This is a genomic window from Algibacter sp. Ld11 (genome assembly GCF_045066735.1).
In the GTDB taxonomy this organism is placed as follows: domain Bacteria; phylum Bacteroidota; class Bacteroidia; order Flavobacteriales; family Flavobacteriaceae; genus Algibacter.
Genome location: NZ_JBISHH010000021.1, coordinates 1 through 57,671, shown reverse-complemented (window position 1 = coordinate 57,671; position 57,671 = coordinate 1). Strand labels below are relative to the sequence as shown.

52 protein-coding genes, 5 tRNA genes and 1 pseudogene (1 of these 58 running past the window's edge) are annotated in these 57,671 nt (G+C 33.0%); 42 read left to right on the top strand and 16 right to left on the bottom strand.

Annotated elements, in window-relative coordinates:
- The 6 genes from ACJJV4_RS07940 to ACJJV4_RS07915 form a co-directional block, all read right to left on the bottom strand.
- On the bottom strand, window positions 1–534 hold the 5' portion of the coding sequence (locus ACJJV4_RS07940; protein ID WP_405293176.1) for a DUF1361 domain-containing protein. It extends 135 nt beyond the left edge of the window; only the first 534 of its 669 coding nucleotides appear in the window; its start codon is at window positions 532–534; its stop codon lies beyond the left edge, outside the window.
- The gene (locus tag ACJJV4_RS07935) at window positions 521–880 is read right to left on the bottom strand and encodes a DUF2809 domain-containing protein (RefSeq protein ID WP_405293173.1); all 360 of its coding nucleotides are present in this window, start codon (window positions 878–880) and stop codon (window positions 521–523) included. The genes ACJJV4_RS07940 and ACJJV4_RS07935 overlap by 14 nt, the downstream gene beginning before the upstream one ends.
- 428 nt (window positions 881–1,308) lie before the next feature.
- A complete protein-coding gene (gene creD / locus ACJJV4_RS07930; RefSeq protein ID WP_405293170.1) occupies window positions 1,309–2,685 on the bottom strand; it encodes a cell envelope integrity protein CreD in 1,377 nt (458 codons plus the stop codon).
- 80 nt (window positions 2,686–2,765) lie between these two features.
- The gene (locus ACJJV4_RS07925; RefSeq protein ID WP_405293167.1) at window positions 2,766–3,059 is read right to left on the bottom strand and encodes a winged helix-turn-helix domain-containing protein; all 294 of its coding nucleotides are present in this window, start codon (window positions 3,057–3,059) and stop codon (window positions 2,766–2,768) included.
- A gap of 4 nt (window positions 3,060–3,063) precedes the next feature.
- A complete protein-coding gene (locus ACJJV4_RS07920) occupies window positions 3,064–3,399 on the bottom strand; it encodes a hypothetical protein (protein WP_405293165.1) in 336 nt (111 codons plus the stop codon).
- The gene (locus tag ACJJV4_RS07915) at window positions 3,396–4,004 is read right to left on the bottom strand and encodes a hypothetical protein (RefSeq protein ID WP_405293163.1); all 609 of its coding nucleotides are present in this window, start codon (window positions 4,002–4,004) and stop codon (window positions 3,396–3,398) included. Before ACJJV4_RS07915 ends, ACJJV4_RS07920 begins: the two co-directional genes overlap by 4 nt.
- An 88-nt stretch (window positions 4,005–4,092) precedes the next feature.
- Between ACJJV4_RS07915 and ACJJV4_RS07910 the strand changes: the two genes are divergently transcribed.
- On the top strand, window positions 4,093–4,476 hold the full coding sequence (locus ACJJV4_RS07910) for a DUF1801 domain-containing protein (protein WP_405293161.1): 384 nt from the start codon (window positions 4,093–4,095) through the stop codon (window positions 4,474–4,476).
- Between the two features lie 206 nt (window positions 4,477–4,682).
- Here ACJJV4_RS07910 and ACJJV4_RS07905 read toward each other — a convergent pair whose 3' ends face one another.
- The 3 genes from ACJJV4_RS07905 to ACJJV4_RS07895 are packed head-to-tail and all read right to left on the bottom strand — an operon-like array spanning window position 4,683 to window position 6,794.
- Complete coding sequence (locus tag ACJJV4_RS07905) at window positions 4,683–5,561, bottom strand: hypothetical protein (protein ID WP_405293159.1); 879 nt, start codon at window positions 5,559–5,561, stop codon at window positions 4,683–4,685.
- 21 nt (window positions 5,562–5,582) lie between these two features.
- Window positions 5,583–6,401 carry a 3-deoxy-8-phosphooctulonate synthase gene (gene kdsA, locus ACJJV4_RS07900; protein ID WP_405293157.1) on the bottom strand — a complete coding sequence of 273 codons (819 nt, stop codon included), beginning with the start codon at window positions 6,399–6,401 and terminating at the stop codon, window positions 5,583–5,585.
- Between the two features lie 33 nt (window positions 6,402–6,434).
- A complete protein-coding gene (locus tag ACJJV4_RS07895) occupies window positions 6,435–6,794 on the bottom strand; it encodes a hypothetical protein (RefSeq protein ID WP_405293155.1) in 360 nt (119 codons plus the stop codon).
- A 155-nt stretch (window positions 6,795–6,949) separates the two neighbouring features.
- On the opposite strand from ACJJV4_RS07895, the gene typA reads away from it, so the two are divergent.
- The 6 genes from typA (at window position 6,950) to ACJJV4_RS07865 (ending at window position 14,143) form a co-directional block, all read left to right on the top strand.
- Window positions 6,950–8,749: a translational GTPase TypA gene (gene typA, locus ACJJV4_RS07890; protein ID WP_405293153.1), complete on the top strand. Its 1,800-nt coding sequence runs from the start codon at window positions 6,950–6,952 to the stop codon at window positions 8,747–8,749.
- 5 nt (window positions 8,750–8,754) lie between these two features.
- A complete protein-coding gene (locus tag ACJJV4_RS07885) occupies window positions 8,755–8,988 on the top strand; it encodes a uroporphyrinogen decarboxylase (RefSeq protein ID WP_405293152.1) in 234 nt (77 codons plus the stop codon).
- A 157-nt stretch (window positions 8,989–9,145) separates the two neighbouring features.
- Entirely contained in the window at window positions 9,146–10,471 is a 1,326-nt protein-coding gene (locus ACJJV4_RS07880; RefSeq protein WP_405293150.1) for an O-antigen translocase, read from the top strand.
- Window positions 10,472–10,502: 31 nt separating this feature from the next.
- Window positions 10,503–11,483, top strand: a complete 981-nt coding sequence (locus tag ACJJV4_RS07875; RefSeq protein ID WP_405293148.1) for a GNAT family N-acetyltransferase — start codon at window positions 10,503–10,505, stop codon at window positions 11,481–11,483.
- On the top strand, window positions 11,480–12,580 hold the full coding sequence (locus ACJJV4_RS07870) for a DegT/DnrJ/EryC1/StrS family aminotransferase (RefSeq protein WP_405293146.1): 1,101 nt from the start codon (window positions 11,480–11,482) through the stop codon (window positions 12,578–12,580). The genes ACJJV4_RS07875 and ACJJV4_RS07870 overlap by 4 nt, the downstream gene beginning before the upstream one ends.
- 117 nt (window positions 12,581–12,697) lie before the next feature.
- On the top strand, window positions 12,698–14,143 hold the full coding sequence (locus ACJJV4_RS07865; protein ID WP_405293144.1) for an oligosaccharide flippase family protein: 1,446 nt from the start codon (window positions 12,698–12,700) through the stop codon (window positions 14,141–14,143).
- A 26-nt stretch (window positions 14,144–14,169) separates the two neighbouring features.
- On the opposite strand, the gene ACJJV4_RS07860 is transcribed toward ACJJV4_RS07865, so the two are convergent.
- Window positions 14,170–15,066 carry a glycosyltransferase gene (locus ACJJV4_RS07860; protein ID WP_405293142.1) on the bottom strand — a complete coding sequence of 299 codons (897 nt, stop codon included), beginning with the start codon at window positions 15,064–15,066 and terminating at the stop codon, window positions 14,170–14,172.
- A gap of 126 nt (window positions 15,067–15,192) precedes the next feature.
- On the opposite strand from ACJJV4_RS07860, the gene ACJJV4_RS07855 reads away from it, so the two are divergent.
- The 3 genes from ACJJV4_RS07855 to ACJJV4_RS07845 are packed head-to-tail and all read left to right on the top strand — an operon-like array spanning window position 15,193 to window position 17,788.
- Window positions 15,193–16,296, top strand: coding sequence for a glycosyltransferase (locus tag ACJJV4_RS07855; RefSeq protein ID WP_405293140.1), 1,104 nt, complete (start codon window positions 15,193–15,195; stop codon window positions 16,294–16,296).
- A 6-nt stretch (window positions 16,297–16,302) separates the two neighbouring features.
- Window positions 16,303–17,385, top strand: a complete 1,083-nt coding sequence (locus ACJJV4_RS07850; protein ID WP_405293138.1) for a glycosyltransferase — start codon at window positions 16,303–16,305, stop codon at window positions 17,383–17,385.
- Window positions 17,378–17,788: a sugar 3,4-ketoisomerase gene (locus ACJJV4_RS07845; protein ID WP_405293136.1), complete on the top strand. Its 411-nt coding sequence runs from the start codon at window positions 17,378–17,380 to the stop codon at window positions 17,786–17,788. The genes ACJJV4_RS07850 and ACJJV4_RS07845 overlap by 8 nt, the downstream gene beginning before the upstream one ends.
- Window positions 17,789–17,793: 5 nt before the next feature.
- Here ACJJV4_RS07845 and ACJJV4_RS07840 read toward each other — a convergent pair whose 3' ends face one another.
- The gene (locus ACJJV4_RS07840) at window positions 17,794–18,729 is read right to left on the bottom strand and encodes a glycosyltransferase family 2 protein (protein WP_405293134.1); all 936 of its coding nucleotides are present in this window, start codon (window positions 18,727–18,729) and stop codon (window positions 17,794–17,796) included.
- Window positions 18,729–19,610: a glycosyltransferase family 2 protein gene (locus ACJJV4_RS07835; protein ID WP_405293132.1), complete on the bottom strand. Its 882-nt coding sequence runs from the start codon at window positions 19,608–19,610 to the stop codon at window positions 18,729–18,731. The genes ACJJV4_RS07840 and ACJJV4_RS07835 overlap by 1 nt, the downstream gene beginning before the upstream one ends.
- Before the next feature lie 81 nt (window positions 19,611–19,691).
- Here ACJJV4_RS07835 and ACJJV4_RS07830 point away from each other — a divergent pair, with 81 nt between their 5' ends.
- Window positions 19,692–20,510: a 2OG-Fe(II) oxygenase gene (locus tag ACJJV4_RS07830; RefSeq protein ID WP_405293130.1), complete on the top strand. Its 819-nt coding sequence runs from the start codon at window positions 19,692–19,694 to the stop codon at window positions 20,508–20,510.
- Here ACJJV4_RS07830 and ACJJV4_RS07825 read toward each other — a convergent pair.
- A complete protein-coding gene (locus tag ACJJV4_RS07825) occupies window positions 20,507–21,190 on the bottom strand; it encodes a cell division ATP-binding protein FtsE (RefSeq protein WP_405293128.1) in 684 nt (227 codons plus the stop codon). The genes ACJJV4_RS07830 and ACJJV4_RS07825 overlap by 4 nt on opposite strands.
- Before the next feature lie 234 nt (window positions 21,191–21,424).
- On the opposite strand from ACJJV4_RS07825, the gene ACJJV4_RS07820 reads away from it, so the two are divergent.
- Both ACJJV4_RS07820 and ACJJV4_RS07815 read left to right on the top strand, forming a co-directional pair.
- Window positions 21,425–24,463, top strand: a complete 3,039-nt coding sequence (locus ACJJV4_RS07820) for a tetratricopeptide repeat protein (RefSeq protein ID WP_405293126.1) — start codon at window positions 21,425–21,427, stop codon at window positions 24,461–24,463.
- A gap of 74 nt (window positions 24,464–24,537) precedes the next feature.
- On the top strand, window positions 24,538–26,253 hold the full coding sequence (locus tag ACJJV4_RS07815; protein WP_405293124.1) for a TonB-dependent receptor: 1,716 nt from the start codon (window positions 24,538–24,540) through the stop codon (window positions 26,251–26,253).
- A gap of 279 nt (window positions 26,254–26,532) precedes the next feature.
- On the opposite strand, the gene ACJJV4_RS07810 is transcribed toward ACJJV4_RS07815, so the two are convergent.
- Window positions 26,533–27,237, bottom strand: a complete 705-nt coding sequence (locus ACJJV4_RS07810) for a class I SAM-dependent methyltransferase (RefSeq protein ID WP_405293122.1) — start codon at window positions 27,235–27,237, stop codon at window positions 26,533–26,535.
- A gap of 65 nt (window positions 27,238–27,302) precedes the next feature.
- Between ACJJV4_RS07810 and ACJJV4_RS07805 the strand changes: the two genes are divergently transcribed.
- The 3 genes from ACJJV4_RS07805 to ACJJV4_RS07795 all read left to right on the top strand — a co-directional run bounded on the left by ACJJV4_RS07805 (window position 27,303) and on the right by ACJJV4_RS07795 (window position 29,543).
- A complete protein-coding gene (locus ACJJV4_RS07805; RefSeq protein WP_405293120.1) occupies window positions 27,303–27,797 on the top strand; it encodes a YkgJ family cysteine cluster protein in 495 nt (164 codons plus the stop codon).
- A gap of 78 nt (window positions 27,798–27,875) precedes the next feature.
- A complete protein-coding gene (locus ACJJV4_RS07800) occupies window positions 27,876–28,715 on the top strand; it encodes a sterol desaturase family protein (protein ID WP_405293118.1) in 840 nt (279 codons plus the stop codon).
- Between the two features lie 12 nt (window positions 28,716–28,727).
- Window positions 28,728–29,543, top strand: coding sequence for a glycerophosphodiester phosphodiesterase family protein (locus ACJJV4_RS07795; protein ID WP_405293116.1), 816 nt, complete (start codon window positions 28,728–28,730; stop codon window positions 29,541–29,543).
- 12 nt (window positions 29,544–29,555) lie between these two features.
- On the opposite strand, the gene ACJJV4_RS07790 is transcribed toward ACJJV4_RS07795, so the two are convergent.
- On the bottom strand, window positions 29,556–30,794 hold the full coding sequence (locus ACJJV4_RS07790; protein WP_405293114.1) for an exo-beta-N-acetylmuramidase NamZ domain-containing protein: 1,239 nt from the start codon (window positions 30,792–30,794) through the stop codon (window positions 29,556–29,558).
- An 8-nt stretch (window positions 30,795–30,802) separates the two neighbouring features.
- On the opposite strand from ACJJV4_RS07790, the gene ACJJV4_RS07785 reads away from it, so the two are divergent.
- The gene (locus ACJJV4_RS07785) at window positions 30,803–32,038 is read left to right on the top strand and encodes an ABC transporter permease (protein WP_405293112.1); all 1,236 of its coding nucleotides are present in this window, start codon (window positions 30,803–30,805) and stop codon (window positions 32,036–32,038) included.
- A gap of 151 nt (window positions 32,039–32,189) precedes the next feature.
- On the opposite strand, the gene ACJJV4_RS07780 is transcribed toward ACJJV4_RS07785, so the two are convergent.
- Window positions 32,190–32,588 carry a DUF2721 domain-containing protein gene (locus ACJJV4_RS07780; RefSeq protein ID WP_133969388.1) on the bottom strand — a complete coding sequence of 133 codons (399 nt, stop codon included), beginning with the start codon at window positions 32,586–32,588 and terminating at the stop codon, window positions 32,190–32,192.
- 135 nt (window positions 32,589–32,723) lie between these two features.
- Here ACJJV4_RS07780 and ACJJV4_RS07775 point away from each other — a divergent pair, with 135 nt between their 5' ends.
- From ACJJV4_RS07775 to ACJJV4_RS07655, 25 genes and pseudogenes are all read left to right on the top strand, one after another.
- The gene (locus ACJJV4_RS07775) at window positions 32,724–33,995 is read left to right on the top strand and encodes a DUF2851 family protein (protein ID WP_405293110.1); all 1,272 of its coding nucleotides are present in this window, start codon (window positions 32,724–32,726) and stop codon (window positions 33,993–33,995) included.
- Between the two features lie 118 nt (window positions 33,996–34,113).
- On the top strand, window positions 34,114–34,341 hold the full coding sequence (locus tag ACJJV4_RS07770) for a PspC domain-containing protein (RefSeq protein ID WP_042499311.1): 228 nt from the start codon (window positions 34,114–34,116) through the stop codon (window positions 34,339–34,341).
- Between the two features lie 3 nt (window positions 34,342–34,344).
- Window positions 34,345–35,367 carry a potassium channel family protein gene (locus ACJJV4_RS07765; protein WP_405293107.1) on the top strand — a complete coding sequence of 341 codons (1,023 nt, stop codon included), beginning with the start codon at window positions 34,345–34,347 and terminating at the stop codon, window positions 35,365–35,367.
- Between the two features lie 125 nt (window positions 35,368–35,492).
- Entirely contained in the window at window positions 35,493–37,187 is a 1,695-nt protein-coding gene (locus ACJJV4_RS07760) for an alanine/glycine:cation symporter family protein (RefSeq protein WP_405293104.1), read from the top strand.
- 18 nt (window positions 37,188–37,205) lie between these two features.
- A complete protein-coding gene (locus ACJJV4_RS07755) occupies window positions 37,206–38,087 on the top strand; it encodes a ComEA family DNA-binding protein (protein WP_405293102.1) in 882 nt (293 codons plus the stop codon).
- On the top strand, window positions 38,087–39,253 hold the full coding sequence (locus tag ACJJV4_RS07750) for an acyl-CoA dehydrogenase family protein (protein ID WP_405293100.1): 1,167 nt from the start codon (window positions 38,087–38,089) through the stop codon (window positions 39,251–39,253). The genes ACJJV4_RS07755 and ACJJV4_RS07750 overlap by 1 nt, the downstream gene beginning before the upstream one ends.
- 390 nt (window positions 39,254–39,643) lie before the next feature.
- Window positions 39,644–39,838, top strand: a complete 195-nt coding sequence (gene rpsU / locus ACJJV4_RS07745) for a 30S ribosomal protein S21 (protein WP_405293098.1) — start codon at window positions 39,644–39,646, stop codon at window positions 39,836–39,838.
- A 190-nt stretch (window positions 39,839–40,028) separates the two neighbouring features.
- Window positions 40,029–40,919 (top strand): tyrosine-type recombinase/integrase, encoded by an 891-nt coding sequence (locus tag ACJJV4_RS07740; RefSeq protein ID WP_405293096.1) that lies wholly within the window; start codon window positions 40,029–40,031, stop codon window positions 40,917–40,919.
- 67 nt (window positions 40,920–40,986) lie between these two features.
- On the top strand, window positions 40,987–41,289 hold the full coding sequence (gene hpf, locus ACJJV4_RS07735) for a ribosome hibernation-promoting factor, HPF/YfiA family (RefSeq protein WP_405293094.1): 303 nt from the start codon (window positions 40,987–40,989) through the stop codon (window positions 41,287–41,289).
- Window positions 41,290–41,542: 253 nt separating this feature from the next.
- Window positions 41,543–41,616 (top strand) — tRNA-Thr (locus tag ACJJV4_RS07730).
- 62 nt (window positions 41,617–41,678) lie between these two features.
- Window positions 41,679–41,760 (top strand) — tRNA-Tyr (locus ACJJV4_RS07725).
- Between the two features lie 138 nt (window positions 41,761–41,898).
- Window positions 41,899–41,971 (top strand) — tRNA-Gly (locus ACJJV4_RS07720).
- An 83-nt stretch (window positions 41,972–42,054) separates the two neighbouring features.
- Window positions 42,055–42,126 (top strand) — tRNA-Thr (locus ACJJV4_RS07715).
- A gap of 64 nt (window positions 42,127–42,190) precedes the next feature.
- A complete protein-coding gene (tuf, locus tag ACJJV4_RS07710) occupies window positions 42,191–43,378 on the top strand; it encodes an elongation factor Tu (RefSeq protein ID WP_405293092.1) in 1,188 nt (395 codons plus the stop codon).
- 62 nt (window positions 43,379–43,440) lie between these two features.
- Window positions 43,441–43,513, top strand: a tRNA-Trp gene (locus ACJJV4_RS07705).
- Window positions 43,514–43,591: 78 nt separating this feature from the next.
- Window positions 43,592–43,786, top strand: a complete 195-nt coding sequence (gene secE / locus ACJJV4_RS07700) for a preprotein translocase subunit SecE (RefSeq protein ID WP_042499298.1) — start codon at window positions 43,592–43,594, stop codon at window positions 43,784–43,786.
- A gap of 9 nt (window positions 43,787–43,795) precedes the next feature.
- Window positions 43,796–44,350 (top strand): transcription termination/antitermination protein NusG, encoded by a 555-nt coding sequence (gene nusG, locus ACJJV4_RS07695; protein WP_405293090.1) that lies wholly within the window; start codon window positions 43,796–43,798, stop codon window positions 44,348–44,350.
- Window positions 44,351–44,421: 71 nt separating this feature from the next.
- Window positions 44,422–44,859, top strand: coding sequence for a 50S ribosomal protein L11 (rplK, locus tag ACJJV4_RS07690; RefSeq protein WP_042505915.1), 438 nt, complete (start codon window positions 44,422–44,424; stop codon window positions 44,857–44,859).
- Window positions 44,860–44,879: 20 nt separating this feature from the next.
- Entirely contained in the window at window positions 44,880–45,569 is a 690-nt protein-coding gene (rplA, locus tag ACJJV4_RS07685) for a 50S ribosomal protein L1 (RefSeq protein ID WP_405293087.1), read from the top strand.
- A gap of 19 nt (window positions 45,570–45,588) precedes the next feature.
- Complete coding sequence (rplJ, locus tag ACJJV4_RS07680) at window positions 45,589–46,110, top strand: 50S ribosomal protein L10 (RefSeq protein WP_405293085.1); 522 nt, start codon at window positions 45,589–45,591, stop codon at window positions 46,108–46,110.
- 63 nt (window positions 46,111–46,173) lie between these two features.
- Complete coding sequence (gene rplL, locus ACJJV4_RS07675; protein ID WP_405293083.1) at window positions 46,174–46,536, top strand: 50S ribosomal protein L7/L12; 363 nt, start codon at window positions 46,174–46,176, stop codon at window positions 46,534–46,536.
- A 190-nt stretch (window positions 46,537–46,726) separates the two neighbouring features.
- Entirely contained in the window at window positions 46,727–50,539 is a 3,813-nt protein-coding gene (rpoB, locus tag ACJJV4_RS07670; RefSeq protein ID WP_405293081.1) for a DNA-directed RNA polymerase subunit beta, read from the top strand.
- A gap of 93 nt (window positions 50,540–50,632) precedes the next feature.
- Entirely contained in the window at window positions 50,633–54,934 is a 4,302-nt protein-coding gene (gene rpoC, locus ACJJV4_RS07665) for a DNA-directed RNA polymerase subunit beta' (RefSeq protein WP_405293079.1), read from the top strand.
- A gap of 133 nt (window positions 54,935–55,067) precedes the next feature.
- Complete coding sequence (locus tag ACJJV4_RS07660) at window positions 55,068–55,385, top strand: DUF3467 domain-containing protein (protein WP_405293077.1); 318 nt, start codon at window positions 55,068–55,070, stop codon at window positions 55,383–55,385.
- Between the two features lie 372 nt (window positions 55,386–55,757).
- Window positions 55,758–57,671 (top strand): annotated as a pseudogene (locus ACJJV4_RS07655) (hypothetical protein); the annotation flags it as partial.

The following is a 57,671-nucleotide window of genomic DNA, read 5'->3' as shown; positions in this document are numbered from 1 at the left end:
AAATAAAGATTTAGGGTTGCTTAGTATTTCCCAAGAATTATACCGCAAAAAACGTCCTAAGTACACACCAAATGCGCATATAAAAAATAGGGATGCCATTATGAAATTAGTTTTTGTGTTATTCAAGTACTTTAACAACAGGTTTTTCATGTCGCTAATAGAAAAATAAAACAACATCATACCGTTAAAAGCAAAGGCCGAAATTAACAAAATGTCTAGCCAAAAAATATGAGGGTGATTATACCTTAAATGCCACATATCTGTTAATATATATGGCGCGTTTGGTAGAAAAAGCAGCCACAAGCCAAATATTAAAAACAAAGTGATTTTATTAAGCTTGGGGATACTTACTAAATAAATTGTAATAGCATATGGAATGCCTGCTAAAAATAGATTCCAAACTAAAAAAAGATAGTTGGATGAGTTAGCGAGCTTCATCCTAATCATGAGTAAAATTAGAGTGGAGCTTATCGAAACGCTTAATAGTGCTAAAGATTTATAGCGATAAGATATTAAGTTGTTAACGTAATTCATAAAATTTAAAGTTTAAATGTTCTATTATTAAAACAGTAATAATACCAAGGGTATAAGCCACTAAATCACCTATTTGAAACGTGCTACCTAATATGATGTTTAGTATTTTATACTGGTCTAGATGAAAGTAATGTAGTATGTTTAAAAGTTGCAAGTATTCAATAAAAAACGCAAATATCAAAACAAACATGCCGAGTTTTAAAGGTCTAATTTCAAGAAAGCTCCTGAAAAAGCAATAGAGTAAAATCACCGAAAGAAAGTCGCCAACGGTATAGCGTATAAAGCCAGTTTTTAAGTATACGGCAATTAGTATTTCTACAATAAGCAATGCTATGGTTAAAACCATAAACGTTCTGTTTTTATTTAATTTCAATGTATTATAGCCTTATGTGTTCAACGGAAATAATGAGGTATAAGTATAAAATAGCTATGGGGATATTTATTAAAATAATTCCGCATGTTTTTAAGTTTTCGTATCTGCTTGTTTCATTAATAATAAGCATTACAAAATTTAAAATTAGCAATATTAAGTTTATTACAATAGCAACCAAAATGAATTTAAATCCTACCATTTCGGGTATAAAAGTCCTGCCAAAATAGAGGTAAAATGAAAATAAAATGGTGCCAATTATAAAACTTAAAACAGCTACTATTCGTCCTATGTTTGAAATATTATACCTCATTTCTGTATTATATTATAGATTTATAAAGTTTCTTTTTTTAAGGTGGATATTTAAAAGCGTTACTCTTAAAAAAGAGCAACGCTTTATGAGATTATCCGTTATTCCAATCTATCTTTCTTGATACGTACATTACAATGGTTAGTATTAAGAATAAACCAATACTACCAACTAAAAGGGCATAGTTTTCTAACTGAATAATAATATAAATAAAGGCGTATAATGCAGATAGCGATAGACCAATAAATACTGGGAACTTCAATGTTTTTAATATTGATTTTGAATATAGCGTTATTAATAAAATTACAGAACTACCAGCTATTAAGTAAGCTTTTAGAAAATTACTATGTTCGGAAATAGATACTAGCAGCGTGTAAAACATTATGAGAGCCAACCCAATCATTAAATACTGAAAAGGGTGGATGTTTATTTTACTAAGAGTTTGAATAAGGAAAAATATTAAAAATGTGAGTCCTATTACTAGGAAGCCATATTTGGCAGAACGTTCACTTTTTTGGTACTCATCGACCATAACCATAAATTTAGTGCCGAATGCAAATTTGTTTAGATTAGGTATTTTATTTAAATGCTGCTGAGAGAATGCACGATTGATATGTAATACCTTCCAATCTGCATTAAAGTCTGTTTTAGTTATTTTTTTTGTTTCATCATTTGGTAAATAATTACCAATAAAACTTGGGTCGGCCCAATTAGAAGCCATATGCATTGTAGTGGTTTTACCAATAGGAATAAGTTCTATCTGTTTGCTACCATTAAAGGACATAGATAAGCTAAATTGTGCATTGTTCTTGCTTGAAAGATCTGCAGCATTTATAAAGCCTGATTCTAAAACATCTAGATAATCGTTGTTTTTTGATGCGTTGTCGTTGAAATTAGTCTGAAAAGTATAGGTATTTTTGTTTAGTTTTAAAAGCATTTCACTCTTAATACCTTTTAAGTTAGAGGTTTTTAGAAGGATGGTAGCTTTGTCCCATAAAATGTCTTCCGTTTTAATACCTTTTGAGTTTAAGTCTGTAGGTATATAATGTCCCGAAAAGTTCATGGTGGTTGTAAATACAGCCGACTCAAAGTTACCTCTCTTTAAAGTCTTAGAATCTACATTTACATCGGCGTTTAAAGTCTCCGGAAAGATATAAGCGTGTTTTACATGGGTTTCTATTTCTTTAAAAAATGTTTTTGTTTTTTCATTGTAGGTTTTTGTTTCGGTGTATGTTTTGTACGGGATTTTTAAAAACGGACCGTAAACAAGTACGTTTTCTCCCCATTTTTCGTTAATCTCGTTTACAACATCGCTTTGTCTATAGGCGCGCTCTGTAATTAGGCTATTAATAAATGATAAGGGTATGAGTAAAATAATAACTAAAAAGCCCACCATGAGCATTCGTGCTGCGATTGATGTTTTTAGCCAATTTCCAAATTTGTTCTGTTGAGGTTTGTTCGTGTTTTCCATAATTGTAATTATTTAAAGTACTTTGAAATTCAAAGTAAAAGATTAAAAAAAAGATTTTGTAATTTTTGTTATACTAAAGGTTAACTTTTATTTATTAGTTTTTCGAGCGCATTAATATGTTTTTTAAACTCGGCACGACCTAAATCTGTGGTGGAGTATCGAGTGTTTGGCTTGCGACCAATAAACTGTTTTTCAACTTTTATGTATTCAACCTTTTCTAGCGCTTTTGCGTGGCTGGCAATATTACCATCGGTAGCTCCTAAAAGTTCTTTTAGCATATTAAAATCGGCGTACTCGTTCACCATTAAAATAGACATAATGCCTAATCGAATGCGATGATCGAATGCTTTATTAATATTAGTTATTATACTCATAAATCTAAATTCGCTTACTTTTCGATTTTATTATTTCGTTATCATTAATCGTTTTAATTTTCGAAAAAAGTGAGGCTATTGCATAAGCAATGGCTCCAATAATTATTGAAAAAGGAATTAGTATAACGGCGCCTTGTTTTGTGCTTTTGCGCTTAGCACCTTGGTTTACAATCTCTTTAGAGTTTTGATTAATTTCGCTGTTGTCTATAATCCCATTTTTATTGGTGTCGTAAAACGCAACAGCTTCTGTATATTTTTCGTTGGAATAATATAAATAGCTTAGGCCAAGTCCATAAACAATTACGGTTGTAATTATTGCAATGATAATTGCTTTGTTCATTTTACATCGTATTTAAAGTGCATGATACTACCATAGATTATGTGCATAACACCAAAACCAAGAACCCAAAGCCAAAAGCCGTATCCAGGTAATAGTGTGGCAATTAAGCCTAAAACAATCTCTATGTAGCCTAAATACCGAATGTCTCCAATGCTATACTTAGATGCGTTTACTAAAGCTAGACCATAAAAAATAAGCATTAAACCACCAGTTTGCCCGTACTTTCCATGACTTAAAATAATTAAAATGTACAATCCGCCTGCAATTAAAGGAATTAAAAAATTAATAACTAATCGTTTGGATGTGGCATCCCACATTTTTGCTCCCATTTTTTTTGCTTTTTTGGCAGATAGTATATATCCTGTAGCAGCACTGAATATAGCTACTAAAGCTAAAATAAACACAACAGATCTAAATATTTGACCATCTAGAATTAGCGTACCGTAACTGTATTGATTAACAAGCCAATAAGCGACAGCTGCACCTAAAAGGGCATAAGTTCCTGCTAAAATTCCAGATAAGCCACTTAAAGAAATAAATCGGGAAGACTTATTCATTAAATCCTTGATGTCTGAAATGTCTTTTAAATAATCTTTTGATTCCATGTAAAAGTACTTTGAAATGCAAAGTAAATAAATAATTTTGAATTATTGGTTACTTATTTTTATTAAATTTGAAAATAAACGCCTTAATGTGAATCCGATTGATATTTACTTTTTAAACCAGAAAGAACCTTATCAGGCAATTATGTTGTTTGTGCGAAGCGTAATTTTGAATACGTTACCAGAGGTAGAAGAGCGTTACAGTTATAATATTCCGTTTTACAATTGTCATAAAAAGCCAATGATTTATTTAAATATCCTTAAAGGGAAAAATTATGTTGATGTGGCTTTTGTGCAAGGTGTTTTGCTAGAAAAAGAGTTTCCTGTTTTAAAGAATGATAACAACAGAAAGCAAGTTCGATCTATAAAGTTAAAAACCTTAGAAGATTTGGATTATGACGTTTTTGTGGCGTTATTACATGCTGCCTCAAAACTTTTAAGTACAAGCAAAAGGGCTTGGTTTATTGATAAGTAATTTGTGTGGTGTTGCAAATAAATTTGGCGGGTATATGCGGGAGCGATAGTAGCGGCATCCTTTTTGTAAAAAATAAAATGCCATAAACATTAGTTTTACCTTGGAGTTTACGGCATGCAAATCGGTTTTTGTTTCTACAAATGTTTTATAAAAAGATATAGCGGATAGCGCGGTTTTTATTTTTCTTAAAAACCCGCCCAAATATTTTAAATTCTAAAAATTCCACCAAAAGAAACAATGCGTTGCAAGTAAGTGAAATGCTGCGATGCACGATCGACAGGGTTTTGCGTGGTGCGAATATCTGGCATGTTGATGTAACCGCCTTTTAAGTCGAGTTGTATAAAGAAATGCTTGAAAAAAGTAAAATTAATTCCTGCTCGGGCCGAAAAGCCATAGCCTGCTAAATGGAACTCATCGTTGGTTTCTTTTAATAATAATGTACTGTTTGTTTTTGGTAATAGAAATCCTCCGCCAATACCTTCGGTTAAATTAATTTGAAATTTATCTGTGTTTGGAAGGTTGAAAAGAGACGAAATATCATCGTGTCTAGCAATTTCTGTATAAATATAGTTTAATCCGTCGGTGTGCTCAAAACCTAAAAAATCTTTTGGTAAATACGTTGGTTCGTTATTGTATATGCCATTAAATTGATAGCCTTCGCCTTCTATGGGTGAGTCTACACTTCCTTTAGCCGGCAAATCGATATAGCCGTTAAGCACTCTTGTTTTTTCACGTTCCATAACGTATTTCATGTGGTCTAAGCCTAGTGAAATAGAATATTTATCTGAAATGAAATACCCCATTTTAAAATTGGTTTGAGGTATGGTCATTCTAGTTGGGTTTATGTAATCTAGGTGCCAACCTTTTGGTTTGTCGCGTGCTGTAGCGTCTTTTATAGTGAAGTTGTAATTCTCGCCTTCGAAATGAATATCCGATTTACTGAACGAATCTCTATTGCCTCCCCAACTTACGAAGAATTTACCTTTGTTAGATGCTGTATATTTTAGAATTTCGGTATCTTGGGCAAAGGCGCTGAAATTAATAATACCTATAAAAAGTACTACTATGTGTAGGTTTGATTTCATTATTACTTTGTTTATCCCTTATTAAAGTGATTGTATTGTTTTTCTAATTTTAACTAGATTGCTTAGTAAGTTTTCTAAGTTTTCTAAGTGGAGCATATTGGCACCGTCACTTTTAGCATTTGCAGGATCGAAATGGGTTTCTATAAATAAACCATCTACATTGTTTACAATACCTGCACGGGCAATAGTTTCTATCATATCTGGGCGTCCGCCTGTAACACCAGCGGTTTGGTTTGGTTGTTGTAGAGAATGTGTTACATCGAGAACTACGGGTGCGTATTGTTTCATGGTTGGGATACCGCGGAAATCTACAATCATGTCTTGGTAGCCAAACATGGTGCCTCGGTCGGTAATCCAAGCTTTATCACTGCCTGCATCTTTTACTTTTTGCACAGCGTGTTTCATGGCCTCCGGACTCATAAATTGTCCTTTTTTTAAGTTGACTACTTTTCCTGTTTTTGCAGCGGCCACAACTAAGTCGGTTTGGCGCACTAAAAATGCTGGTATTTGTAAAATATCTACATATTGAGCGGCTAGTGCGGCATCGGATATTTCATGAATATCGGTTACTGTAGGAACATCGAAGGCTTCGGAAACTTTTGCTAAAATTTCTAGAGCTTTTTCATCACCAATACCTGTAAAACTATCAATTCTGCTTCGATTTGCTTTTTTGAAACTACCCTTAAAAACATAAGGAATTTCTAATTTATTAGTAATTGTTACTACTTTTTCGGCAATACGCATAGCCATATCTTCCCCTTCTATGGCGCAAGGGCCACAAAGAAGAAAGAAATTATTGGATTGTGTATGCTTTATTTTGGGAATATCTTGAAGTATCATCGACTTGAAATTTAGGCGACAAAGATAATCAAATTAAAAACGACTTCTCAGGCTGTTTTTCATAATCCACATGGCCATAATAAAGTTTGTAACTACAAACAAGCCAGCAGTAAGCATTACGCTGTTTGAATTAAATGCTAAATCACTGAAATCGATAATTTTAGACAAATAGCCAATAATTAAATAGGATGATAAGCAAACAAAGGTGATGCCTAAAGCGAAATTTAATTTTTTATTAGGCTTTATTATTTGCCATAAAAAGGGAATTCCGAATAATAAAATAGGGTATGCCGTTAGGCCTTCTGTACGGTTAATGGCAGTAAACCAATATGCCGCAATGGCAATAAAATAAAGGTAAGGTATGCTTTTGGTAAATTTATTAATTATGTTCATGGCACTATGTTTTTAATGATTGTTATGAGAGAGAATTTCTTATAAAAATAACGAAAACAAGCATTTAAAATTATATTTGATTTTAATTATAACAAATTTTTAACTATATAAGAAAATATCATGTACCTTTGCAGGCTTAAAATAAGGCACACATTATGGCTAATATTAAAAATGTCGCAATTATTGCGCACGTAGATCACGGGAAAACAACTTTAGTGGACAAGATTATGTACCACTGCCAATTGTTTCGTGAAAATGAAAACACTGGAGATTTAATTCTAGATAATAACGATTTAGAAAGAGAACGTGGTATTACCATTACTTCTAAAAACGTTTCTGTTGTATATAAAGATACAAAAATTAATATTATTGATACACCAGGTCACGCCGATTTCGGAGGTGAAGTAGAACGTGTTTTAAACATGGCAGATGGTGTTGTATTATTAGTAGATGCTTTTGAAGGGCCTATGCCACAAACGCGTTTTGTATTACAAAAAGCAATCGATTTAGGTTTAAAACCATGTGTGGTGGTAAATAAAGTTGATAAAGAAAACTGTACTCCAGAAGAAGTACATGAAAAAGTATTTGACTTAATGTTTGAACTTGGTGCAGAAGAGTGGCAGTTGGATTTTCCAACCGTTTACGGATCGGCTAAGAACAACTGGATGAGTGATGATTGGCAAAAACCAACAACGAATATCGAGCCATTATTGGATATGATTGTTGAGCATGTACCAACGCCTGTTTTTCCAGAAGGAACAACCCAAATGTTAATTACATCTTTAGATTTCTCTTCATTTACTGGTCGTATTGCGATTGGTAGAGTTCAAAGAGGAAACATTGTAGAGGGACAACAAATCGCTTTAGTAAAAAGAGATGGAACTGTTACAAAAAGTAGAATTAAAGAAGTATTTATTTTTGAAGGTCTTGGCCGTAAAAAAGTAGAAAGTGTTCAAACCGGTGATATTTGTGCCATTGTTGGTGTGGAAGGTTTTGAAATTGGAGATACTATTTCTGATGTAGAAAATCCTGAAGGTTTAAAATCTATCGCAATTGATGAGCCTACCATGAGTATGTTGTTTACAATTAACGATTCTCCTTTCTTCGGAAAAGATGGAAAGTATGTAACGTCTCGTCATATCAAAGATCGTTTAGAAAAAGAATTAGAAAAAAACTTAGCACTAAAACTTGGTGAAACGGGTAGTGCAGATAAATTCATGGTTTTTGGTCGTGGTGTATTACACTTATCGGTTTTAATTGAAACTATGCGTCGTGAAGGTTACGAGCTTCAAATTGGACAACCACAAGTAATTATTAAAGAAATTGATGGTGTTAAATGTGAGCCAATTGAAGAGTTAACTATTGACCTTCCAGAAACTGTTTCTGGTAGAGCTGTAGAGTTTGTAACTTTACGTAAAGGTGAAATGCTAAGCATGGAAGCTAAAGGAGACCGTATGGTTTGTGAATTCTTAATTCCTTCTCGTGGTATTATTGGTTTACGTAACCAGTTATTAACTGCAACTGCTGGTGAGGCTATTATGGCACACCGTTTTAAAGAATACCAACCATTAAAAGGTGCTATTCCTGGACGTATTTCTGGATCTCTAGTTTCTATGGAAAATGGAACAGCAATTCCTTATTCAATTGATAAATTACAAGATCGTGGTAAGTTTTTCGTAGAGCCAGGTGAGAATATATATGAAGGCCAAGTAATTGGTGAAAATTCTCGTCAGGATGATATGAATATTAATATTACTAAAGCTAAAAAGCAAAGTAATGTACGTTCTTCTGGAGCAGATGATAAAGCGAAAATTGTACCAGCAATTAAATTCTCTTTAGAAGAAGCTTTAGAATATATTCAAAAAGATGAGTATGTTGAAGTTACTCCAAACCACTTACGTTTACGTAAAATTTGGTTAAGTGAAACAGACCGTAAGAGAAACAAATCTATATAACATAAATGGAATTCTTAGGAATTTCAATTACAGATTGGGTAGGGTATGCTGCTATGGCTACCGTTTTAATATCCTTTTTAATGACATCTGTAAATAAATTACGAATAGTAAACTCCGCAGGGTGTTTACTATTTGTGTTTTATGGTATTATGTTATCTCCATTATCTAAACCCATTGTTATTACAAATGTTGCTATCTTTTGTGTAAATCTTTTTTACTTGTTAAAGTCTAAAAAATAATATAACATTAGTACTTAGTGAATTAACATGGTGAATTAAATGATTTTGTATATTTGAAGTGTTTTGCAAGAAAAGCTATAATAAATAAGGATTAATTAAGTTCTATATAATCTCAGCATTACCACTTCAAAATATAACAGCACAAAACTCATATTAATTGAAGAAATTAATAGATTATATAAAAGAACATGTTTTAGTAAAATTGATGACGTTGAAAACGGCATTGGTATTTGTTAAAATTTTTGCTGGTGTTTTAACCTCAAAAGCTATTGCTATAATTATTGGTCCTGTTGGTTTCGCTCTAATTGGTAATTTAGAGAATTTTGTAAGCGCTTTTCATAATATTTCTGTTTTTGGAGCATACAACACCGTTGTAAAATATGTAGCGCAATTTAAGGAAGATGCCAAATTACTTAGTAAAACACTCTCTACGGTGTTTTATGTTGGTTTTATTTCTAGTATTACAGTCTCCATGCTCTGTTATTTAAATGCAGAGACTATCAATAATTTTATATTTCCCGAGTATAATAATTACGCTTACATTATTCAAATATTTGCTATAGCATTACCTTTTTATGCTATTAATATGTATTCATTTTCTATAATGAATGGGTTTGGTAAGTATAAGGCTATGTGTCAAATAAACATAGTGGGGCAACTTTTAAGCGTTTCTATTGCGCTAGTTTTAATTTACCAAAGTAAAATTGATGGTGCATTAATATCCGTAGTAATTTCAGAGTCTTTAATATTTCTAATTACTCTTGTTGGCATTTTTAATAGGCGCAGTTTAGCAAACCTCCTTCAGGTAAAAAATATAAGTTTTGATATTTTTAAAAAAATGTGGCCAATTTCTATTATGGCGTTATTTTCTGCTGTAATTATGCCGCTTGTAGCTATTTGTATCCGATCTTATATTATTGACGATTTAGGGTATAAAGAAGCAGGTTTATGGGAAGCCATGAATCGAGTATCTAGATATTATTTAATGTTAGTAATGTCCGTAATAGGGATGTCTATTTTGCCTCGTTTGTCTAAAATTACTAACATTAAGAAATTTCGAAAAGAAATTTCTGCATATTACAAAATATTAATTCCTATTTTAGTTGCAGGTTTCTTGCTAATTTACGCACTAAAAGCACCAATAATAAGTCTTATTTTTACTAATGAGTTTGAGCCAGTAGAAAATTTATTTTTGTGGCAGCTACTAGGCGATTTTGTTAAAATTCTTGCCGTGATTATTGCATATCAATTTCTAGCGAAAAAAATGTTTTGGCATTATATTTTAACACAACTGTTTCTTGTTGTTATACTATACATTACAAGTGTTTATTTTATTGATGTGTTTGGCGGAGTAAAAGGTGCAGTATTTGCACATTTTGTTAGTTATCTTATGTATTTTGGCATTGTTATTCTCTTGTTATGGAGCTCTTTATTTGGTATAGATTCTAATGAGATTTCTTTAGGAAAAAATCACAATAAATAACAATTAATGTAAATTTTGGATATATTTTTTAATGAACGATATTAATATTGTTAGATATAAAGTCTCTAATTATGGGGAATGGAATCAATTTGTGGCAAAAGCAAAGAATGCTACTTTTTTATTCCACAGAGATTTTATGGATTACCATAAAGACAGATTTCACGATTTTTCTTTACTCGTTTATAAAAAGAATAAACTTATAGCTGTATTACCAGCTAATGTTTTAAATGAGGATCTTTATTCCCATCAAGGGTTAACTTATGGAGGACTTGTCTTAAAAGAACAAATAAAATTTGATGCTGTACTTCGTGTTTTTATGGAGCTACTAAAATATCTAAGTATCGCCGGCTTTAAAAGTTTAGTTTTAAAACAAATGCCTGTGATATATACACGTGTTTTTACTGCAGAAATAGATTATTTAATGTTTATTTTGAAAGCGGACTTATTTAGAAAAGATACGTTGTCTGTTATTGATTTAGCTACTAATAGAGTAAACATTTCGAGTAACAGATTAGAAGGATGCAGAAGAGCTATTAAGCATAATTTAGTCGTGAAAGAGGAGGGCGATTTCGAGTTGTTCTGGGACTCAATTCTTATTAAAAACTTAAAGGAGAAGCACAATGCTAAACCTGTGCATAGTTTGGAAGAGATAACATTATTAAAAAAGTGTTTCCCAAATAATATTAGGCAATTTAATGTGTATGATAATGATGAAATTGTTGCAGGAACAACAGTTTTTGAAACTGAGTTTGTAGCACACTCTCAATATATATCTGGAAATGAAAATAATAATGCAAAAGGAAGTTTAGATTTTTTACATCATTATTTAATTAAGGAAATATTTAAAGATAAAATGTATTTTGATTTTGGAACATCTAATGAAAATAATGGTTTAAATATTAATAAAGGATTACAATTTTGGAAAGAGGGTTTTGGTTCTAGAACCGTCACGCAAGATTTTTATAAAATAAACGTTAATAATTATCATTTACTTAATAACGTGTTTATATGATTAAGTTTTTAGATTTAAAACTATTAAATAAGAATTTTGAAAAAGAATTTAAAGAGCGGTTCGATTCGTTTTTAAATTCGGGACAATATATTTTAGGTGAAGAGGTTGTAAAGTTTGAACATGAATTTGCTACTTATTGCGGTGTAAAGTATTGCATAGGAGTGAGTTCGGGACTTGATGCACTTCAACTCATTTTTGAAGCCTATAAAGTACTAGGTGTATTAAATGATGGTGATGAGGTAATTGTCCCGGCCAATACTTATATAGCAACCATTTTAGCAATTACAAATACAAGATTAGTACCTGTTTTGGTAGAACCTAGTATCGATAGCTATAATATAGATACAAGTAAAATAGAAGCTGCTATAACAGAAAAAACAAGAGCTATTTTGGGCGTACATTTATATGGGCAATTGTATCATGTAGAACAGCTAGAGGCGCTTTGTCGTAAAAATAATTTATTATTAATTGAAGATGCAGCCCAAGCCCATGGCGCAAAAAATAAAGATGGAAGAAAGGCTGGAAACCTTTCTGAAGCTGCAGCTTTTAGTTTTTATCCAACGAAAAATCTAGGTGCTTTAGGAGATGCTGGAGCGGTAACGACTAATAATTATGAATTAGCAGAAACAATATTTAAGCTCCGAAACTATGGTAGGAGCACAACATATAAAAATGATATTAGAGGTTTTAATTGCCGGTTAGATGAGTTGCAAGCTGCGTTTTTAAGTATTAAATTAAAGTATTTAGATCTTGATAATTTAAAACGAATGGAGTTGGCTTATTTGTATTCTACTGGTATCCATAACGCTAAAGTTAGCTTGCCTTCTTTTTCAGATTTAAAGGATCATGTTTTTCATCAATTTGTAATTCGTGTTGAAGAAAGAGATCGGTTAAAAGCTTACTTACATCAAAATGGGATAGAATCTTTTATTCATTATCCAATACCAACTCATAAACAAACGGCTTATAAAGAGCTTAATGATTTTAAATTTCCTATTACAGAAAAAATACATAATGAGGTTTTAAGTTTACCTATAAACCCAAGTTTAACGGTTGGAGATATTCAGAAAGTAATAGAAGTTATAAACACGTATTAATTTATATTTTCGCTACACTAAATTGCAAAACACATATTTAATTACTTGTGATAAAAAGCAAAGCTGAGATGAGGTTTTTAAACAAATAGAAAAATTGGTTGTAAAATAATATAAAATTTGAGTGGTTTCCATAAAATAATTTTTAAAAACACGAGTATGTTCGCGGTGTCTCAATTAATTGGAATTGGGGCTCGGTTAATTTGTAATAAAGTTGCGGCGGTTCTTATTGGACCGGCAGGAATAGGTGTTTTGGGTTTAATTGATAATATATTGAGGTTAATTCATGGTGTAACAAACTTTGGAATAGCATCAAGTAGTGTTAGGGAGATTGCTTTATTAGATAATGAAAAAGAACAATCTAATGAGAAATCAGGAAGGCTTATAAAAATAGTTTATAAATGGGCTATATTTACGGGTGTTCTTGGAGTTATGGGGCTTGTTTTATTCTCAAAACAGGTTAGTCTTGTTGTATTTCAAACCGATACCAAATACCTATGGGTCATTGGCTTGAGTTCATATTTTTTGTTTAACTCTATTTCTTCAATTCGTCTTGCTGTTTTACAAGCAAAGAAAAAGGTAAAAAAAATTGTTTTATACAATATATTTTCAACCGTTATCTCTGCTGTTATATCTATTGTAGCATATTATATTTATGGTATAGATGGTATAATTCCTGCTATTGTAATAAGTACTATATCTAATTTTTTGTTAAGTATTTATTTTACGAAATCTATAGCTGTTAGTGAAGTTAAAATTGCTGCAAATCAGGTCTTTAAAGAAGGTTTGCCTATTGCTAAATTAGGTTTGTTACTCTCTACGAGTGCTGTGTTTGGTCAATTATGTTTTTATATTATTAGATGGTACTTAATCGAATATCATTCATATGAAATATTAGGTGTTTATCAAGTAGGTAATACTTTTTTAGTAGGGTATATAGGGTTGGTTTTTGCGGCAATGTCTAATGATTTCTACCCAAGGCTATGTAACTTTGAAGAAGATAAAGAGCAATTTGACGCCTTGGTAAACGACCAGACTGAATTAGCTTTGTTAGTAGTTGTTCCTGCTATTTTAGTGTTATATGTAATGGCACCTTACTTAATACCTATTCTATATTCTAATGAGTTTTTAGATGTTCTATTGATATTAAAAATAGGATTAATAAGTGTGGTTTTAAAAGCTATCGCATGGCCAATTGGTTTTATTGCGCTCATAAAAGGGAATAAAGCTCTTTTTCTTAAACAGAATCTTTTATCAAATAGTGTTAACGTTATAGGTTCTTTAATCGGGTTTTATTATTTCGGGCTTTTAGGGCTAGGTATAGCCATGGTCGTTATGTTTTTAGTATATGGCGTTTATACTTATGTAACAGTGGTTAGGTATTATAATTTTAAATATAGAAAAGATACCTTGCATATTATGCTCGCTTCCTTGTTGCTGTGTTTGTTGGTGTTATCTGTGTTTTTGGTGTACGAGTTTAAAGGTTTTAATTTGGTGTTAGCTGTAATAGCCAGTTTTTCAATGCTGTATTCTTTTTTTAAACTGAGACACCGACTTATAAAATAATGCAAATAGAATTAATAGATTATAATTTAATGTTTTCTATATTTAAATTTCAGTAATAGAATATAGTATTTTGCAATTAATAAAATATTTAGAATTTTATAGTTTTGTTTTAGCTCTAACTGTATTTTTTCAATAGAGGCAAGATCCTCTTCTTTAGTCAAATTCATTTTCAAAGTCTTTTTTACAATTAGGTATGTAGAGTGTTTAAACTTGAATACGTTTTTATTAAATCTAGAGTAATTTATATTTCCTAAGGAGCTTTTTAGTTTTATTCTTTCAACTAAAATATTTTCTATGTAAAGTATATTGTATTTACGCGCTACTCTTAACCATAAGTCGTAATCTTCATAAACTAATTGCTCATCATAACCGCCTAGTTCGTTGAAAACAGAAGTGTTAATTAGCGCACTTACTGAGCAAATGGTATTGGAGTGATTCAGTATTTCTTTGTAAATAAGTCCGTCTCCTGGCTTTATTGTTTTTTTGCGTTGAGAAAACTTATTATAATAAATGTATGTTTTATCGTTTTGTTTATCAATAACTTTTGCGTTGCCGTAAACAATGCCTATCAAATTGTTAGGGTAATTTTTATAAACCGAAAGTTGAGTTTCAATACAATTTGGTAACAAAACATCATCTGCGGCTAAATCGATAAAAAATGCACCTTTTACATTTTTAAATGATGTGTTTACCGATTTTGTAAGCCCAAGATTTTTAGTGTTTTTAATAAATAGACCGGTTTGGTTTTTTAAAATCCATTTGTCAATTATTTCTACAGAATCGTCATCACTACAATCATCAATAATTATTAGTTGAATGTTTTTATGGGTTTGGTTAATAACCGAATTTAGAGCTTTTTCAATATGCTTACTATGGTTGTAACAAGAGCAAATTACAGTTACCAAATAATTTAGATTAGACATAGCACCGATTTATAATCAAAAAAGCAATTTTTTTTATTTGTTTAAGTTTACTTTAGTACACTTACAAATATACTATGAGTTTTAGCTATATAATTATATTTGTATGCAAATTTGCAATTCTATAAAATGGCGGATAATAAAACAAAGAGTGTATGTATAATTGTTGATTGCCTAACAGGCGGTGGAGCAGAAAAGGCGGCCTCGGTATTATCAAAATCTTTTCATGATGCAAAATTTGAGGTTTCTATTATTGTTATGCAAGGTGGTATAACTTATGATTTTAAAGGAGAACTTCATGACTTAGGTGGTATTACTCATAATATTTCTATTTTTCAGTCTGTTAAAAAACTGTTTGTGCTTAAAAAAGTGTACAATAAAATTAATGCAGATTTCTATTTAGATTTCAGAATTAAAAACAATTTTTTTCGAGAACTTATTTTTCACCTTTTTGTATATCGTATTAAAAAAACAGTTTTAACAATTCATTCTTATAGAGTTTATAATTATTTGCCACAGCATATTCTGTTTTATAAGTTATATAATAGAGCAAAGGCTGTAGTTGTTGTTTCTGAGGGTATATATGATAAAACAAAGCAATTGTTCGATTTTAAAAATTTGAAATATATACCCAATTTTTATAACGGTGATATCGTTATAAAAAGTGAAGAAAGAATAGAAACCGGAGATAAGTCTTTTATCGTTGCAGTAGGACGATTAAAAAATGAAGTGAAGCAATTCGATAAATTAGTATTGGCTTACAAAGATACCTTACCTGCTAAAAACGGGATTCCCCTTTATATTTTGGGAAGTGGTAAAGATAAAGATGCATTAGAGCAAATTATTTTGAATAATAGTTTAAGCGATAAGGTGAAGTTGTTGGGGTTTAAAGATAACCCTTATCCTTACATTAAATCGAGTCAGTTTTTATTGTTGTCTAGTAAGTTGGAAGGATTTCCAATGGTTTTATTGGAATCATTAGCTTTAGGATCTCCAGTAATTTCTTTTGATTGCAAATCTGGCCCTTCCGAGATAATTATTAATAATAAAAACGGACTTTTAGTTAAAGATCAGGATTTTGGTGCATTTTCAAAAGCTATTGATAAGATGTATTCTGATAAAGAATTATATGTAAATTGCAAGGAAAACAGTAAAACTTCAGTTTATAAATATTCAGGTAATGAGGTTTTTAAGGGTTGGGTAGAATTATTAAATAGTCCTTCAAACTTGTAATATATTTTGAGCAAAAAGAAAATTTGTGTTGTTGTAAACTCGTTAGGGAAAGGTGGGGCCGAGCGTTCTTCTGCATTACTATCTATAATGCTAGATGGGTTGGGTTATGATGTGCATATTGTTTCTGTTTTAAAAGATGTAGATTACCAATATGCAGGCAAACTGCTGAACCTTGGAGAATTAAAGGAGCAGGATAACTCAATTAAGGGAAGGATTAATAGGTTTTTAGTATTTAAAAAATATATCAAAAAGCAGCAATTCGACTTTGTTATAGATAACAGAGTGAGGCAGTCTATAGTGACCGAGTTTTTAACACGTGTAATGCTTTATAGAAAGACGAAAATTATTTACGTAGTTCGAAGTAGAAATTTAGCATCATATTTTACTGAAAGTGTGTTTTTTGGGGAAAAAATTTTTCGAGAAGCGTATGCTTATGTTGGAGTCTCCGAAGAAATTAAAAATGAAATTATTAGTGTTTATAAGTTTAGCAACGTAGTAAAAATTAATAATCCTGTAGAAATTGATACGAATACAGTATCGGCTCATGAAATTATAGATTTTGAGGATGATTATGTGTTGTTTTATGGAAGGTTAAAAGATAAAGTAAAAAATATTTCTTTGTTAATTGATGCCTATAAAATGTCAGTTTTACCTAAAAATAATATTAAACTCTTAATTTTAGGTAGTGGTGAAGATTTAGAAATGCTTAAGCTTAAAGCAAATACGGATATGGTGGTGTTTAAGCCTTTTACGAGCAATCCTTTTCCATATGTAAAACATGCAAAATTTTGTTGCTTAACGAGTAGGTTTGAGGGTTTTCCAAGAGTATTAATTGAATCATTATCAATAGGAACGCCTGTGATATCTGTTAAATGTTCTGGTGCCGGAGAAATTGTTATAAACGAATTCAACGGTTTACTAGTTGAGAATAATAATAAGAAAATTTTATCAGAGGCGATGGATAGGTTTGTTTTAAATAAAGACCTTTATGAAAAATGTAAACAAAATTCTATAAACAGTATAAAACACCTTTCTTTGTTAAGCCTTGCAGACAAATGGGATAATTTATTAAAAAATACTAATGATTAATAAAACAATTAAAGATATTGAAATTATAGATATTCCTAAAATTAATGATCCAAGAGGGAATCTTTCTGTAATAGAAAAAAACACATTGCCTTTCGAGATTAAGCGGGTTTATTATTTGTACGATGTGCCAAGTGATGCTTATCGAGGGGGACACGCGCATAAAGAGCAACAGGCGGTGCTTATTGCGCTTAGTGGTAGTTTTGATGTGAAATTAGATGATGGTGTGAATGTTACCACTATTATGTTGAATAAACCCAATAAAGGATTGCTAATTCCTGTCGGTATATGGAGGGAGTTAGATAATTTTTCATCAGGTTCTATATGCTTAGTATTAGCTTCGGATGTGTTTGATGAAAAAGAATATATAAGAGATTATAAAGCCTTTATTTTATCTAAAAGTTAGTTTGTTTATTGGTATAAATGAAGAAAGATACCTTTTTTGTCTAAAAAATCTTTAACGTACCTTATTAACCTTGTAACAATAAAAGGTGAGTGAAAAATAACTTTTTGTTTGAGGTTAAGGTTGTTCTGGTCAATTTTTTTATAAAGTAATTTACTCGTAGTGTTTTTGCGGTTCTCCTTATAGTTTAATGCCACCGAATACCTGTTTTGATCCATATATCTTTTAAAATCAATATTTTGCTTCTCGAAAGATTTATATTTTGCAAAAAGGAGTACTCGATCTTTAACTAAAGGGCTTTTGGATAGGCTTATATTGTTTTTGTTATAAGTATAAGTTTCAGAGTTATTGTCAATTGCTATTTTGTATTTCAAAGCTAATGAAATCCATAAATCTGTGTCCTGTCCAGATCTCATGTTTGTGTCAAAGCATACGTTTTTTCCAAATACATTTGCCTGAATTGCGTTATTACCTGTATGTAAAACAGGATCTAAACGAGAAGCCTCGAAAAAATTATCTATGTATCCTCTATATTGCTTATCAATATTGTAAAAGTTGAGTTTTTTAAAAGAAGTTTTAGAGAATTGAATATTATAGGCAGTACAATAAATTTGAGCTTCAGGGTAGTCAACGCTTAATTGATGCAAGTTTTCTAAATGAGTATTCTGCCAAAGATCGTCGGCATCTAAAAACGCAACATATTCCGAGTTACCTTTGCTAATTCCATAATTTCTAGCATGAGATACACCTTGGTTTTTAGTATGGTATAATTGTATTCTTGGGTCTGTAATATGCTCTAAAACAACTGTGCTGTTATCAGTACTACCATCATTAATGATAAGAACTTCAAAATCTGTAAAAGTTTGGTTAAGGACACTTCGTAGTGTCTTTTCAATAAAATGTTCTTTATTATATAATGGTATTATTACAGAGAAAAACGGCATTAGCTTTTGTTTTGTTTTAACGTGCAGAAATATCCTAATCTGTAAAAATCATATAGAAAAAGAGATGGGTAGTTAGATTGAAAGTTTAAATTTAATACAGGCTTTATTCCTTTGTACAAAAAAGAAATTATTCCGGTTAGTTTATATTTTTCTAATTTTATGTAAGCGCGAGAAAGATTGTAGTGATTCTTGTCTATTTTTTTTGAATTTAGCAAAGTAATTAAATTCTGTATAGCTTGTTCTGTTTTATTAATAAAAGTAGCGGAGTCGTCTAGAGCATCATGAATTACAGGGTTTTTTATGTGATGCATCTCATAGTTTTTCATTATTAAAGTGTTGAAAAACACGACATCTTCACACCCGTATTTTTTAATGGTTTCATCAAAAGGGTTCGATAATATTATGTCTTTTTTTATTAAAAAATTAGAGGAGCAAATTACTTTGTTTTTAGAGGCGGTGGTTTCATGACCTTCTCGATTTTTAGTATACAGCCACCTTAGTTTGTAGGGCTTTTTGGGAGAAGTTTTTAAATGAGTCATGCCCCCGATTATCACATCATGATGTAATTGTGAAATATAGTTTTTAATAAATCTTTTGTTTTTCGGAAAAGTCCCTGCATCAATAAATAGTAAATTATTGAATTTGGCATCTTTACTAAGTAAATTTCTAATTGCACTACGTCCAATATTGGTTGGTAAAGCCTTAAAATCACAATTTATTCTATTTGTAATAGAACTATTATATTCATTTAATTTAGAGTGCGAGCCATCATCATAAACTAATATTTCATAATTTATTTCTAACCGATTAAGCTGTTCCTTAATTTCTTCAACTAAAGGAACAATGTTGTAATTATAGGTTGGGATTAATACGGATAGCATTTTAGTGAAAAATATTGTAACGAAAATACAGATTTTAATGTTAAAGCTTTAAATTGCATGGACTAATGTAAAACTTTTTAAGTGAAAACTGAAGAAATATCAAATCTCATTTATGCTAAAATTTTGAGTGTAAAAGATGAGTTGTCTAAAAACTATATCGCTTCAAAAGAGGGGGTTGGTTATTTTTATATAGATAATCTTTTGCCAGAAGATTTAGCTAGGCAATGTTTTTCTGTTTTTCCTGATAAGTTAGAGATGCGCTGTTTAAATAGTATACGGGAGTATAAGTATGTTTCGGCACAAATGAATAAGCATAATCCTCTTTTGGAAAAAGTATTATATGCTTTTCAAGATGAAAAAATAATTAAATTAATAGGTGATATTTGTAATATTAAATCACTTTATGCAGATGAATCTTTATATGCAGGAGGCTTATCTTTAATGGCAAAAGATAATTTTTTACATCCACACTTAGATAATTCTCATGATGCCGAACGCGAGCGCTGGAGGGTGCTTAATTTATTGTATTATGTTACTCCAGAGTGGAATGAAGACAATGGAGGGCATTTAGAGCTCTGGCCCAATGGCCCAAAAAATGAGCCTACGATAATAGGTAGCAAATTCAACAGACTTGTAGTAATGGCTACGCATGACACCTCCTGGCATTCGGTAAATAAAGTAACAGTAGATAGCAGTCGTTGTTGTATTTCTAACTACTATTTTAGTGATAACGCATTAAAACCAACTGATAAATTTCATGTAACTAAATATAGAGGTCGGCCAAAAGATACCTTCACTAATATCGTTTTAGATTGTGATGCTAGTTTGCGGATGTTATTGAGAAAGGTATTTAAAAAAGGAGTTCGTAAAAACCCGCATATTTACAAAAAGGATAACTAACTTTTTCTTTGCACCACCTCGTAAACAGCATTCTCATCACACTTAAGTGTTTTACTTGGGTATTTTAAAAGAAGAGCGTAATCGTGCGTTGCCATAAGTATGGTGTTGCCGTTCTTATTAATGTCTTGCAAAACTTCCATAACCTCAATACTCGTTTGTGGATCTAAATTACCAGTAGGCTCATCGGCCAAAATAAGTTCAGGGTTATTAAGTAAAGCGCGAGCAATAGCAACACGTTGTTGCTCGCCACCAGAAAGCTCGTGCGGATATTTAAAACCTTTAGTTTTCATATCTACTTTATTCAAAACCTCTTCAACACGAGTATTCATTTCAGCTTTCACTTTCCATCCTGTAGCCTTTAAAACAAATATCAAGTTGTCGTTTATAGTTCTATCTGGAAGTAATTTAAAATCCTGAAAAACCACACCTAATTTTCGGCGTAAAAACGGAATTTCCTTTTCTTTTAAGGTCTTTAAATTAAAATCTACAATGTTACCTTCACCTTTTGTAAGCGGTAAATCACCATAAAGCGTTTTCATAAAACTACTTTTTCCTGTTCCTGTTTTTCCAATTAAATATACAAACTCGCCTTTGTTAATTTCAACATTAACATCAGAAAGCACTAAACTTTCACCTTGAAAAATAGACGCGTTTTTTAATTCTAAAATGGCATTCGACATAAAAGCAGATTTTTAAAGTGCTGTAAATGTATTATTAAAAACTGAAAAGTTGAAAGTTAAGTAAGGAAATTTTGTTACAGCTTTTAGCTGAGTAATTTTAATTTCGGTTTTTAAATTTATTAAAGCCAAATGATTTCAATTTTTAACACTACTATTTATAATTATGGCACGATTATTTCGTTATAGATTTAATATTCAATTATCTTTGATTTTAAATTAAAAAACGCATTGTTAATGATTAAAAATAATATTTTTTCACTGCTGGTTGTTATTGGTTTTAGTTGTCAGGTTATGGCGCAAAAATCGGCTGTTTACACCAGTAATTTGGTAGAGTATCAAAAGGCATTATCACTTTATAATAATCAACAATATCTTGCAGCAAAATCGCTGTTTACTAACGTTGAAAAAACGGCAGAAGAAGATGTTTTGCAATCCGATTGTGCCTATTATATAGCCAATTGTGCGGTAAGGTTAAATCAGCAAAATGCAGATCAACTTATCGAAGATTTTGTAGAAGATTATCCAACAAGCACTAAAAGAAATACTGCTTTTGTAGATGTGGCCGATTATTATTTCGTTAACGGAAAATATGCTTATGCCCGAAAATGGTATCAAAAAGTAGATGTAAATGCTTTGGGTAAATCTGAAAAAGAAAAATTTTACTTTAATAATGGTTATACTGCCTTTACTACAAAGCAATTTAAGGATGCTAAAAAGTATTTAACTAAAATAGAAAACTCTCAAGAATACGGATCGCAAGCTAAATATTACATTGGTTTTATGGCTTATGAAGGAGATGATTATGATAAGGCGAACGAATATTTTGAGCAAGTAAATGACCAGGAACGTTACAAAGAGAAATTATCATATTATCAAGCAGATTTGCACTTTAAACTGGGTAAATTCGAAGAAGCCATTAAGTTAGCTAAAGCGCAATTAAGCAAAAGTGATGATGATGAGGTTTCCGAACTTTCTAAAATTATTGGAGAGAGTTATTTCAACCTCGAACAATATGCAGATGCTATTCCTTATTTAACGGCATACAAAGGGAAAAAAGGAGAAAGAGATCGCGTAGGGAAATGGAGTAATACGGATTACTACCAATTAGGCTATGCTTATTACAAGCAAGGTGATTTTGAAAATGCAGTTTCCGAATTCAATAAAATTATTGGTGGTAAAAATTCAATTGCTCAAAATGCATATTATCATTTAGGTGAAAGTTATATTAATTTAGGGAAAAAGCAAGAAGCCTTAAACGCTTTTAAAAATGCCTCAGAAATGGATTTTAATTTGAAAATTCAAGAAGATGCTTGGCTCAATTATGCTAAAATTAGTTACGAAATTGGAAACTCTTATCAATCGGCACCACAGGTGTTAGCGAGTTATTTAGATAAATATCCAAATACAAGTTATAAGGAAGAAGTGGAAACACTTCTAATAGATTCTTACATCACGTCAAAAAATTATACGGAAGCGCTTAAGTTATTAGAAGGCAAACGTAGTTTCGAAAATAAAGTAGCTTATCAAAAAGTTGCATTTTACCGTGGATTGGAATTGTATAACGAAAATAAATTTAAAGAAGCTTCGGAGCTTTTTAATGGCTCTTTAAAAGAACAACAAGACCAAAGGTTTACGGCAAGAGCAACATTTTGGAAAGCCGAAACAGATTATAATCTTACAAATTACGACGATGCGTTAATAAGTTTTAAACAATTTCAGCAGCAAAATGAAGCCGCTTCAACTATAGAGTTTGAGAACTTAGATTATAATTTAGCCTATACTTACTTTAAGTTAAAAAATTACGAGCAGGCAACAAATTACTTTAACCAATTTATTTCGAATAAAAAAGATGATAAAGTTAGGTTGAACGATGCGTATTTACGTTTGGGTGATGGGCATTTTGTTTCAAGTCAGTATAATAGTGCTATAGCTGCTTATAAAAATGCTATTAAATTGAATGAAATAGAATCGGATTACGCTTTTTTCCAAAAAGCAATAAGCACAGGCTATGCTGGTGATTCTTCTGGGAAAATAAAAGAGCTTAACAATTTTATTTCTGAATATCCAAAATCTAAACTTCGTGATGATGCTATGTTCGAGTTAGGCAATTCTTATGTAAAAGCAAACGATACGGATAAAGCTATGCAAATTTACGATAGGTTAGCAAGTGAATATAGAATGAGTTCTTTTGTGCCAAAAGGTTTATTGCGCCAAGGTTTGGTATATTATAATGCTAGTCAAAACGAGCAAGCGTTAGTGAAATTTAAAAAAGTAGCAAACGATTATGCGGGCACTCCTGAAGCTGTGCAAGCAGTAGCTACGGCAAGGTTAATTTATATAGATTTAGGTCGTGTAGACGAATATGCGGTTTGGGTTAAGCAATTGGACTATGTTGAAGTTACTGATGCAGATTTAGATAATGCTACTTATGAGGCTGCGGAAAAACAGTATTTGGATAATAATACGGATAGGGCTATTACGCAGTTTAATAAATATTTAAGTGAATTTCCACGTGGGTTACATGCTTTACAATCGCATTTTTATGTTGCACAACTTTACTCAAAGAAGAATTTGTTAGAGAATGCAGCACCGCATTACAAATATGTTGTTGATGCATTACGAAGCGAATACACCGAGGAAGCTTTAGTTAAGCTATCGCAATTTTATTTAAGTTCAAAAAACTGGAATAAAGCCATGCCTATTCTGGCAAGATTAGAGAGCGAGGCAAATTTTCCTCAAAACGTTGTGTTTGCACAATCTAATTTAATGAAAGCTAATTATGAATTAGATAAGTATAATGAAGCTGTTGCTTATGCAGAGAAGGTGCTTAAAAATTCTAAAATTGATAATAAAATTCAAGCAGATGCTCAAGTTATAATTGCACGTTCGGCTATTAAAACAAACAATGAAGATTTAGCAAAAACAGCATATGCCGAAGTAGAAAAAGTTGCTACAGGAGAAACTGCTGCCGAAGCTTTATATTATAATGCCTATTTTAAAAATAAAGAAGGCAAGCACGAGGCTTCTAATGTTTCTGTGCAAAAACTGGCTAAAGATTTCTCAGGATATAAATATTATAGTGCGAAGGGATTAGTGCTAATGGCCAAGAATTTTTATGCTTTAAATGATGCTTTTCAAGCCACATATATTTTAGAAAGTGTGATTACAAATTTTAAAGAGTTTGATGAGGTTGTTGCAGAAGCTAAAGCAGAATTAAGTAAAATTAAAAAAGAGGAAGCTAAAACCAATTCATCTATTTTACCAGAAGAATAGTTTTATTAAGAGCCATATAAGTGGTTTTGGAATTTCAATCTTACAATTTAATTAAGAAATAAAAATTATAAAATATGCGTAAGCACATCAATAGATTATTAACCGTTGCAACTACATGTTTAGCAACACTTGGGTATGCACAAAGTAAACAAAATGATACTTTAAACACAGGTGTTATTGACGTTATTAAACCATATGCGCCATCAATTTCTGATGCTTTTAAAGTAAAAGAAGCACCAACTTTAGACGATGCGACAACCGAAACAAAAAAAGAGATTAAATATAATATCTTTTCATTTCCAGTAGCGTCAACCTTTACGCCATCAAAAGGAAAAGCTGCAGTTGTAGAGAAAGCCAAACCTGTTAAGCTTTTTGATAATTATGCTACACTCGGTGTTGGTAGTTATACTACTATTTTGGGTGAGGTTTATTTAAATCATGCTATTAGTCGTAACGAAAGTGTTGGTGGTTATGTAAGTCATCACTCTTCAGCGGGAGATATCGAAGGTGTAGAATTCGATAATGGTTTTTCAGATTCAAAAATTAATGTTAATTATTCTAGTCGTATGCGAGATATGGCTTGGAATGTAGAAGGTGGTTTTCAATATTCAAACTACAATTGGTATGGTGTTCCAGAGTCTCAAACAGCCTTTGCTAAAGACGATAATATAGATGTTAATCATGCATTTTATAATGCACATCTAGGAGGTGATATTAGTTTTGAAGATACTTATATTAATTCAGGAAGTGTATTTTTTAGACGCTTTGCCGATAATCAAAGTTCGGGAGAAAATCGTTTTATAGCAAAAGGAAAAGTGGATGTTCCGGTTAATGGTGAAGAGATTTCAACGGAAGTTAAAGTGGATTATTTAGGCGGGAGCTTTAGTAATTTGTACTCTGGATTTGGCAGTATAGATTATGGTAATTTTCAAGTAGGTATTATGCCAAGCTATCAACTTATTAGAGATGATTTAACATTAAATCTTGGGGTTTCGGCGTATTATATGAATAATACAGAAAGCGGATCTAACAATTTTTATATCTATCCAAACATTACAGCAACCTACAGGGTGGTTAGCGATGTGGTAATTGCATATGGTGGTATTCAAGGTGATTTAGAACAAAATTCTTATTATGATTTTGCTACCGAAAACCCATTTGTTTCTCCAACATTATTTATTTCACCAACAGATAAACAATACAATGCATATGTTGGTTTAAAAGGAAAGCTTTCTAGCACTATGAGTTATAACGTTAACGGAAGTTATATTTCAAATAAAAACAAAGCCCTATTTATATCCAACGAAATTACCCGCTCTTTTGAGGATTATACCTATGGAAACTCGTTTGGAGTTGTTTACGATGATATTAATACTTTTGGAGTATCAGGTGAAATAAATGTAGATATTAACCGAAACTTTAACTTAGGTTTAAAAGCAGAATATTTTAGTTACTCTAGCGATACTGAATCTGAAGCATGGAATTTGCCAGACGTAAAAGGGTCTCTGTTTTTAGATTATCAAATCGATCAAAACTGGTTTGCAGGAGCTAATTTGTTTTACACAGGCGAACGTAAAGATCAATTTTTCTTAACAACATCAACACCAGAAACTATTACTTTGGATAGTTATTTTGATGCGAACGCACATGTTGGTTATCATGTAACAGAGCAAATTTCAGTATTTGCAAAAGCAAATAATATAGCCAATAATAATTACGAACGTTGGCAAAATACACCTGTTCAGGCTATTCAGTTTTTAGCAGGAGCAACATTTAAATTTGATTTTTAAGATACATTTAGTTGGCGTTTCTGCGAAAGCGATAAATGTTTAAAAATATAATATATAGAAAAGCTAAGGTTTCATTTTTTGGAACTTTAGCTTTTTTTATTGAATAAAAAGCAGAGGTTAAAGTCCAGGGGGCGATTGTGATACGTTCTAATGTCGCTATGACAAAAATATTCAAAGATGCGTAAACGTTAGTGATTTCGACTTAAGAAGAAATTATATAAAGCTTAATATTACAATAGGCTTATATGCTATAAAATATTGAGTTAATAAATATTTAAACTATTTAAAATGCGTCAATTGAGCCAAATAATCGAAATGTTCACCTTCCCTTATAATATCGCATTTAAGACCAACCGTTTCACAAGCCAATTTTAAAGTTTCAAAATCTAGATATAACCATTTAATTGGGGTTTCATCTTCATTTTTGTAAGATAAAAAATAATCTAATTCACCATAGTAATTCGAGTTGCTATCCATCCAGTAACCGCCATCTTCATCTTCATACATGTATTTGATATCCGATGAATCCATTAAAATTTGTCCGCCAGAATTAAGCAACTTTTTCAGGTGAGTTAAATATTTTGAAACTTGAGATAATTCTTGAAAAATTCCGGTACCATTCATTAATAATAAAATGGTGTCAAACGTTTCAGTTTCATCTAAAATGTTTTTTATTTCAGCATTTACAACACCACGAAGTTTAGCAACTTCAATGGCGCCTTTAGAAACGTCGATAGCTTTAACTTTTTTATTGTTTTCTTGTAAATACAAACTATGGCTTCCTGAGCCACAGCCAACATCTAAAATTTCGCCTTTGGCTAGTTTCAACGCTTTTTGTTCTAGTTTAGGCATCTCTTCGAATGTGCGAAATAAATAGGGTAGCGGTAAAGCATCATCACCAGAAATACTTGTAGATGTTATAATGTCTTCAGTATAGTTTCCGTTTTGGTAATCTAATAAGGCTTGTCCGAAAAGGTCTTTCATAAAAAAGCGAGTTTCATTTCCACGAAAGTGAAAAGGGCATCAATTAAAATTGTTATTTTTGCGCCATGCAAGACATTATTAATAATCTTCCAAAGCAGGCCAAAGATAAGCATAACGAGAATAAAAAATTCTTCACAAAGCTAAAAAAGAAGTCGCCCAAAAATTTAGATTACGTTATGCAAGATTTGCATGAACAAGAGTTTAAACGTACCGATTGTTTGGAGTGTGCCAACTGTTGTAAAACCACTGGGCCGCTATTTACAGATAAAGATGTAGATAGAATTGCTAAACATTTTAGAATGAAAACACAGCAATTTATATCCCAGTTTTTGCGTGTAGATGATGAGAATGATTATGTTTTGAAAAGTGTGCCGTGTACCTTTTTAGGTGCCGATAATTATTGCTCCATTTACGATGTGCGTCCAAAAGCGTGCCGTGAGTTTCCGCATACAGATAGAAGTAAGTTTCAACAAATTTCGCATCTTACTTTAAAAAACGTGGCTATTTGTCCGGCTGCATTTAATATTGTAGAAGAAATGAAAAAACGCATTAAGGTTTAGTGTTGTAGGTTGGGTGTTGCTTTGTTAGCCTTGGCATAATAACTTTTTTACTATATTGTAAAACAAAAACAACCACTCTTGCAAACTTTTCTAAACTATTTCGAGACTATACCATCATCACACCGCAGTATAATTTTAGTTGGAGGCTTGGCCTTTTTCTGGATTTTAGAAGGTGCGGTGCCATTATTTAAGTTTAATTATAAAAAATGGGAGCATGCTGCGCCCAACATTTTTTTTACTTTAACTACAGTCGTTATTAATTTTGCGTTAGCTTTTTTACTACTTAACTCAGCCGATTGGGTGATGGCTAACGATTTTGGGATTTTAAACTGGTTACCAGAAATGCCGCTATGGTTGTACATTATTCTAGGTGTATTTTTAATGGACTTTTTTGGAGCCTATTTAGCGCATTTTGTAGAGCATAAAGTGCCTATGTTATGGATGGTGCATTTAGTACATCATTCCGATCATAAAGTCGATACAACTACGGCCAATAGACACCATCCTTTGGAAAGTGTTATTCGTTTTATGTTTACACTATTGGGGGTTTTTGTTATTGGAGCTCCAATTGGTATTGTTATGCTATATCAATCAATGTCTTTGGTGGCTACGCAGTTTACACATGCTAATATTAAGTTACCAAAAAGTGTCGATAAAATAATGAGTTATGTATTGGTGTCGCCCGATATGCATAAGGTGCACCACCACTATATGTTGCCTTATACCGATTCTAATTACGGAAATATATTTTCGGTTTGGGATAGATTACTTGGTACTTATATGGATTTTGATCGTGAGAAGTTAATTTATGGCGTTGATGTTTTTCCAGATGAAAAAGCGAACGGAAATATAAAAGAACTCTTAAAACAGCCTTTTAAAAAATACGAAAGACCAACTATAATTTCTGATAAAGATTAATACTTTTTTATTTTGAAACATTGCAAGATTGATATTCAGGGGCATCGTGGTTGTCGCGGTTTGTTACCCGAAAATAGTATGCCGGCATTTTTAAAAGCATTAGATTTAGGTGTGGACACCTTAGAGTTGGATGTGGCAGTTTCTAAAGATAAAATAGTTGTTGTTAGCCATGAACCTTATATGAATCCTGTGATTTGCTTAAGTCCTAATGGTGACGCTATTTTAGATGAAGATGCTAAGAAGTATAATTTGTATCAAATGACTTTAGCCGATATTCAACAATTTGATTGTGGTTCTAAATATCATCCTAAATTCCCAAATCAGGAAAAAGTAAAAACATACAAGCCATCTTTATCTGAAGTTTTAAAAGAAACTAAAAAAATAAATCCGGCAATAAAATTCAATATTGAAATAAAATCAGATCCGAAGTATTATGATGTTTTTACTCCAAAACCTAAAGAATTTGTAGCATTAGTTTTAGATGTTCTAAATGAAAACAACGCTTGTAATGAAACCAATTTACAAAGTTTCGATTTACAAATTTTAGAAGAAATAAAAATTCAATCGCCTAAAATGGAGGCTGCCCTTTTGGTAGAGGACGATGAGGTTATTTTAGAGAAACTTAATAAAATGAGTTATTTGCCTGCTATTATAAGTCCCTATTACAAGTTGATAAATAAAGACACAGTTAGTGATCTACAAAATAGAGGTTTTAAAGTGATACCATGGACGGTTAACACCGAACAAGATATGCAGCTTATGATAGACTATAACGTAAACGGGATTATTACCGATTATCCAGATAGACTCATTACTGTTTTAAAATAATACGTTTAAATTTTACTCGTATATTAAATACTTCGAGCGTGTTTTAGCAAAAGCATCTAAACCTGTCTTCCAAGTCAATTTAATCTTCTCAGCGCTTAATCCAGATTCAATTTGTTGTTGTAATTTTTTTGTTCCAGCTAGTTTCGTGAAAAACGAATTGAAGAATTCTGTTTTATTTCCTGTGTGGTTGTAAGCTTTTATCAGCCAATTTAAATTAAGAGTATTTAGGTTTTCGGCTTTAGTTAAGTTTTCACCATAACATAATTTGTTTTCATATTTTGGATGCTTAGCACCATGATTGGGTTGCGGTGTAAACTGAAAAGAAAACTGTACTTTATTTAAAAACGGACTCCCAAAAATTTGAAATTGTGTTTCCGTTCCACGACCAGCACTTACATTGGTGCCTTCAAAAAAACAAAGGCTAGGGTAAAGGTTTATCGATTTATCGTTTGGTAAATTCGGGCTAGGTTTTATAGGTAAGCTATATTCTAGGTTATGGTTATAGTTTTTCACTGGGATAACTTGTAACTCACAGGTAATACCTTGGCTTAACCATTTTTCACCATTAATCATGTTTGCATATTCACCAATCGTCATACCGTGTACAGTTGGTATAGGGTGCATCCCAACGAAACTTTTATGAGCTGTTTCTAAAATAGGACCATCAAAATAATGTCCGTTAGGGTTCGGTCTATCTAAAATTAAAACAGGAATATTCTGCTCGGCACAAGCTTCCATTACATAATGTAAACTCGAAATGTAAGTGTAAAAACGAGCACCAACATCTTGAATGTCAAAAACAACTAAGTCTAAGTTTTTCAATTGCTCTACCGAAGGTTTTTTGTTTTTTCCGTAAAGGGAAACTATCGGTAAGTTGGTTTTTATATCTACACCATCTTTAATAACTTCGCCAGCGTCTGCCGTGCCTCTAAATCCATGTTCTGGTGCGAAAACCGTTTTAATATCAACATTTAAGGCAAGTAGGGAATCTACTAAATGTACGTTTGTATCCCCTTCAAAAATAACACTAGTTTGGTTGGCAACAATACCAATGCGTTTCCCTTTAAGTATTGATAAATATTGTGAGGTTTGGTTTGCACCAACAACTATATTTTTAACGGTTTTGGTTTGTTTAGAAGTTTCATATTCTAAAACTGTTAAGCTTTCCGACTTCGATTTCGTGACATTCCCACAAGAAATCATTACTAAAACAAATAATAAAACAGTATTTTTGAAAACATTTAATAGCATAATAAATTTTGAATTACGAGTTTTTTTTAGCCAAACGCATTATTGGTAGTAAAGCGTATAAAAGTAGTGTATCGGCACCAATAATAAAAATTGGTATTGCCGCTATTGCTATTGGTATTGTGGTCATGATGATTGCCATTGCTACAGGTATTGGTTTGCAACAAAAAATTCGTGATAAAGTGGTCGCTTTCAATGGGCATGTTACCATTAGTAATTTCGATAGTAATAACTCACAAGAAAGTATCGTGCCAATCTCTAAAAATCAGGAGTTTTATCCAGAGTTTAAAGAGGTTGATGGTATAAAGCACGTACAAGCCGTAGCAACAAAATTCGGAATCATTAGAACAGAAACCGATTTCGAAGGGGCCGTGTTTAAAGGTGTCGGTCAAGATTTCGATTGGAGTTACTTTCAAGAATTTCTTGTAGAAGGCAAACTACCAAGCTTTACCAAAAAATGGAGCGAAGAGGTTTTAATTTCGCAATATTTAGCCGATAGGCTAGGTTTTAAGGTTGGTGAAAAATTTCAGATGGTATTTGCAAAAGACGATACCGAAAAAGCACCAAACATTATATCATTCCAAATTGTAGGTATTTATAATTCCGGTTTTCAGGAGTTAGATCAACAATATTTATTAGGGAACATTCGCCATATACAACGTATTAATAATTGGGAAGAAGACCAAATAGGGAACTTCGAAGTTTTTATTTCCGATTATTCAGAACTTGATAGAAAAGGTATCGAAATTTACCAAAACACACCGTCTACACTCAACACGATTACCGTAAGTAATAAGTACAGTTCCATTTTTGAGTGGATAAAAATATTCGATAAAAATATTTATGGCATTATCGGTATTATGATTCTAGTAGCAGGTATAAACATGATTACTGCACTACTCGTTTTAATACTCGAACGTACGCAAATGATAGGGATTTTAAAAGCCCTCGGAAGTAACAATTGGAGTATACGTAAACTTTTTCTATACAATGCATCCTACCTTATTTTACTAGGTTTATTTTGGGGTAACTTGCTCGGTTTAGGGCTGCTGTTTGCGCAAAAATATTTCAAACTATTTCCATTAGATCCAAGCGTGTATTACGTATCCGAAGCTCCAGTATATATAAGTTTAAGTTATATAGTTGCGCTAAATATAGGGACACTAATTCTGTGTTTACTTATGCTTTTAATACCCTCGTATATTATTACAAAAATATCTCCAGTAAAAGCCATTAGGTTCCAGTAAATTTTAAAATTTTGGGCGCTACCCCAAGGGTCGGGCTTTCACTACTCGCTCCCTCCTAAAAAGTCAGGGAGCTCAAACAAACCGTTCAATCCCTAGCGCATTATCAGCCAAGGTCCTGTTTATTGTTACGTTTTTTTAAATTCTACTAGGGTTACTTATTATTTTCAATATCACTAATATGGTGCTCTAGAGCCTTAACTGAAATTTGAATTTCAATAATTAAAAGCGATAACGAAGCGATTAACAAAAGAAGCGCCAAGCCAAACACCCAAACAGCAATAGCGTTTTGCTGTATATAAATTAAAAACATAGTCATTACACATAGCAGTAAACTCGAAATACCGAAAATTTGCATGCTTCGCGTTAAATACAAACGCTTCTTTATATTCTGTATTTGTGCCATTAACACACTGTCTTTTTTCTCCGTATACTTGTCGTGCAAGTTTCTAATAGTTGCGGCGTAAGCTAAAAACCTGTTGGTATATGCTAACATAATTAAGGAAATAGCCGAAAATAAAAGAGCAGGAGTAGTAAGTGTAAGTTGTTCCATAATGTAATTTTGTACTAGGTGGCAAAGTTAGCAATTTAATTAAACCTTAAGATTATTGCTTAGCTGTGTTACTATACTAAAATTCAATTTTTAATTTCATTTGGAAATTTTAAACTGGTATTCTATCTTTAAAAAATGCAAGAAGATTTTCTACACTACATCTGGAAATTCAAGAAATTTGAAACTCAAAGTTTAAAAACGGAGGCAAAGCAGGTAGTTAACATAACTTCTGTTGGGCAGCATAACTTTAATTCTGGGCCAGATTTTTTCAATGCAAAATTAACTATCGACGGGCAGCTTTGGGCTGGAAATGTTGAAATCCATATAAAATCATCCGATTGGTATTTGCACAATCACGAACAAGACCTAGCTTACGATGGTGTTATTCTACACGTAGTTTGGGAGCATGATACCGAGATTTTTAGAAAAGATAATACGCCTATTCCAACCTTAGTATTGCGTGATTATATTGATTTTACACTTTTAAACAATTATAAAAAGCTTTTTGCAAAACAAAACACATGGATTAATTGTGAAAACGATTTTGTAAATACCCAAGATTTTGTTTTAACCAATTGGCTAGAGCGCTTGTATTTTGAAAGGCTAGAACGAAAAGCAGGAGCTATTGAATTGCTTTTGCAAGAATCTAAAAACGATTGGGAAGCCGTGCTTTTTAAAATGCTTGCCAAAAACTTTGGGCTAAAAGTAAATGGAGATGCTTTTTTAAGTTTAGCGCAATCGGTCGATTTTTCGGTGGTTAGAAAATCACAATCTAATTTGCAAAGTTTAGAAGCCTTATTGTTTGGACAAGCTAATTTATTGTCAGAACCTTTGGAAGATGCTTACTATATAAGTTTATCAAAAGAATACAGTTTTTTAAAACAGAAGTTTCAGCTTAAAGAAAATCAAGTATTGCCATTACAGTTTTTTAGATTACGGCCACCAAATTTTCCAACCATACGACTGTCTCAATTCGCAAATTTATATCATGAGCATCAAAATTTATTTTCTAAAGTAATCGAGCTCGATAAGCTCGAAGATTTCTATAAACTCTTTAATGTTTCAACTTCCGAGTTTTGGAAAACACATTATACGTTTCAAAAATCATCTAAATCTTCAACAAAAGCCATTACAAAAGCATTCACAGATTTATTGTTAATAAACACGATTCTTCCTTTAAAATTTTGTTATGCTAAACAAAAAGGGCAAGATATAGATGGCTCCATTTTAAAGATAGCTTCAGAAATCAATTCAGAAAAAAATAGTATTATCGATGCTTTTAATAAACTAAAAAAAGTGTCTAATTCGGCCTTTCAATCACAATCGCTTATTCAATTAAAAACAGAGTATTGCGATAAAAACAAATGTTTACAATGTGCCGTTGGAAATTCACTTTTAACTAAATAGTTATTGTTTTTCTAAGGATTTCAATATTTCACAGGGTATTGTTATTAATATTAAGAAAGCGTTAAATATTTCAACCTAATAGCTTTTAAACAAAAAAAGGAATCCTTAAATTGCAGGCATGAACAATATCTATAAACCTTTATTGTTTTTTCAGAAGCATGGTTATTACGTATGCCAGCGTATTGCCGATCGTTTTGGTATTCGTGCAAAGGTGGTGAGAACCTCTTTTATGTATGTTACGTTTGTTACGGTTGGTTTTGGTTTTGCTCTGTATTTGTTTCTTGCTTTTTGGATGCGTATAAAAGATTTAATTTACACCAAACGCTCTTCGGTTTTCGACCTATAATTTATGAATCCATTAATAAGAATTTTTAGAACTAAAATTTATACGGCCGTATTTTTGCTGGTTCTTATTCTGCTTGTTGGGGTTTTTGGCTACATGATGATTTCCGATTATACCGCAATCGATGCCCTATACATGACGGTAATTACTATAACCACTGTGGGGTTTGGGGAAGTAGTTCCGTTGGATAATAATTCCAAAATATTCACCATTTTTTTAATTTTAACCAGTATTGTAATCGTTGGTTACGCTTTATCTACCATTACGGAGTATATTTTAAGTAAAGACCATATTGAAGAATTAAAACAGAAAAAGATGCAAAAAAAAATAGATGCTTTTAACAATCATATTATTATTTGCGGCTACGGAAGAAATGGAAAGCAAGCGGCTGTAAAATTGGCAGCACACAACCGGTCTTATGTTATTGTTGAAAAAAATAAGGAAATGATAGAACGGTTGGAGCTAGATGGCGCGCCTTATGTTATTGGTAATGCCAACGAAGATGAAACCCTTGTGCAGGCTGGTGTAGATCGTGCAAGTTGTTTTATATCAGCTCTGCCTAGTGATGCCGATAATTTGTTTGTAGTGCTTTCTGCAAGACAAATTAACCCAACTATTAATATTATAAGTCGTGCATCTCAAGAATCTTCTTATACTAAACTAAAATTTGCAGGAGCAAATAATGTTATTTTACCCGATAAAATAGGTGGAGATCATATGGCGTCATTAGTTGTGGTTCCGGGGCTTATGGAATTTATTGATAATTTATCAATTGTAGGTAAATCGAACATTAATATAGAGGAAGTAGCTGTAGAAAAGCTACATAGTAATAATAAAGTTAAAACTATTCGTGATTTAGATTTACGTCGAAAAACGGGTTGTACCGTAATTGGCTATAAAGATGAAAACGGAGAATATATTGTTAACCCAGAAGCAGAATTAGAATTGGCTAAAAATTCTAAAATTATTGTTTTGGGGCGTCCAGAACAAATCGAAGCATTAAATACGGAGTATAATATAGAGCAGTAATCATACGATTTTAGCGGTATTTTTTTTAAAATACCGTTTTTTTTTAGCATCTTGCTACTTTTTTGTGTCATTCTATAAGAGAATGAGCTAGTTTTTTGAAATTTAATTAACCAACATAATATCTTATGAAGAAATATCTTCTTTCAATTTTTACATTAATAGCACCTTTTTTAACATTTGCACAAGAAACAGCCGAGTTAGGTATAGACCAGCAAATAGACCAGGCGTTTAAGCCAATTTCAGATTTTTTCTCAAGTGTTATCTTCTTTCAAGTATTTGGTACTCCTTTTGTTTTAATTCTTTTAGTAGTAAGTGCATTGTTTTTTACTATTTATTTCGGTTTTCCAAACATTAGATATTTTGGTAAGGCCATTAAAACGGTAAGAGGTAAATTTGAAGATATTGAAAAGCATGGTGCGAAAGAACTTTACGGAGAAGGAGGTATAGCTCAAGGAGTAGACATTAACACTGTTGACGATATTGAAGAACATCTTGTTAGTGTAGAAAACGATTTGGCCGTAGATGGTGATATTGTTGATACTATTAGAGACGAAAGTAGTGAAGGAGAAGTGAGTCACTTTCAAGCATTAGCTACTGCAGTATCGGGTACTGTTGGTAATGGTAATATTGCAGGTGTAGCATTAGCGATTGCACTTGGTGGTCCGGGAGCAACTTTTTGGATGATTATTTGTGGGTTACTAGGGATGTCAACAAAATTTGTTGAATGTACTTTAGGTGTACAATATAGAGATGTTGGAGAAGATGGTACGGTTTACGGAGGACCAATGTATTATTTAAAGAAAGGTTTAAAGGAACGCGGTTTTGCTAAACTTGGAAAAGTTGCGGCGGTTGTATTTGCAATCTTTTGTATTGGAGGTTCTTTTGGTGGTGGTAATGCTGCACAATCTAACCAAGCTACAATTGTAATAAAAGATTTATTAGGATTAGAAAGTACCGGAGCTGGATTCTGGATTGGAGTTATATTAGCTTTTACTGTAGGTATCATTATTATTGGTGGTATTAAACGTATTGCATCTGTTACAGAAAAAGTGGTACCATTTATGGCATTGTTATACATCATTTGTTGTTTATATATCATTTTAAGTAATTTCACACTTATTGATGATGCTGTAGGTTTAATTTTAGAAGAAGCATTTAACCCAACAGCAATTGGTGTTGGAGGGTTTATAGGTGTTTTATTAGTAGGTTTCAAGCGTGCTGCCTTTTCAAACGAAGCAGGAGCAGGGTCTGCATCTATTGCACATTCAGCGGTAAGAACAAAATATTCTGCTAGTGAAGGTTTAGTTGCCTTATTAGAGCCATTTATTGATACGGTTGTAATTTGTACTATGACAGCTTTAGTTATTATCATTTTTAACTTTGGCGGATTCTTTGAGTATGGCGATGTTACAGGACAAGGTGTTGCAATTATCAATGGCGAATCTTATGAGGGAGCAGGTATTACAGCAAAAGCCTTTGCAGAGTATATTCCTTACTCTAATGTGTTTTTAACTGTAGCAGTGGTGCTGTTTGCGGTTTCAACTATGATCTCTTGGTCGTATTACGGGTTACAATCTTGGAAGTTTTTATTCGGAAGAGGTAAAGCTGCAGATTTAACTTATAAAATATTATTTTTAACTTTCGTAATTATTGGAGCTGCTGCTAGTATGAAATCTATTTGGGATTTCTCAGATGCTATGATATTCGCGATGGTATTCCCTAATATGATTGGTCTCTACTTCTTATTCCCAGTTGTTAAAAAACAATTAAATAGATATTTAGGAGCTATAAAACTTAAAAAGGACGCGTTAGAAAACTAAAATCTAAAACTTTTATATATGAAATCCCATGTCACGTTTTCTAAAAACCAACGGCATGGGATTTTTTTATTGTCTTTACTAATTATTGTGCTGCAGTGCGTTTACTTTTTTGTTGATTTTTCTGGAGAAGACATTCAAACGAATAAGGCTGAGTTCGTAAAGTTTACTAACGAAATAGATTCGCTTAAAGCTATTGAATTAGAAGCACGTAAACCTAAAATATTTCCTTTCAATCCCAATTTTATAACAGATTATAAAGGTTCAACGTTGGGTATGAGTAATGAAGAAATTGATAGACTTCTCAATTTTAGAAAGCAAAATCGTTGGATAAACTCAAGTAAACAATTTCAAGAAGTCACGCAAGTATCAGATTCTCTATTAAATAGTATATCGCCGTATTTTAAATTTCCAGAATGGGTTACCAATCCTAAAACGGTTAAATCATCCTATAATAATTCATATAAAACCAAACCCAAAACGTTTGCGCAAAAACAAGACTTGAATAAGGCTACGGCTAAACAACTTCAAGCAGTAAATGGTATTGGAGAAGCTTTTTCAAAACGAATTATAAAATTCCGAAATAAATTTAAAGGCGGTTTTATAGATGATGTGCAATTGCAAGATGTTTATGGTTTAACACCACAAGTTATCGATAAAATCAAATTAGATTTTACGGTTAAAACCCCTCGAAATATTCAAAAAATAAATTTAAATACAGCCACTATCGATCAATTGGTAACTGTACAGCATATTGATTACGATTTAGCGCATCGCATTATTGAGTATCGTAACTTGCGAGAGGGCTTTAAATCCTTTTCAGAATTACTTAAAGTAAAAGACTTTCCGCTAAATAAAATCAAGATAATTGAATTATATTTGCAAATTGACAACACTAACTAATGAATAGCATGTACTTCACAGAAGAACACCAACTTTTTAGGAAAAGCCTCCAAGATTTTTTACAAAAAGAAATTGTTCCCCATATTGATAAGTGGGAGCAAACGGGAACAATAGACCGCTTTATTTGGAAAAAATTCGGTGATATGGGATTCTTCGGAATAAAATATCCTGAAACTTACGGAGGATTAGATTTAGATTTATTTTACACCGTAATTCTGCTCGAAGAGCTTCAAAAAGTAAATTCAGGTGGCTTTGCCGCAGCTATTTGGGCTCATGTTTATTTAGCCATGACGCATTTAAATGCAGAAGGAGATGAGGCTATAAAACAAAAATACTTAGTGCCAAGTATTGCTGGAGATAAAATAGGTTGTCTATGTATTAGCGAGCCTTTTGGGGGAAGTGATGTTGCAGGTATGCGCACTACAGCAGTTAAAAAAGGAGATAGTTACGTTATCAATGGCTCAAAAACGTTTATTACAAATGGAGTTTTAAGCGATTACCTTGTGGTGGCAGCAAAAACAAGTCCAGAATTAGGTAATAAAGGTATTAGTATATTTGTTGTAGATCGCGAAAGCAAAGGGTTATCGGCAACTAAACTCAATAAGTTAGGTTGGAGAGCATCCGACACAGGTGAAATTGCTTTTGATAATGTTGAGATTCCAGTAAACCAACTTTTAGGCGAAGAAAATAAAGGGTTTGGATACATTATGCAACATTTTGCTTTAGAGCGCTTAATTATGGGGATTAATGGTCATGCACGAGCAGAATTTGCATTAGAATATGCTTTAAAGTACATGAGCGAACGCCAAGCCTTTGGTCGTACTATCGATAAATTCCAAGCCTTACGCCATACCATTGCCGATTTATATACCGATATGGAAATGTGTAAAACATTTAACTACGCCGTAGCATATCGATTAAATAAAGGGGAATATGTAGTGAAAGAAGCTACCATGTCTAAGTTAAGGTCTACTAAAATGGCCGACGAGGTTATTTATCAATGTCTGCAATTTCTAGGAGGTTATGGCTACATGGAAGATTACCCAATGGCAAGACTCTTACGAGATAGTCGTTTAGGGCCAATTGGTGGCGGAACATCAGAGATTTTGCGAGAAATTCTAGCGAAAATTATCATCGATAAAAAAGAATACAAAGAAGCAACATAATTTATTTGGGCAAATTGCGCCTATTATAATTTGTGTTTTTCATTTATAGAACGTTAATTTCAGGTGTGGGTTTTTATTAAAATTGAATAGTGCTAAGGCGCAAACACGCTTTCCCCTATATCTTTTTTGAGCTTAAGAAGGCTTAGTTTTATAAATGCACTAAGCGAACATTTCAATTTTTTACATCTATTTATGTTCAGGGAAAGCACAAAAAAGGATGCCGCATCAATCGTTTTTGCAGGCAAACCCGCTTTCTAAGAGTTAAAAAGATAGCGTGTACGATATCCGCATAAAACAATTCAAAAAAAATATTTTAAATTTTAATTATTATTTAGAAATTATTATATATTTGCACCCTGAAAATTCTAAAAGAGAGGAGGTTAAGACACTATGTTAATAATACCAATTAAAGAAGGAGAAAATATAGATAGAGCGTTAAAGCGTTACAAACGAAAGTTTGTGAAAACAACGGTAAAAAACCAGTTAAATGCACGTAAGCAATTTAACAAACCTTCTATCGTACGTAGAGCTCAGGTTCAAAAAGCTCAATACATCCAAGGATTAAGAGACGCAGAAGAAGTGTAATTTCTGCCCTTTATAATATAAAATCCCGCAATTTGCGGGATTTTTTTTGTTTATAAAAGTTTCATTCCGTCAGTACGTTAAGTATGATGTTTCGTTATTTGTTTTAAAATTCTTACTATTTTATTCATAAGACTCTTCCTGATAATCAAAAAAACATTGTATATTTAAAAATAAATCATACCCCAAACGCATGCCTTTTCAATCATTTACCGACTATCTCCTACTCGAAAAAAACTATTCGGTATTGACGGTAAATGCGTATCAGGCAGATTTAAAGGCTTTTTTAAAATATATAGAAGAAGAGTTTGATGATGATTCTATCAAAAACGTAAATTATTCTCAAATTCGTAGTTGGATTGTGTCGCTGGTGGAAAGTGGTATATCTAACCGGAGTATAAATCGAAAAATTTCATCTTTAAACACCTATTATAAATTCCTTTTAAAAGTAGGCGACCTTAAGTTAAACCCATTAGCAAAGCATCGTGCTCTAAAAACGAGTAAAAAAATACAAGTGCCATTTTCGGAGACCGAAGTAGCAAATGTATTAAACAATCTAAATTTTGGGAACGATTTTGAAAGTCTGCGTAATAAACTCATTATAGAGTTGTTTTACTCTACAGGTATTCGTAGAATAGAGCTAGTAGAGTTAGAACTCTCCCGGTTTGACATAACTAATAAAACCCTAAAGGTTAGAGGTAAACGAAATAAAGAGCGCATAATTCCATTATTACCATCGGTTATTGATACTTGTAAAAGCTATTTAAAGGCCCGAAATGAACTAGAAGAAGTTGTGGATTTCGATAAGTTGTTTTTAACCCAAAAAGGTGTTAAAATATATGAAACGCTTGTTTACAGAGTAATTAATGAGTATTTTAGTTTAGCATCTTCGAAGGTGAAAAAGAGCCCGCATATACTCAGGCATTCTTTTGCAACACATTTATTAAATCAAGGTGCAGACTTAAATGCTGTTAAAGAGCTTCTTGGACATTCAAGTTTAGCGGCAACACAAGTTTATACACATAATAGTATATCCGAATTGAAAAAGGTGCATGTTAACGCGCATCCTAGAAGTAAAAAATAATAAAATATAAACTAAGCTGAAGTTTTTAATTTCAACTTAACTATTGTTTAACCAAAAAAACACAAGTATGAAAGTAAACACCCAATCCGTAAATTTTAACGCAGATCAAAAATTAATAGATTTTATTCAAAAACGAATGGATAAATTAGATTTGTTTTATGACAAGGTAATTAAATCGGATGTTTTTTTAAAATTAGAAAACACCAGTGATAAAGAAAATAAAGTATTTGAAGCACGAGTAAGTGTACCAGGTGATAGTTTTGTTGTAAAAAAACAGTGTAAAAGTTTTGAGGAAGGTGCAGATATGGCCGTAGCATCATTAGAACGTCAATTAAAAAAGCGAAAAGAAAAATTAAGAGCACATTTATAATATTTAGAATGTTTTTCAAAAAATGAGGTTTATTTTGTGAAAAAAGAATGAAACACGCTACTATCGTTAGGTTAGTTGTGTTTAATGAAAGAGATAAACGAGTACAAAAGATGCATTTTTTAGTGAAATTTGAAAATAGTTTAAAATTCTATGTAAAATTTATCAAAAAAATGTTTTGAATATTTAAATAAATCTATACATTTGCAGTCCGTTAGAAATAGCGGGCTTTTTTTATGCGTAAAAAAAGAAAAAAGCCGATGTAGCTCAGCTGGCTAGAGCAGCTGATTTGTAATCAGCAGGTCGTGGGTTCGAGTCCCTCCATCGGCTCTTTTAAAATTTGAGTTCTAATTGTTTAGAAATAAGAGTTTTAAATTGAAATATTGAATTTAGGGGAGATACTCAAGCGGCCAACGAGGGCAGACTGTAAATCTGCTGACTACGTCTTCGCAGGTTCGAATCCTGCTCTCCCCACAATTTTAATGATTAAGCGATTAATCTAAAAAAAGTTTATTGAAATATTGATAATACCCTTTAAAGATTTTTGTATCTATAAAAAAGAATTCTACTTTTGTCGAAATTCTAAATATAGATTTTAAATTTTTAATTAATGCGAGAGTAGCTCAGTTGGTAGAGCGTCAGCCTTCCAAGCTGAATGTCGCCGGTTCGAACCCGGTCTCTCGCTCAAAGTTTCTGCGAAATCAGGAATCTCTTCTTTTAATATATCTTTTAAAGATAGATTGGGAGAATAGGGAATAAAAACTTTACGCCGGTGTAGCTCAGGGGTAGAGCGTTTCCTTGGTAAGGAAGAGGTCACGAGTTCAATTCTCGTCATTGGCTCTAAAGAAAAAATTAGAATACACTAATATTATTATATAACAAAGATTAAAATCATTTTAAAAACATGGCAAAGGCAACTTTTGATCGTTCAAAACCACACTTAAACATTGGTACAATTGGACACGTAGATCACGGTAAAACAACTTTAACTGCTGCTATTACTAAAGTATTAGCTGATGCAGGTTATTCTGAAGCAAAATCATTTGATCAAATTGATAATGCTCCTGAAGAAAAAGAAAGAGGTATAACAATTAATACATCTCACGTAGAGTATGCAACATTAAACCGTCATTACGCTCACGTTGACTGTCCAGGTCACGCGGATTACGTAAAGAACATGGTAACTGGTGCTGCACAAATGGATGGTGCTATCTTAGTAGTTGCGGCTACAGATGGTCCAATGCCACAAACTCGTGAGCACATCTTATTAGGACGTCAGGTAGGTATTCCTCGTATCGTTGTATTCATGAACAAAGTGGATATGGTTGATGATGAAGAATTAATCGAATTAGTAGACATGGAAGTTAGAGATTTATTATCTTTCTATGAGTACGATGGAGATAATGGACCTGTAATCGCTGGTTCTGCTTTAGGTGCACTTAACGGTGAGCAAAAGTGGGTTGATACAGTATTAGAATTAATGCAAGCTTGTGATGACTGGATCGAAGAGCCATTAAGAGAAGTTGATAAAGATTTCTTAATGCCTATCGAGGATGTATTCTCTATTACTGGTCGTGGTACTGTTGCAACTGGTCGTATTGAAACTGGTATTGCAAATACTGGAGATCCTGTAGAAATTATTGGTATGGGTGCTGAGAAATTAACATCTACTATTACAGGTATCGAAATGTTCCGTCAAATATTAGATAGAGGTGAAGCTGGTGATAACGCTGGTATCTTATTAAGAGGTATTGAGAAATCTCAAATCTCTAGAGGTATGGTAATAGTTAAGCCTGGTTCTGTAACACCACACTCTAAATTCAAAGCTGAGGTTTATATCCTTAAGAAAGAAGAAGGTGGACGTCACACTCCATTCCATAATAACTACCGTCCACAGTTCTACGTACGTACAACTGACGTAACTGGAAACATTGCGCTTCCTGATGGTGTTGAAATGGTTATGCCTGGTGATAACTTAACTATTACTGTTGAGTTAATCCAAACTATTGCAATGACTGTAGGGTTACGTTTCGCTATCCGTGAAGGAGGTAGAACAGTAGGTGCTGGTCAGGTTACTGAAATTTTAGACTAATATAGTCCAAAGCATATAAAGAAGTTAAGGTATTCCTTTTTTGGAATACCTTGACTTTATTTACGGGCGTAGCTCAGTTGGTAGAGCACTGGTCTCCAAAACCAGGTGTCGGGAGTTCGAGTCTCTCCGCCCGTGCAAAATATCAGAGATTAATAAATCTCAATGAAGTGTTTACACAAAGCATCTTTTAAGGTGTTGTAAAAAAAAGTAAAAATGGCTGGATTTGTAAATTATATAAAAGAATCATTTGGAGAACTTAAAAACAATGTAAGTTGGCCAACATGGGCAGAAGCTCAAAGTTTAACAATTTTGGTTGCTGTGTTTTCAATTATATTTTCTCTTGCAATTTGGGGAGTAGATACAGTATTTAGTAATGTTATATCATTTTACTTTGATCTAATTAAATAAAAAAAAATTATGTCTGAAGTAAGTGAGAAAAAATGGTACGTAGTTCGTGCTGTAAGTGGTCAAGAAAACAAAATCAAGACATATATCGAGAATGAAATAGCTCGTTTAGGTCTTTCAGATTATGTGGATCAAGTATTAGTACCTACAGAACGCGTTATTCAAATCCGTAACGGAAAAAAAATCCATAAAGAAAAAGTATTCTTCCCAGGATATATTATGGTACAAGCAAATTTAACAGGTGAAGTTCCTCATATTATTCGTTCAGTAACAAACGTTATTGGGTTTTTAGGTGAAACAAAAGGTGGAGATCCTGTGCCATTGAGACAGTCTGAAGTAAACAGAATGTTAGGTAAGGTTGATGAGTTGGCTGTTGAAGAAAGTTCTATTGTGGCAATACCATATACAAAAGGAGAAACTGTTAAAGTAATTGACGGTCCTTTTAATGGTTTTGATGGAACTATCGAAAACATAAATGAAGAAAAGCGTAAGCTTGAAGTAATGGTGAAAATCTTCGGAAGAAAAACACCATTAGAGTTAAGCTATATGCAAGTTGAAAAAGTATAATAGTGTTACATTAAGATAGATTAAACGTCTCGCTTCCAAAAGAGAGGTTTTTTCGAATTAAATTATTAAAAATGGCAAAAGAATTAAGTAAAGTAGTTAAGTTACAAGTTCGGGGAGGTGCTGCGAATCCGTCGCCACCGGTTGGACCCGCTTTAGGAGCCGCTGGTGTTAACATCATGGAGTTCTGTAAGCAATTCAATGCTAGAACCCAAGATAAAGCTGGTAAAGTATTACCAGTTGTTATATCTGTTTACAAAGACAAATCATTTGACTTTGTAATTAAAACTCCTCCAGCAGCAGTCCAGTTAATGGAAGCAGCTAAGTTGAAGAAGGGTTCTGGAGAGCCAAACCGTAAAAAAGTAGCTAAAGTATCTTGGGATCAGGTTAAAACTATCGCTGAAGATAAAATGGTAGATTTAAATGCATTTACTATCGAGTCTGCAATGAAAATGATAGCTGGAACTGCAAGATCAATGGGAATAACTGTAACAGGGCAATTCCCTAATTAATCTATTAAAGACATTAGAAAATGGCAAGATTAACAAAAAAGCAAAAAGAGGCTTTAGCAAAAATTGAAAAAGGGAGAATTTATTCTCTAAATGAAGCATCTGAATTAGTAAAAGAAATTTCTAATACAAAGTTTGATGCATCAGTTGATATAGCAGTACGTTTAGGAGTTGATCCACGTAAAGCTAACCAGATGGTGAGAGGTGTTGTTTCACTTCCTCATGGTACTGGTAAAGATGTAAAAGTATTGGCATTAGTAACACCAGATAAAGAAGCAGAAGCAAAAGAAGCTGGAGCTGATTACGTTGGTTTAGACGAGTATCTTGATAAAATCAAGAGCGGTTGGACAGATGTTGATGTAATTATCACTATGCCAAGTGTTATGGGTAAATTAGGTCCTTTAGGACGTGTATTAGGTCCACGTGGTTTAATGCCTAACCCAAAAACGGGTACAGTAACTATGGATGTAGCAAAAGCTGTAACAGAAGTAAAAGCTGGTAAAATTGACTTTAAAGTTGATAAAACTGGTATTGTACACGCTGCTATTGGTAAAGCATCTTTTAGTGCTGATAAAATTGCAGGTAATGCAAATGAATTATTAACAACTTTAATGAAACTAAAACCAACAGCTTCAAAAGGAGTTTATGTAAAAAGCATATTTATGTCTTCTACAATGAGCCCAAGTATCGCTGTTGATCCTAAAATTGGTTAATTAAGTTAAAACTTTTATTATGACAAGAGAAGAAAAATCACAAGTAATTGAGGAGTTAACTGCAGAATTAGCTAATAATGCAAATATCTATTTAGCTGATATTTCAGGATTGAATGCAGATACTACTTCAAATTTACGTCGTGCTTGTTTTAAAGCAAACGTAAAATTAGCAGTTGTAAAAAATACATTACTTGAAAAAGCAATGGAAGCATCGGAAAGAGATTTCGGAAACCTTCCGTCTGTATTAAAAGGAAATACATCTGTGATGTATTCTGAAACAGGTAATGTACCAGCGAAGCTTATTAAAACCTTCCGTAAAAAATCTGAAAAACCTTTATTAAAAGGAGCATTTATTGAGGAAGCTGTTTATATCGGCGACGATCAATTAGACATGTTAGTTGATATCAAGTCTAAAGAAGAGTTATTAGGAGAGATTGTAGGATTATTACAATCGCCTGCTAAAAACGTTATTTCAGCACTTAAATCAGGTGGTGGAACTATAGCTGGACTTATAAAAACGCTTTCTGAGAGATCAGAATAGTATTAAATAGTACGCACTTTATTACATTATATTATTATTAAAATTTATTAAAACGATAGAAAAATGGCAGATTTAAAAGATTTCGCAGAACAATTAGTTAACCTTACTGTAAAAGAAGTAAACGAGTTAGCAACTATATTAAAAGATGAGTATGGTATCGAGCCTGCTGCTGCTGTTGCTGGTCCTGCTGCTGGTGGAGAAGCTGAAGAAGCTCAAACTGAATTTGATGTTATTTTAAAAGCTGCAGGTGGCTCTAAGTTAGCTGTTGTAAAATTAGTTAAAGAATTAACTGGTTTAGGTTTAAAAGAAGCTAAAGGTTTAGTTGATGATGCACCAAGCGCTATCAAAGAAGCTGTATCTAAAGACGAAGCTGAGGCTTTAAAAGCATCTTTAGAAGAAGCTGGAGCTGAGGTTGAGTTAAAGTAAGCTTAACATCTCAAGAACATAACGGTTTAGGTCTGGAGCACGCGCTACCAGACCTAGACCATTTTGTGTATAATAGTATTTATACCAAAAGTATTCCCAAAACAACTCAATTTATTTGACTTGTTTTTTGCAGTTTAACTAGTGTTTAAGAGCACTATCACTATTTTTTTAATCATAATTCCGTCCATTGATGTTGTCAACACAAGCTGAAAGATTAAATTTCTCGTCTATTGTAAATAAGACAGATTACCCAGACTTTTTGGATATTCAGATAAAATCTTTTCAAGATTTTTTCCAATTAGAGACAAAATCTGAAGAAAGAGGTGATGAAGGTTTATATAATACCTTCATGGAAAATTTTCCAATTACCGATTCTCGTAATCAATTCGTTTTAGAATTTTTAGATTACTTCGTAGATCCACCAAGATACGCCATTGAAGAGTGTATTGAACGTGGTTTAACATATAGCGTACCGCTTAAGGCTAGGTTAAAGTTATATTGTACCGATCCTGAACACGAAGATTTTGAAACTATTGTTCAAGATGTTTATTTAGGAACTATTCCTTACATGACACCTTCAGGTACATTTTGTATTAACGGTGCCGAGCGTGTAGTTGTATCTCAGTTACACCGTTCACCTGGTGTATTCTTTGGTCAATCTTTTCATGCTAATGGAACAAAGTTATATTCAGCAAGGGTTATACCATTCAAAGGATCTTGGATAGAGTTTGCTACCGACATCAATCAAGTGATGTACGCATACATTGATAGAAAGAAAAAATTACCTGTTACAACGCTTTTCCGTGCTATCGGTTTTGAGCGTGATAAAGATATTTTAGAGATTTTCGATTTAGCTGAAGAGGTTAAAGTATCGAAATCTGGATTAAAGAAGTACTTAGGAAGAAAATTAGCAGCTCGTGTATTAAATACATGGCATGAGGATTTTGTTGATGAAGATACTGGTGAAGTAGTATCAATTGAGCGTAACGAGATTGTGCTTGATCGTGATACTATTTTAGATAAAGACAACATAGAAGAAATTCTTGAAGTTGATGTTAAAACTGTTCTTTTACATAAAGAAAGTAACGAGCAAGGCGATTATGCTATTATTCATAACACACTTCAAAAAGATCCAACAAATTCTGAAAAAGAGGCTGTTGAACATATATATAGACAATTACGTAATGCTGAGCCGCCAGATGAGGAAACGGCTCGTGGAATAATTGATAAATTATTCTTCTCAGACCAACGTTACTCTTTAGGAGAAGTTGGGCGTTATAGAATGAACAAAAAATTACAGTTGGATATTGGTATGGATAAGCAAGTGCTTACCAAAGAAGATATCATAACTATTATAAAATACTTAATCGAGCTTATTAACTCTAAAGCAGAGATTGATGATATTGATCACTTATCTAACCGTCGTGTACGTACAGTTGGTGAGCAGTTATCTTCTCAGTTTGGTGTTGGTTTAGCACGTATGGCTCGTACTATTCGTGAACGTATGAACGTTCGAGATAATGAGGTGTTTACTCCAATAGATTTAATTAATGCTAAGACGTTATCGTCTGTTATTAATTCTTTCTTTGGTACAAACCAGTTATCTCAGTTTATGGATCAAACCAATCCATTAGCAGAGATTACTCATAAGCGTCGTTTATCGGCTCTTGGACCAGGTGGTCTTTCGAGAGAGAGAGCAGGGTTTGAGGTTCGTGATGTTCACTACACGCACTACGGCCGTTTATGTCCAATTGAAACTCCTGAGGGACCAAATATTGGTCTTATATCTTCACTTTCAGTATTTGCTAAAGTGAATTCAATGGGATTCATTGAAACACCATATAGAAAAGTAACTGATGGTGTTGTTGATATTCAAAATGAACCAACTTATTTAAGTGCGGAAGAAGAAGAAGAAAAATTAATCGCACAAGCAACTGTTAAGGTTGATGAAGACGGTAAGATTTTACATGATAAGGTAATTGCACGTATGGAAGGTGACTTCCCTGTTATCGAGCCTACTAGGTTAGATTATACAGATGTTGCACCAAACCAAATTTCGTCTATCTCGGCTTCTTTAATTCCTTTCTTAGAGCATGATGATGCGAATAGAGCTCTGATGGGGTCTAACATGATGCGTCAAGCAGTGCCTTTATTAAGAGTAGATGCACCAATTGTAGGTACAGGTTTAGAGCGTCAAGTAGCTTCAGATTCACGTGTTTTAATTAATGCAGAAGGAAGAGGTGAAGTTCTTTATGTTGATGCTAATGAAATTCAAATTAGATACGATCGTACTGAAGATGAAGCTAAGGTAAGTTTTGATAGCGATATCAAAACTTATAAATTAGTGAAATTCCGTAAAACAAACCAAGGTACTTCTATCAACTTAAAGCCAATTGTGGTTAAAGGTGATATAGTTGCCAAAGGGCAAGTTTTATGTGAAGGTTATGCAACCCAAAAAGGTGAATTAGCTCTTGGTAGAAATATGAAAGTAGCATTTATGCCTTGGAAAGGGTATAACTTTGAGGATGCCATTGTAATTTCAGAAAAAGTTGTTCGCGAAGATATATTTACATCTATTCATATTGATGAGTATTCTTTAGATGTTAGAGATACAAAATTAGGTAACGAAGAGTTAACTAATGATATTCCTAACGTTTCTGAAGAAGCTACTAAAGATTTAGATGAAAACGGAATGATTCGTATTGGAGCAGAGGTTAAACCTGGCGATATCTTAATTGGTAAAATTACGCCAAAAGGAGAATCTGATCCAACTCCGGAAGAAAAATTATTACGAGCTATATTTGGTGATAAAGCCGGTGATGTTAAAGATGCGTCGTTAAAAGCGTCTCCTTCATTACATGGTGTTGTTATCGAGAAGAAATTATTCGCAAGAGCGGTAAAAGATAAGCGTAAAAGAGCTCAAGATAAAGATGATATCTTAGCTTTAGAAGCGCAATATGATAGAAAGTTTGAAGATTTAAAAGATGTTTTAATCGAAAAGCTTTTCAATATTGTAAACGGAAAAACTGCTCAAGGTATTTTTAACGATTTAGGTGAAGAAGTATTACCAAAAGGTAAAAAATTCACACTTAAAATGTTAAATGCTGTTGATGATTATGCGCATTTAGTGTCTGGAAAATGGACAACTGATGAGCACACAAATACATTAGTTGCCGATTTAATTCACAACTATAAAATAAAAGAGAACGATTTACAAGGATCTTTACGTCGTGAGAAGTTTACCATTTCTGTAGGTGATGAGTTACCAGCAGGAATTATCAAACTAGCTAAAGTTTACATCGCTAAAAAGCGTAAACTAAAAGTAGGAGATAAAATGGCAGGACGTCACGGTAACAAAGGTATTGTTGCTCGTATCGTTCGTCAAGAAGATATGCCATTCTTAGAAGATGGAACTCCAGTTGATATTGTTTTAAATCCACTTGGTGTACCGTCTCGTATGAATATTGGTCAAATTTATGAAACAGTTCTTGGATGGGCTGGTCAGAAATTAAATCGTACTTATGCAACGCCAATCTTTGATGGTGCAACTATAGAGCAAATTAACGGGTTTACAGATGAAGCTGGAATTCCAAGATACGGACATACTTATTTATATGACGGTGGAACAGGTAAGCGTTTCGATCAACCAGCAACTGTTGGTGTGATTTACATGCTTAAACTAGGACACATGGTTGATGATAAGATGCACGCACGTTCTATCGGACCTTACTCATTAATTACACAACAACCATTAGGTGGTAAAGCACAATTTGGTGGTCAACGTTTTGGTGAGATGGAAGTTTGGGCACTTGAGGCTTATGGAGCATCAAGCACCTTACGTGAAATTTTAACTGTAAAATCTGATGATGTTATTGGTAGAGCCAAAACTTACGAAGCTATCGTGAAAGGTGAACCAATGCCAGATCCAGGATTACCAGAATCATTCAATGTATTAATGCATGAATTGAAAGGTTTAGGATTGGATATCAGATTAGAAGAGTAAAAAAATAGTTGATAGTTAACAGTCAACATTAAATAGACTATTTTTTAGACTAAAGAATGTTGACTGAGAACTCAAACTGAAGACTTAAAAAACATGGCAAGAAAACAAGATAAGAATACAGTAAAGAGGTTTAATAAAATCTCAATTGGTTTAGCATCACCGGAATCTATTTTAGCAGAATCAAGAGGTGAGGTTTTAAAACCAGAAACTATCAATTATCGTACGCACAAACCAGAAAGAGATGGTTTGTTCTGTGAGCGTATCTTCGGTCCTGTAAAGGATTACGAGTGTGCTTGTGGTAAATATAAAAGAATACGTTACAAAGGGATCGTTTGTGACCGTTGTGGTGTAGAAGTAACAGAAAAGAAAGTACGTAGAGATAGAGTAGGGCACATTAACTTAGTGGTTCCTGTAGCTCATATCTGGTATTTCCGTTCTTTACCAAACAAAATTGGATATTTATTAGGGTTACCATCTAAGAAATTAGATATGATTATTTACTACGAACGTTATGTAGTAATTCAACCAGGTAATGCTAAAAATGAAGAAGGAGAACCATTACAAAAAATGGATTTCCTTACGGAAGAAGAATACTTAAATGTTCTTGAATCACTTCCACAAGATAATCAGTATTTAGATGACGAAGACCCTAACAAGTTTTTAGCTAAAATGGGTGCTGAGTGTTTAATCGATTTATTAGCTCGTATTGATTTACAAGCTTTATCATACGAATTACGTCATAAAGCAAATACTGAAACGTCTAAACAACGTAAAACGGAAGCTTTAAAACGTTTACAAGTTGTTGGAGCCCTAAGAGACTCTAATAAAAATAGAGAAAATCGTCCAGAATGGATGATTATGAAGGTTGTGCCAATCATCCCGCCAGAATTACGTCCTTTAGTGCCGTTAGATGGTGGTCGTTTTGCAACTTCAGATTTAAATGATTTATACCGTCGTGTAATTATCCGTAACAACCGTCTTAAAAGATTGGTTGAGATAAAAGCACCAGAAGTAATTTTACGTAATGAAAAACGTATGCTACAGGAATCTGTAGATTCGTTATTTGATAATACACGTAAATCATCTGCTGTAAAAACGGATTCTAATAGACCATTAAAATCATTATCCGATTCATTAAAAGGTAAGCAAGGGCGTTTTCGTCAAAACTTACTTGGTAAGCGTGTTGATTATTCTGCACGTTCGGTAATTGTTGTTGGACCAGAATTAAAATTACATGAATGTGGATTGCCAAAGAACATGGCAGCAGAGCTTTACAAACCTTTCGTAATTAGAAAACTAATTGAAAGAGGTATTGTAAAAACTGTAAAATCTGCAAAGAAAATTATAGATAAAAGAGAACCAGTGGTTTGGGATATTCTGGAAAATGTTCTTAAAGGACATCCAGTATTATTAAACCGTGCGCCTACGTTACACCGTTTGGGTATACAAGCGTTTCAACCTACGTTAATCGAAGGTAAAGCGATTCAATTACACCCGTTAGTATGTACGGCATTTAACGCCGATTTTGATGGTGATCAAATGGCGGTGCATTTACCACTTGGACCAGAAGCTATTTTGGAATGTCAGTTATTAATGTTGGCATCTCACAATATTTTAAATCCAGCAAACGGTTCACCAGTAACAGTACCTTCTCAGGATATGGTACTTGGTCTGTACTACATGACCAAGTTGCGCACGTCTACACCAGAAGTGAAAATTAAAGGTGAAGGTTTAACTTTTTATTCTCCAGAAGAAGTAGAAATTGCTTTTAATGAAGAAAAAGTAGACTTAAATGCAGGTATTAAAGTTAGAACTATCGACATTAATGAAGATGGTAAACTAGATAAAATGATTATTGAGACTACTGTTGGTCGTGTATTATTTAACCAACACGTACCGCAGTCTGCAGGATATATAAACCAAGTATTAACTAAGAAATCTTTAAGAGATATTATTGGTGATATTTTGAAAGCAACTTCTGTTCCTGAAACAGCTGATTTCTTAGATGCGATTAGAACGTTAGGATTTAAGTTTGCATTCCAAGGTGGTTTATCATTTAGTTTAGGTGATATTATTATTCCGCCAGAAAAACAAGGAATGATAGATAAAGCTAACGGTTTAGTTGAGGGTATTACTGGTAACTATAATATGGGACTTATTACCAACAATGAGCGTTACAACCAAGTGATTGATATTTGGACTTCAACAAATGCTGAATTGACAGAATTGTCAATGAAACGTATTAGAGAAGATCAACAAGGATTTAACTCGGTGTTTATGATGCTAGACTCTGGAGCAAGGGGATCTAAAGAACAGATTCGTCAGCTTACAGGTATGCGTGGATTAATGGCGAAACCTAAAAAATCTACCGCAGGTGGAGGATCTATTATTGAAAACCCGATTCTTTCCAACTTTAAAGAAGGACTTTCAATTTTAGAATACTTTATCTCAACGCACGGTGCTCGTAAGGGTCTTGCGGATACGGCTCTTAAAACTGCCGATGCAGGTTACTTAACACGTCGTTTAGTAGATGTTTCTCAAGATGTTATTATTAACACTGAAGATTGTGGAACATTAAGAGGTGTAGAAGTTGAACCTTTGAAGAAAAATGATGAAGTTGTTGAAACTTTAGAAGAAAGAATCGTTGGTCGTGTATCTTTAAATGATGTTTATGACCCATTAACGGATGAGTTGTTAGTTTCAGCTGGTCAGTTAATTGAAGATGATATCGCTAAAACCATTCAGGCATCTCCAATTGAGAGCGTAGAAGTACGTTCTGCATTAAGTTGTGAGGCTTTAAAAGGTATTTGTGCTAAATGTTACGGACGTAACTTGGCTACAGGTAAAATGGTACAACGTGGTGAAGCCGTAGGTGTAGTTGCTGCACAATCTATTGGTGAACCAGGTACGCAGTTAACATTACGTACATTCCACGTGGGTGGTATTGCAGGTAACATTTCAGAAGAAAACAAATTAATTGTTAAGTTCGATGGTGTTGCAGAAATTGAAGATTTAAAAACAGTTAAAGGTCAAGATAACGAAGGAAACGAGATTGATGTTGTTATCTCGCGTACATCTGAACTTAAACTTATTGATAAGAAAACTGGTATTGTATTAAGTACAAATAACATTCCTTACGGTTCTACCATCATTGTTAAAAATGGTCAGAAACTGTCTAAAGGTGATGAAGTTTGTTCTTGGGATCCATATAACGGTGTTATTGTTTCAGAATTTGCTGGTAAAGTAAGGTATGAAAACATCGAACAAGGAGTTACTTATCAAGTAGAAATAGATGAGCAAACAGGTTTCCAGGAGAAAGTAATTTCTGAGTCTAGAAACAAAAAGCTTATTCCAACACTTCATATTGAAGATACAAACGGTGAAACCATGCGTTCTTACAACTTACCAGTTGGCGCTCACTTAATGATTGACGATGGTGAAAAAGTTATAGTTGGTAAAATTTTAGTTAAAATACCTCGTAAATCTGCTAAAGCAGGTGATATTACGGGTGGTTTACCTCGTGTAACCGAGTTATTCGAAGCGCGTAATCCATCTAACCCAGCAGTTGTTAGTGCTATTGATGGTGTTGTTTCTTTCGGGAAAATTAAGCGTGGTAACCGTGAGATTATTATCGAATCTAAAACTGGAGATATTAAGAAATACTTGGTTAAATTATCAAGTCAGATTCTTGTTCAAGAAAATGATTTCGTAAAAGCTGGTATGCCTTTATCGGATGGTTCCATCACTCCAAATGATATTTTAAATATTAAAGGCCCATCTGCAGTTCAACAATACTTAGTTAACGAAGTACAAGAGGTATATCGTTTACAAGGTGTGAAGATTAACGATAAGCACTTTGAGGTTGTTGTTCGTCAAATGATGCGTAAAGTTAGAATTATCGATTCTGGTGATACTATATTCTTAGAAGATCAATTAGCTCATAAAGCAGATTTCATATTAGAAAATGATGATATTTTCGGAATGAAAGTTGTTGAAGATGCTGGAGATTCTGTAAACTTAAAACCTGGGCAAATTGTGACGCCTCGTGAGTTAAGAGATGAAAACTCTATTTTACGTAGAGAAGATAAAGCATTAGTTTCTGCAAGAGATGCACAGCCAGCAACGGCTACACCAATACTGCAAGGTATTACTAGAGCATCGCTTCAAACTAAATCGTTTATCTCTGCGGCTTCTTTCCAAGAAACAACTAAAGTACTTAACGAAGCAGCAGTAGCTGGTAAGGTAGATGCGTTAGAAGGCTTGAAAGAGAATGTAATTGTTGGTCATAGAATTCCAGCAGGTACAGGTATGAGAAGTTACAGTGATATTATTGTTGGTTCTAAAGAAGAATTTGATGAAATGATGCAAGTAAAACAAGAGTTAAATTATAACTAATATTTGTTATTCCCGCGAAGGCGGGAATCTATAAAAATAAAAGCCTTCACGCATTAAATTGTTTGAAGGCTTTTTTATTAACTATTATTAATAAAGCTTTCTTTAAATAGGAAGTAAAAAAACACAATTTTCAATGGCAAACGAAAAAGAAGCTCCTAAACAAGGACAAATAAATATAGAGTTAGACGAAAAAGTTGCCGAGGGAACATATTCTAATCTCGCAATTATAAATCATTCGGTTTCCGAATTTGTAGTCGATTTTGTAAACATCATGCCGGGTGTTCCAAAAAGTAAAGTGAAATCTCGTATTATTTTGACACCGCAGCATGCCAAACGTTTATTGAAAGCTTTAGGCGAGAATGTAACTCGTTTTGAGAGCGCGCATGGAGAAATTAAAGACTATGAGCAGCCTCCAATACCATTAAATTTTGGTCCAACAGGGCAGGCGTAGTATTAAATATTCAGTATTAAAAAAAGCAACTTATTTTAAGTTGCTTTTTTTGTTTCATAATTTTGTTCCATTGAGGTCTTATTTTTAGTCGGTCAACTGGATAAAACGCATTGTCTTAAGATTTTTTTAAGAAAATGTACTTTTTTATGTTATTTCTTGTAGGTTTTTATTTATTTTTAAGGTAGGCTAAAACGTTTTTTTTTGTAATACTGTAGCTTTTAGACGATTGGTTTAATGGTCGAATCAAAACCGTTTGTCGATACTTTTATGTTATTCGTCGCTCTATTTTTACTTTTGATAGAATGCCATAAAAGTAACATATTAGCAATATTTAAATTTGTAATACTATTGATTAAAATAACTACGCAACTTATGAAATCATGCATTCCTACTTCGCAGAAAGTTAAAACATTTTATTGTTTTGTATTTCTGCTTTTTGCTTTCACTCAATTTACCTCCGCCCAATGCATTGCTGTAAATGATTGCGACGGTGATGGTATATTAAACGTTGATGATCTCGATGATGATAATGACGGAATTCTGGATTCGGATGAAGGCCTTTGCTCCCCTAATCCATCTGGTAATTGGGCTGGTACAACTGTTAATGTGTCACATACATATAGTGATGGAGTTGTAGTACGATTGGTAAGCAACACTACGGCTAATTTTGTCTCTTTGGGTAATTTTAATGCTGCTGGTGCTGGTTTTTGGTCGGAAAATTTAGCAGGAAATCCTTCAGTTGTGGGGAATTTTGTGTTTGGAGATATGATAACCGTGATTTTTGAAGATGGAGCAGGAAATCAAACTCAGGTAACAGATCCAATTATTCACTTCGATAACATTGGTGAGTCTTCTAACAATGTACAAAATTCAGCAGAAGTTACATTAGGAAATGGCTTAACTTGGTCTAGGTTAGGAGGAACAGATGATTTTTTAGCAACTTCCACCACTGTTAGAGATGCTGGTGCAGGTTCAACACCAGGAATATTTGGAAATGGTTATAGCACTGAATCTACTCAGAATGATATAGACGGATCAGCAGCAGGGAGTTTACAAATTAATGGTACAGTCAGTGCTTTTACATTAACATTTCCAATGGCTGAGCCTACTGCAGGTGCAAGAGATTTTATTGAGATAAGTGTTTCAACATGTAAACATATAGATTATGATAATGATGGTTCCCCAAACTTTTTAGATTTAGATAGTGATAATGATGGTTGCCCTGATGCAATTGAGGGTAGTGCTAATTATGATTTTAATAGCATAGACGAGAATTTTGCACTTACAGCGGCCATAAATGGTACGGGTATTCCTGGGGGAACGTCTCAAACCGTTGGAACTTCACAAGATGAAACGCAACAATCAGAGGAGTGCAGTGAATGTTACCCTTCTCATCCTTCCTATGTAGATAGTGATGGTGATACCATTGCAGATTTTTGCGATTTAGATGATGATAATGATGGTATTTTAGATGCAGATGAAATGCAGGTTCAAGCATGTGGTTCTTACCCTACGCTATCTTTTAGTTCTGCAACTTTGGAATCTGGTACGGCTTTAAGTTCTGGTGCTATATATAGGTTTCCTAATGTAACTACAAATATTGATGCATTGGTTACTATTGTTTCATCAACACCAAACCCGGGCATAACTGATATAGATGACGATGCGTCTAATATAGCTAGCTTTCAACCTGTTTTAGGAGCTAATAACTCTTCTGTTGAATTTGATTTTCAATTTGTATCCACAGGTACCTCTAATGCTACACAAATACCGCAATTCTTTATTACGGCTATTGATGTTGATGGGGATAGTGGGGTAGCTAGGGAGTATGTAGAATTAGATATTACTAAATCTTCTGAATATACTCTGGAAACTCCTAGTGATCTTACTGTTTATCCTAGCTCCATTGGAACGATGTTTAAAGCGCCTTTACAAACAGCTCCTGGAATAGATATTACCGCTACGAATGTAATGTTTACAGCGAGGTATTCTCAATCGAGTGAATTTAAATTAAAAATAGGGGCAAACCCTACTTCTGGTGTAAATCGTCTTTTTTCAATGAATTTTGATCCATGTACTTACAGTAATTACACGGCTCCAAGTAATCTAGATTTATTACTTCAGGTTTTAGATGCGGATAGTGATGGTACTCCGGATCATTTAGATTTAGATTCTGATGGAGATGGTTGTCCAGATAGTTTAGAAGGTGATGCAGGTTTAGTATATGCTAATTTAAATAGCGATGGTAGTATAAACGCTTCTGTAAATGATAACGGAATACCTATT

Coding starts and splice junctions, on each gene's coding strand:
- ACJJV4_RS07935 (WP_405293173.1), bottom strand. CDS start 880: ATGGTTTTAACCATAGCATTGCTTATTGTAGAAATACTAATTGCCGTA.
- creD (WP_405293170.1), bottom strand. CDS start 2,685: ATGGAAAACACGAACAAACCTCAACAGAACAAATTTGGAAATTGGCTA.
- ACJJV4_RS07925 (WP_405293167.1), bottom strand. CDS start 3,059: ATGAGTATAATAACTAATATTAATAAAGCATTCGATCATCGCATTCGA.
- ACJJV4_RS07920 (WP_405293165.1), bottom strand. CDS start 3,399: ATGAACAAAGCAATTATCATTGCAATAATTACAACCGTAATTGTTTAT.
- ACJJV4_RS07915 (WP_405293163.1), bottom strand. CDS start 4,004: ATGGAATCAAAAGATTATTTAAAAGACATTTCAGACATCAAGGATTTA.
- ACJJV4_RS07905 (WP_405293159.1), bottom strand. CDS start 5,561: ATGAAATCAAACCTACACATAGTAGTACTTTTTATAGGTATTATTAAT.
- kdsA (WP_405293157.1), bottom strand. CDS start 6,401: ATGATACTTCAAGATATTCCCAAAATAAAGCATACACAATCCAATAAT.
- ACJJV4_RS07895 (WP_405293155.1), bottom strand. CDS start 6,794: ATGAACATAATTAATAAATTTACCAAAAGCATACCTTACCTTTATTTT.
- typA (WP_405293153.1), top strand. CDS start 6,950: ATGGCTAATATTAAAAATGTCGCAATTATTGCGCACGTAGATCACGGG.
- ACJJV4_RS07885 (WP_405293152.1), top strand. CDS start 8,755: ATGGAATTCTTAGGAATTTCAATTACAGATTGGGTAGGGTATGCTGCT.
- ACJJV4_RS07875 (WP_405293148.1), top strand. CDS start 10,503: ATGAACGATATTAATATTGTTAGATATAAAGTCTCTAATTATGGGGAA.
- ACJJV4_RS07870 (WP_405293146.1), top strand. CDS start 11,480: ATGATTAAGTTTTTAGATTTAAAACTATTAAATAAGAATTTTGAAAAA.
- ACJJV4_RS07860 (WP_405293142.1), bottom strand. CDS start 15,066: ATGTCTAATCTAAATTATTTGGTAACTGTAATTTGCTCTTGTTACAAC.
- ACJJV4_RS07855 (WP_405293140.1), top strand. CDS start 15,193: ATGGCGGATAATAAAACAAAGAGTGTATGTATAATTGTTGATTGCCTA.
- ACJJV4_RS07845 (WP_405293136.1), top strand. CDS start 17,378: ATGATTAATAAAACAATTAAAGATATTGAAATTATAGATATTCCTAAA.
- ACJJV4_RS07840 (WP_405293134.1), bottom strand. CDS start 18,729: ATGCCGTTTTTCTCTGTAATAATACCATTATATAATAAAGAACATTTT.
- ACJJV4_RS07835 (WP_405293132.1), bottom strand. CDS start 19,610: ATGCTATCCGTATTAATCCCAACCTATAATTACAACATTGTTCCTTTA.
- ACJJV4_RS07825 (WP_405293128.1), bottom strand. CDS start 21,190: ATGTCGAATGCCATTTTAGAATTAAAAAACGCGTCTATTTTTCAAGGT.
- ACJJV4_RS07820 (WP_405293126.1), top strand. CDS start 21,425: ATGATTAAAAATAATATTTTTTCACTGCTGGTTGTTATTGGTTTTAGT.
- ACJJV4_RS07815 (WP_405293124.1), top strand. CDS start 24,538: ATGCGTAAGCACATCAATAGATTATTAACCGTTGCAACTACATGTTTA.
- ACJJV4_RS07810 (WP_405293122.1), bottom strand. CDS start 27,237: ATGAAAGACCTTTTCGGACAAGCCTTATTAGATTACCAAAACGGAAAC.
- ACJJV4_RS07805 (WP_405293120.1), top strand. CDS start 27,303: ATGCAAGACATTATTAATAATCTTCCAAAGCAGGCCAAAGATAAGCAT.
- ACJJV4_RS07790 (WP_405293114.1), bottom strand. CDS start 30,794: ATGCTATTAAATGTTTTCAAAAATACTGTTTTATTATTTGTTTTAGTA.
- ACJJV4_RS07780 (WP_133969388.1), bottom strand. CDS start 32,588: ATGGAACAACTTACACTTACTACTCCTGCTCTTTTATTTTCGGCTATT.
- ACJJV4_RS07775 (WP_405293110.1), top strand. CDS start 32,724: ATGCAAGAAGATTTTCTACACTACATCTGGAAATTCAAGAAATTTGAA.
- ACJJV4_RS07770 (WP_042499311.1), top strand. CDS start 34,114: ATGAACAATATCTATAAACCTTTATTGTTTTTTCAGAAGCATGGTTAT.
- ACJJV4_RS07765 (WP_405293107.1), top strand. CDS start 34,345: ATGAATCCATTAATAAGAATTTTTAGAACTAAAATTTATACGGCCGTA.
- ACJJV4_RS07760 (WP_405293104.1), top strand. CDS start 35,493: ATGAAGAAATATCTTCTTTCAATTTTTACATTAATAGCACCTTTTTTA.
- ACJJV4_RS07755 (WP_405293102.1), top strand. CDS start 37,206: ATGAAATCCCATGTCACGTTTTCTAAAAACCAACGGCATGGGATTTTT.
- ACJJV4_RS07750 (WP_405293100.1), top strand. CDS start 38,087: ATGAATAGCATGTACTTCACAGAAGAACACCAACTTTTTAGGAAAAGC.
- rpsU (WP_405293098.1), top strand. CDS start 39,644: ATGTTAATAATACCAATTAAAGAAGGAGAAAATATAGATAGAGCGTTA.
- ACJJV4_RS07740 (WP_405293096.1), top strand. CDS start 40,029: ATGCCTTTTCAATCATTTACCGACTATCTCCTACTCGAAAAAAACTAT.
- hpf (WP_405293094.1), top strand. CDS start 40,987: ATGAAAGTAAACACCCAATCCGTAAATTTTAACGCAGATCAAAAATTA.
- tuf (WP_405293092.1), top strand. CDS start 42,191: ATGGCAAAGGCAACTTTTGATCGTTCAAAACCACACTTAAACATTGGT.
- secE (WP_042499298.1), top strand. CDS start 43,592: ATGGCTGGATTTGTAAATTATATAAAAGAATCATTTGGAGAACTTAAA.
- nusG (WP_405293090.1), top strand. CDS start 43,796: ATGTCTGAAGTAAGTGAGAAAAAATGGTACGTAGTTCGTGCTGTAAGT.
- rplK (WP_042505915.1), top strand. CDS start 44,422: ATGGCAAAAGAATTAAGTAAAGTAGTTAAGTTACAAGTTCGGGGAGGT.
- rplA (WP_405293087.1), top strand. CDS start 44,880: ATGGCAAGATTAACAAAAAAGCAAAAAGAGGCTTTAGCAAAAATTGAA.
- rplJ (WP_405293085.1), top strand. CDS start 45,589: ATGACAAGAGAAGAAAAATCACAAGTAATTGAGGAGTTAACTGCAGAA.
- rplL (WP_405293083.1), top strand. CDS start 46,174: ATGGCAGATTTAAAAGATTTCGCAGAACAATTAGTTAACCTTACTGTA.
- rpoB (WP_405293081.1), top strand. CDS start 46,727: ATGTTGTCAACACAAGCTGAAAGATTAAATTTCTCGTCTATTGTAAAT.
- rpoC (WP_405293079.1), top strand. CDS start 50,633: ATGGCAAGAAAACAAGATAAGAATACAGTAAAGAGGTTTAATAAAATC.
- ACJJV4_RS07660 (WP_405293077.1), top strand. CDS start 55,068: ATGGCAAACGAAAAAGAAGCTCCTAAACAAGGACAAATAAATATAGAG.